General features: G+C 61.0%; 52 protein-coding genes and 1 riboswitch (2 of these 53 running past the window's edge). Of the genes, 37 read left to right on the forward strand and 15 right to left on the reverse strand.

Features of this window, described 5'->3' with window-relative positions; translation table 11 throughout:
• The 3 genes in view from CI807_RS09030 to CI807_RS09040 are tightly spaced (each overlapping or abutting the next) and all read left to right on the forward strand, a layout consistent with a single transcriptional unit that may run on beyond the window.
• A protein-coding gene (locus CI807_RS09030) for a lipopolysaccharide kinase InaA family protein (RefSeq protein ID WP_016975594.1) crosses the window boundary here: on the forward strand, positions 1-315 show its final stretch. It extends 420 nt beyond the left edge of the window; the window shows 315 of its 735 coding nt (coding positions 421-735); its start codon lies beyond the left edge, outside the window; the stop codon is at positions 313-315.
• Positions 312-1,064, forward strand: coding sequence for a lipopolysaccharide kinase InaA family protein (locus tag CI807_RS09035; RefSeq protein WP_095014433.1), 753 nt, complete (start codon positions 312-314; stop codon positions 1,062-1,064). The genes CI807_RS09030 and CI807_RS09035 overlap by 4 nt, the downstream gene beginning before the upstream one ends.
• Positions 1,064-2,503: a lipopolysaccharide kinase InaA family protein gene (locus tag CI807_RS09040; RefSeq protein ID WP_095014434.1), complete on the forward strand. Its 1,440-nt coding sequence runs from the start codon at positions 1,064-1,066 to the stop codon at positions 2,501-2,503. Before CI807_RS09035 ends, CI807_RS09040 begins: the two co-directional genes overlap by 1 nt.
• Before the next feature lie 120 nt (positions 2,504-2,623).
• On the opposite strand, the gene CI807_RS09045 is transcribed toward CI807_RS09040, so the two are convergent.
• Positions 2,624-4,711: a TonB-dependent receptor gene (locus CI807_RS09045; RefSeq protein WP_095014435.1), complete on the reverse strand. Its 2,088-nt coding sequence runs from the start codon at positions 4,709-4,711 to the stop codon at positions 2,624-2,626.
• 201 nt (positions 4,712-4,912) lie between these two features.
• On the opposite strand from CI807_RS09045, the gene CI807_RS09050 reads away from it, so the two are divergent.
• From CI807_RS09050 to CI807_RS09085, 8 genes are all read left to right on the forward strand, one after another.
• Positions 4,913-5,269: a YceK/YidQ family lipoprotein gene (locus CI807_RS09050; RefSeq protein WP_095014436.1), complete on the forward strand. Its 357-nt coding sequence runs from the start codon at positions 4,913-4,915 to the stop codon at positions 5,267-5,269.
• Positions 5,270-5,411: 142 nt separating this feature from the next.
• Complete coding sequence (locus tag CI807_RS09055; RefSeq protein WP_095014437.1) at positions 5,412-7,169, forward strand: carbamoyltransferase; 1,758 nt, start codon at positions 5,412-5,414, stop codon at positions 7,167-7,169.
• Positions 7,153-8,283, forward strand: coding sequence for a glycosyltransferase (locus CI807_RS09060; protein WP_095014438.1), 1,131 nt, complete (start codon positions 7,153-7,155; stop codon positions 8,281-8,283). The genes CI807_RS09055 and CI807_RS09060 overlap by 17 nt, the downstream gene beginning before the upstream one ends.
• Positions 8,283-9,179, forward strand: coding sequence for a GNAT family N-acetyltransferase (locus CI807_RS09065; protein WP_095014439.1), 897 nt, complete (start codon positions 8,283-8,285; stop codon positions 9,177-9,179). The genes CI807_RS09060 and CI807_RS09065 overlap by 1 nt, the downstream gene beginning before the upstream one ends.
• Positions 9,176-10,561, forward strand: coding sequence for a PIG-L deacetylase family protein (locus CI807_RS09070; protein WP_095014440.1), 1,386 nt, complete (start codon positions 9,176-9,178; stop codon positions 10,559-10,561). Before CI807_RS09065 ends, CI807_RS09070 begins: the two co-directional genes overlap by 4 nt.
• Positions 10,561-11,517, forward strand: coding sequence for a glycosyltransferase (locus tag CI807_RS09075; RefSeq protein WP_095014441.1), 957 nt, complete (start codon positions 10,561-10,563; stop codon positions 11,515-11,517). The genes CI807_RS09070 and CI807_RS09075 overlap by 1 nt, the downstream gene beginning before the upstream one ends.
• Before the next feature lie 51 nt (positions 11,518-11,568).
• Positions 11,569-12,330: a glycosyltransferase family 2 protein gene (locus tag CI807_RS09080; RefSeq protein WP_095014442.1), complete on the forward strand. Its 762-nt coding sequence runs from the start codon at positions 11,569-11,571 to the stop codon at positions 12,328-12,330.
• Positions 12,331-12,386: 56 nt separating this feature from the next.
• Positions 12,387-13,472, forward strand: coding sequence for a glycosyltransferase (locus tag CI807_RS09085; RefSeq protein WP_095014443.1), 1,086 nt, complete (start codon positions 12,387-12,389; stop codon positions 13,470-13,472).
• Here CI807_RS09085 and CI807_RS09090 read toward each other — a convergent pair.
• Positions 13,461-14,027, reverse strand: a complete 567-nt coding sequence (locus CI807_RS09090) for a toluene tolerance protein (protein WP_177001613.1) — start codon at positions 14,025-14,027, stop codon at positions 13,461-13,463. The two genes, CI807_RS09085 and CI807_RS09090, sit on opposite strands and share 12 nt — an antisense overlap.
• 148 nt (positions 14,028-14,175) lie before the next feature.
• On the opposite strand from CI807_RS09090, the gene CI807_RS09095 reads away from it, so the two are divergent.
• The 6 genes from CI807_RS09095 (at position 14,176) to CI807_RS09120 (ending at position 21,077) form a co-directional block, all read left to right on the forward strand.
• Positions 14,176-15,354, forward strand: a complete 1,179-nt coding sequence (locus CI807_RS09095; RefSeq protein ID WP_095014445.1) for an O-antigen ligase — start codon at positions 14,176-14,178, stop codon at positions 15,352-15,354.
• Positions 15,355-15,363: 9 nt separating this feature from the next.
• A complete protein-coding gene (gene msbA, locus CI807_RS09100; protein ID WP_095014446.1) occupies positions 15,364-17,172 on the forward strand; it encodes a lipid A export permease/ATP-binding protein MsbA in 1,809 nt (602 codons plus the stop codon).
• Between the two features lie 152 nt (positions 17,173-17,324).
• On the forward strand, positions 17,325-18,029 hold the full coding sequence (locus CI807_RS09105; RefSeq protein WP_095014447.1) for a sulfotransferase family 2 domain-containing protein: 705 nt from the start codon (positions 17,325-17,327) through the stop codon (positions 18,027-18,029).
• Positions 18,022-18,630 carry an adenylyl-sulfate kinase gene (cysC, locus tag CI807_RS09110; protein ID WP_095014448.1) on the forward strand — a complete coding sequence of 203 codons (609 nt, stop codon included), beginning with the start codon at positions 18,022-18,024 and terminating at the stop codon, positions 18,628-18,630. Before CI807_RS09105 ends, cysC begins: the two co-directional genes overlap by 8 nt.
• Positions 18,631-18,733: 103 nt before the next feature.
• Positions 18,734-20,158: a bifunctional D-glycero-beta-D-manno-heptose-7-phosphate kinase/D-glycero-beta-D-manno-heptose 1-phosphate adenylyltransferase HldE gene (gene hldE, locus CI807_RS09115; RefSeq protein WP_095014449.1), complete on the forward strand. Its 1,425-nt coding sequence runs from the start codon at positions 18,734-18,736 to the stop codon at positions 20,156-20,158.
• A complete protein-coding gene (locus tag CI807_RS09120) occupies positions 20,151-21,077 on the forward strand; it encodes an NAD-dependent epimerase/dehydratase family protein (protein ID WP_095014450.1) in 927 nt (308 codons plus the stop codon). The genes hldE and CI807_RS09120 overlap by 8 nt, the downstream gene beginning before the upstream one ends.
• A gap of 102 nt (positions 21,078-21,179) precedes the next feature.
• On the opposite strand, the gene CI807_RS09125 is transcribed toward CI807_RS09120, so the two are convergent.
• From CI807_RS09125 to CI807_RS09140, 4 genes are all read right to left on the reverse strand, one after another.
• The gene (locus CI807_RS09125; protein WP_095014451.1) at positions 21,180-22,139 is read right to left on the reverse strand and encodes a metal ABC transporter ATPase; all 960 of its coding nucleotides are present in this window, start codon (positions 22,137-22,139) and stop codon (positions 21,180-21,182) included.
• Between the two features lie 41 nt (positions 22,140-22,180).
• Positions 22,181-22,993: an aldo/keto reductase gene (locus tag CI807_RS09130; RefSeq protein WP_095014452.1), complete on the reverse strand. Its 813-nt coding sequence runs from the start codon at positions 22,991-22,993 to the stop codon at positions 22,181-22,183.
• Positions 22,990-24,165 (reverse strand): FAD-binding oxidoreductase, encoded by a 1,176-nt coding sequence (locus tag CI807_RS09135; protein WP_095014453.1) that lies wholly within the window; start codon positions 24,163-24,165, stop codon positions 22,990-22,992. The genes CI807_RS09130 and CI807_RS09135 overlap by 4 nt, the downstream gene beginning before the upstream one ends.
• 129 nt (positions 24,166-24,294) lie before the next feature.
• The gene (locus CI807_RS09140) at positions 24,295-24,630 is read right to left on the reverse strand and encodes a multidrug efflux SMR transporter (protein ID WP_010213655.1); all 336 of its coding nucleotides are present in this window, start codon (positions 24,628-24,630) and stop codon (positions 24,295-24,297) included.
• 102 nt (positions 24,631-24,732) lie between these two features.
• On the opposite strand from CI807_RS09140, the gene CI807_RS09145 reads away from it, so the two are divergent.
• Positions 24,733-25,623, forward strand: a complete 891-nt coding sequence (locus CI807_RS09145) for a LysR family transcriptional regulator (RefSeq protein ID WP_095014454.1) — start codon at positions 24,733-24,735, stop codon at positions 25,621-25,623.
• Between the two features lie 23 nt (positions 25,624-25,646).
• A complete protein-coding gene (gene waaA / locus CI807_RS09150; protein ID WP_095014455.1) occupies positions 25,647-26,924 on the forward strand; it encodes a lipid IV(A) 3-deoxy-D-manno-octulosonic acid transferase in 1,278 nt (425 codons plus the stop codon).
• A 70-nt stretch (positions 26,925-26,994) separates the two neighbouring features.
• Here waaA and CI807_RS09155 read toward each other — a convergent pair whose 3' ends face one another.
• A complete protein-coding gene (locus tag CI807_RS09155; RefSeq protein WP_028615490.1) occupies positions 26,995-28,434 on the reverse strand; it encodes a TolC family outer membrane protein in 1,440 nt (479 codons plus the stop codon).
• A gap of 196 nt (positions 28,435-28,630) precedes the next feature.
• Positions 28,631-28,736: riboswitch (TPP riboswitch) on the forward strand.
• A gap of 146 nt (positions 28,737-28,882) precedes the next feature.
• Between CI807_RS09155 and thiC the strand changes: the two genes are divergently transcribed.
• A complete protein-coding gene (thiC, locus tag CI807_RS09160; protein ID WP_016975619.1) occupies positions 28,883-30,772 on the forward strand; it encodes a phosphomethylpyrimidine synthase ThiC in 1,890 nt (629 codons plus the stop codon).
• A 127-nt stretch (positions 30,773-30,899) separates the two neighbouring features.
• Positions 30,900-32,189: a putative hydroxymethylpyrimidine transporter CytX gene (cytX, locus tag CI807_RS09165; RefSeq protein WP_095014456.1), complete on the forward strand. Its 1,290-nt coding sequence runs from the start codon at positions 30,900-30,902 to the stop codon at positions 32,187-32,189.
• On the opposite strand, the gene CI807_RS09170 is transcribed toward cytX, so the two are convergent.
• A complete protein-coding gene (locus CI807_RS09170; protein WP_016975621.1) occupies positions 32,158-32,895 on the reverse strand; it encodes an RsiV family protein in 738 nt (245 codons plus the stop codon). The genes cytX and CI807_RS09170 overlap by 32 nt on opposite strands.
• Positions 32,896-33,088: 193 nt before the next feature.
• On the opposite strand from CI807_RS09170, the gene CI807_RS09175 reads away from it, so the two are divergent.
• From CI807_RS09175 to CI807_RS09215, 9 genes are all read left to right on the forward strand, one after another.
• Entirely contained in the window at positions 33,089-33,706 is a 618-nt protein-coding gene (locus CI807_RS09175) for an NUDIX domain-containing protein (RefSeq protein WP_028615494.1), read from the forward strand.
• Complete coding sequence (locus CI807_RS09180) at positions 33,697-34,146, forward strand: DUF1249 domain-containing protein (protein ID WP_003171323.1); 450 nt, start codon at positions 33,697-33,699, stop codon at positions 34,144-34,146. The genes CI807_RS09175 and CI807_RS09180 overlap by 10 nt, the downstream gene beginning before the upstream one ends.
• 154 nt (positions 34,147-34,300) lie before the next feature.
• The gene (locus CI807_RS09185) at positions 34,301-35,566 is read left to right on the forward strand and encodes an FAD-dependent oxidoreductase (RefSeq protein WP_095014457.1); all 1,266 of its coding nucleotides are present in this window, start codon (positions 34,301-34,303) and stop codon (positions 35,564-35,566) included.
• Between the two features lie 127 nt (positions 35,567-35,693).
• A complete protein-coding gene (cpdA, locus tag CI807_RS09190) occupies positions 35,694-36,500 on the forward strand; it encodes a 3',5'-cyclic-AMP phosphodiesterase (RefSeq protein WP_095014458.1) in 807 nt (268 codons plus the stop codon).
• A gap of 49 nt (positions 36,501-36,549) precedes the next feature.
• The gene (locus tag CI807_RS09195) at positions 36,550-37,158 is read left to right on the forward strand and encodes a YqiA/YcfP family alpha/beta fold hydrolase (protein WP_095014459.1); all 609 of its coding nucleotides are present in this window, start codon (positions 36,550-36,552) and stop codon (positions 37,156-37,158) included.
• A gap of 45 nt (positions 37,159-37,203) precedes the next feature.
• Entirely contained in the window at positions 37,204-39,108 is a 1,905-nt protein-coding gene (parE, locus tag CI807_RS09200; RefSeq protein WP_016975625.1) for a DNA topoisomerase IV subunit B, read from the forward strand.
• Entirely contained in the window at positions 39,108-40,100 is a 993-nt protein-coding gene (locus CI807_RS09205) for an esterase-like activity of phytase family protein (protein WP_095014460.1), read from the forward strand. The genes parE and CI807_RS09205 overlap by 1 nt, the downstream gene beginning before the upstream one ends.
• 73 nt (positions 40,101-40,173) lie before the next feature.
• On the forward strand, positions 40,174-42,438 hold the full coding sequence (parC, locus tag CI807_RS09210) for a DNA topoisomerase IV subunit A (protein WP_028615499.1): 2,265 nt from the start codon (positions 40,174-40,176) through the stop codon (positions 42,436-42,438).
• Between the two features lie 176 nt (positions 42,439-42,614).
• The gene (locus CI807_RS09215; protein WP_025999682.1) at positions 42,615-43,325 is read left to right on the forward strand and encodes a membrane integrity-associated transporter subunit PqiC; all 711 of its coding nucleotides are present in this window, start codon (positions 42,615-42,617) and stop codon (positions 43,323-43,325) included.
• 151 nt (positions 43,326-43,476) lie between these two features.
• Here CI807_RS09215 and CI807_RS09220 read toward each other — a convergent pair whose 3' ends face one another.
• Positions 43,477-44,979 carry an AhpA/YtjB family protein gene (locus tag CI807_RS09220; RefSeq protein WP_095014461.1) on the reverse strand — a complete coding sequence of 501 codons (1,503 nt, stop codon included), beginning with the start codon at positions 44,977-44,979 and terminating at the stop codon, positions 43,477-43,479.
• 133 nt (positions 44,980-45,112) lie between these two features.
• On the opposite strand from CI807_RS09220, the gene serB reads away from it, so the two are divergent.
• Positions 45,113-46,327, forward strand: a complete 1,215-nt coding sequence (gene serB / locus CI807_RS09225) for a phosphoserine phosphatase SerB (RefSeq protein WP_095014462.1) — start codon at positions 45,113-45,115, stop codon at positions 46,325-46,327.
• Positions 46,328-46,457: 130 nt separating this feature from the next.
• On the opposite strand, the gene asd is transcribed toward serB, so the two are convergent.
• The 3 genes from asd to CI807_RS09240 are packed head-to-tail and all read right to left on the reverse strand — an operon-like array spanning position 46,458 to position 49,742.
• Positions 46,458-47,318 carry an archaetidylserine decarboxylase gene (asd, locus tag CI807_RS09230; RefSeq protein WP_095014463.1) on the reverse strand — a complete coding sequence of 287 codons (861 nt, stop codon included), beginning with the start codon at positions 47,316-47,318 and terminating at the stop codon, positions 46,458-46,460.
• Between the two features lie 15 nt (positions 47,319-47,333).
• Positions 47,334-48,149, reverse strand: a complete 816-nt coding sequence (locus CI807_RS09235; RefSeq protein WP_095014464.1) for a rhodanese-like domain-containing protein — start codon at positions 48,147-48,149, stop codon at positions 47,334-47,336.
• A gap of 57 nt (positions 48,150-48,206) precedes the next feature.
• Complete coding sequence (locus tag CI807_RS09240) at positions 48,207-49,742, reverse strand: HDOD domain-containing protein (RefSeq protein ID WP_095014465.1); 1,536 nt, start codon at positions 49,740-49,742, stop codon at positions 48,207-48,209.
• Between the two features lie 166 nt (positions 49,743-49,908).
• On the opposite strand from CI807_RS09240, the gene motA reads away from it, so the two are divergent.
• Together motA and motB are read left to right on the forward strand one after the other, a co-directional pair.
• Positions 49,909-50,760, forward strand: coding sequence for a flagellar motor stator protein MotA (gene motA / locus CI807_RS09245; protein ID WP_016976894.1), 852 nt, complete (start codon positions 49,909-49,911; stop codon positions 50,758-50,760).
• Between the two features lie 3 nt (positions 50,761-50,763).
• Positions 50,764-51,780, forward strand: coding sequence for a flagellar motor protein MotB (motB, locus tag CI807_RS09250; protein ID WP_016976896.1), 1,017 nt, complete (start codon positions 50,764-50,766; stop codon positions 51,778-51,780).
• A 62-nt stretch (positions 51,781-51,842) separates the two neighbouring features.
• Here the strand turns inward: motB and CI807_RS09255 are convergent, their stop codons facing one another.
• Together CI807_RS09255 and rsgA are read right to left on the reverse strand one after the other, a co-directional pair.
• The gene (locus CI807_RS09255; RefSeq protein WP_095014466.1) at positions 51,843-52,238 is read right to left on the reverse strand and encodes a type II toxin-antitoxin system PemK/MazF family toxin; all 396 of its coding nucleotides are present in this window, start codon (positions 52,236-52,238) and stop codon (positions 51,843-51,845) included.
• 286 nt (positions 52,239-52,524) lie between these two features.
• Complete coding sequence (gene rsgA / locus CI807_RS09260) at positions 52,525-53,556, reverse strand: small ribosomal subunit biogenesis GTPase RsgA (protein ID WP_016976897.1); 1,032 nt, start codon at positions 53,554-53,556, stop codon at positions 52,525-52,527.
• Positions 53,557-53,664: 108 nt separating this feature from the next.
• Here rsgA and orn point away from each other — a divergent pair, with 108 nt between their 5' ends.
• Positions 53,665-54,207, forward strand: coding sequence for an oligoribonuclease (gene orn, locus CI807_RS09265; RefSeq protein WP_003171343.1), 543 nt, complete (start codon positions 53,665-53,667; stop codon positions 54,205-54,207).
• Positions 54,208-54,270: 63 nt separating this feature from the next.
• Positions 54,271-54,885, forward strand: a complete 615-nt coding sequence (locus tag CI807_RS09270) for a trimeric intracellular cation channel family protein (RefSeq protein ID WP_016976898.1) — start codon at positions 54,271-54,273, stop codon at positions 54,883-54,885.
• Here CI807_RS09270 and queG read toward each other — a convergent pair.
• Positions 54,882-55,946: a tRNA epoxyqueuosine(34) reductase QueG gene (gene queG, locus CI807_RS09275; RefSeq protein WP_095014467.1), complete on the reverse strand. Its 1,065-nt coding sequence runs from the start codon at positions 55,944-55,946 to the stop codon at positions 54,882-54,884. The two genes, CI807_RS09270 and queG, sit on opposite strands and share 4 nt — an antisense overlap.
• A gap of 63 nt (positions 55,947-56,009) precedes the next feature.
• Between queG and CI807_RS09280 the strand changes: the two genes are divergently transcribed.
• A complete protein-coding gene (locus CI807_RS09280) occupies positions 56,010-56,870 on the forward strand; it encodes an NAD(P)H-hydrate dehydratase (RefSeq protein ID WP_095014468.1) in 861 nt (286 codons plus the stop codon).
• Positions 56,858-56,893, forward strand: partial view of a tRNA (adenosine(37)-N6)-threonylcarbamoyltransferase complex ATPase subunit type 1 TsaE gene (gene tsaE / locus CI807_RS09285; RefSeq protein ID WP_095014469.1) — the 5' portion only. It continues 435 nt past the right edge of the window; 36 of the gene's 471 nt are visible here — the first part of the coding sequence; the start codon lies at positions 56,858-56,860; the stop codon falls past the right edge of the window. The genes CI807_RS09280 and tsaE overlap by 13 nt, the downstream gene beginning before the upstream one ends.

The raw sequence follows: 56,893 nt of genomic DNA on the forward strand, positions 1-56,893 counted from the left end.
CAGCTCGCCGAATACACGCGCACCATGCACGACCATCGTTTTACCCATAACGATTTGAAGTGGCGCAACCTGCTGGTTGATGACCAAGCGACCCTGTACCTGATCGATTGCCCCAACGGCGATTTCTGGCGCGGGTTCTGGCTCAAGTACCGCATCACCAAAGACTTGGCCTGCCTGGACAAAGTGGCCAAGTATCACCTGTCCGCCACCCAGCGCCTGCGGTTCTACATGCAGTACCGTCAGCGCCGGCACCTGAGTGCATCGGATAAAGAGCGGATTCGCCACGTGGTGAAGTTTTTCGAGGGGCGCGAATGAGTGATTTCCTGGCGGCTGAGGACCGTGCGCTTCTGGAGCGCAACGGCCTGGCAACTTTTGATGCCCTATGGGCCAAGCAACTGGACGCGGTGGACGAGCCGAACACCAGCAAGGGTGGCTGGAGCAGCGTGTTCCGCCTGGAGCTCGACGGCCACGGTTACTACCTCAAGCGCCAGAGCAACTACCTGACGCGCAGTTTGCACCGCCCGTTTGGCGAGCCGAGTTTTTCTCGCGAATTTCGTAATATCAGTCGGTACCAAAAGCTCGGTATCCCGGCGTTGCAGGCGGCGTTCTATGGCGAGCGCAAAGTGGCCGGCGAACACCGTGCCATGCTGTTGACCCGCGCCCTGGATGGCTGGAATGACCTGGACTCGTTGCTGGAGCATTGGCCTTCGCTCAGTGATGCCCAGCACCGCGCGATCCTGTTGGCCTGCGGTCAGCTTGCGCGTCAATTGCACAGTGTCGGCCAGGTGCATGGCTGTTTTTACCCCAAGCATATTTTTATGCAGGCCAGCGGCGACGGCTATGCCGCGCAGTTGATCGACCTGGAGAAAACCCGCCCGCTGCTGTTCGGCTGGCGTGATCGGGTCAAGGACCTGGAGCCGTTGCTGCGTCGTGCACCGCAGTGGTCTGACGAGCAAGTGCGCCAACTGCTGGCTGCCTACCTCGACCAACCGGAAGACAGCGCGCTGGTCTCCACCTGGCTCCAGAAGTTGACCGCTCGCCGCAGCCACAAGGAAAACCGTTGATGCGTTTGTCCGAGCTGAAAACCGCCGGCCGCACGCCGGACTTGCCCCTGACCCTGGAGCTGGCCGATGCGGCGGGCCCTGGCCAGTTGCAACTGCTGAGTCTGTTGCGCGTGTTGCCCGGCGAACGGTATGTGGGCGCCGCCGTCTGGCGTGGCCGTCCGGTGTTGGCCAAGTTACTGGTGGGCAGCAAGGCGGCGCGGCATTTTCAGCGAGAACTCACAGGCGTGCGCCTGCTCGCTGAACAGGGGCTGACGACGCCGTTGTTGCTTGCGGACGGGTTGCAAGAAGGCGAGGGTGGTTGGTTGCTGTTCGAATTTATCGAGGGCGCCGAAAGCCTGGCCGATGCCTGGCAGGCCATCGAAGGGTTGCCGCCGTTGGCTGACGAGCAAACCGCGGTGCTGGCCGAAGCGCTGGGCGCCATTGCGCAGATGCACACCAAGGGGCTGTGGCAGGAAGACCTGCACCTGGACAACCTGCTGCGCCAGGACGGCAAACTGTACCTGATCGATGGCGCCGGGATTCGCGCTGAAGAGGCGGGCAAGCCGTTGTCGCGCAACCGCGTACTGGAAAACCTCGGCGTGTTTTTCGCCCAGCTGCCGAAGAATCTCGAACCGTTCACCGAAGAACTGCTGGTGTACTACCTGTTGAGCAATGGCGAGCACGCCCTTCCGTTGGAAGCCCTGGAAAAGCAAGTGCGCAAGGTCAGCGCCTGGCGCCTCAGGGACTTTTTGAACAAGGTCGGCCGCGAGTGCACGTTGTTCAGCGTGGTGCGTGGCGCTTTCGCCTTGCGCGCCATTCGCCGCGAAGAAGAGCCGGCGATGCTGCCGGTGCTGGAGCAGGCCGATTCGCTGCTGGATCAGGGCCATTTGTACAAGACCGGTGGTGCTGCCAGCGTGGCCAAGGTCGAGGTGGCCGGTCGGCAACTCGTGATCAAGCGCTACAACATCAAGGGCTTTGCCCATTGGCTCAAGCGTTTCTGGCGTCCAAGTCGCGCCTGGCATTCCTGGCGCGAAGGCAACCGTCTGGCCTTCCTCGGTATCGCCACGCCCAAGCCGCTGGCGGTGTTGGAGAAGCGGTTTTTCTGGCTGCGTGGCCGCGCGTACCTGATCACCGAATATTTGCCTGGCCCGGACATCATCGAACGCTTCGCGCCGTACGTTGAAAACGGTGATGCGCCGGAAAACGAGCTGCAGGCGCTGGATCACCTGTTTGCCGAGCTGATCCGCGAGCGCATCAGCCATGGTGATTTCAAGGGGCACAACCTGTTTTGGGACACGGATCGCTGGTCGTTGATCGACCTGGATGCCATGTGCCAACACACCTCCGACGCCAGCTTTGCCTCGGCGTATGCCAAGGATCGCGCGCGGTTTATGCGTAACTGGCCGTCGGAGAGTGCGTTGTACAAGCTCATCGATCAGCGCTTGCCAGCTCAGGTCTGATCGCGGTCAAAAAATGTGGGAGCGGGCTTGCCCGCGAATAGGGTGTGTCAGTGAGTACACTTGTTGCTGACCTAACGCATTCGCAGGCAAGCCAGCTCCCACATGAGCCTTGTGGTGGTTTTAGAATTGGTACTCGGCACCAGCACCGGCGTACCACGACCGCCCAGGCGCCGCTTCGTAATAGCGGTTGTTGCCATCGCCGACGATCACCGAGCCGACGTACTGGCGGTCCAGCAGGTTATCCAGGCGCAGGGTCTGGTGGAAGGTCCAGCGTTCGACTTTCTGCTCGAAGCGTGCGCGCCAGTTGAAGACGCTGTAGGCCGGCGCGGCACGCTGGCTGTTGGTGTCTTCGACGTAGACCTTGCTGCGGTACAGGCCTTCGATGGCGGTGCTGACCCAGTCGCGGGGCTTCCAGTTGAGCTCGGCGAATAGCGTGGTTTGTGGGACGCCGGGGAGGTAGTTGCCTTTGTCGACAGCGGTGCTGGCGCCGCTGACAAAATCGCTGTCGTAGGTGGCTTGCAGGCGGGTGTAGGCGAGGCTGGTGCTCCAGTGCTCGCTGAGCTGGCTTTCGATGCCCAGTTCGAAGCCGCGACGCAGGGTGCGGCCGGCGTTCTGGTAGCTGGTGCGGCCGTCTTTGGATTGAGCAACCACCAACTCATCTTCCGTGGTTATCTGGAACACGGCTGCATTGATCCTGGTGTTCTTCACCTGGGCCTTTAGTCCCACTTCATACTGGGTGCTCTCTGACGGTTTCAGGCCGAAATTGAAGCCCTCCACGCTGCCGGGTGCGTAGGCCAATTCGGCCTGGGTCGGTGTTTCGAATCCTTTGCCCGCGCTGACATAACCATGCAGCTCGGGCGTGAAGGCGTACATCACGCTCATCGAGGGTGTGTTTTTCTGATAGGTCTTGTGACCACTCGCGTCGCCGTTACTCAGGAATTGATCATCGACGTCCAGCTCCATGGTGCTGTGCCGCACGCCCGCTTGCAGGGTCCAGCGGTCCAGGGCCCAGTTGGCCTGGATGTAAGGGTCGAGGCTGCGGGCGGTGTCGATTTCATCGCGACGTAGCTGGCCTTTCACGCCGAGGGTGCTGCCACTGTAGTTCTGGTAGCCGTGGCGACTGTCTTCGCTCTGGTCGAAGTCCAGACCGGTGATGATCATCAACTCACCCGGTGCGCTCTCGATAGGCTGCATCCAGCGCACGCTGCCGCCGTAGAACTTGCGGTCGAATTGCACCACGCCGCCGCCACGTTCGTTGGCAGGTGTCCCTTTTGGAATCGACAAGTACTGAATCACACTCCGCCGCCCCGTATACGCATTCACCTGCAACGTCGCATTGCCGATGTAGCGCTCGTAATTCATGCCCAATTGCTGATGATCAATGCTTTTTCGTGTGTTGTAGGTCAGCGCATTGGCACTCACCGAGCGTGGATCAGCTTTGTACGCTGCCCACGTCTGCCCAAGTGGATCCTGCGTGCCGTTTTGTTCCAGGCTGCTGTAGATCAGCGCGAGCTTGCTGTCGTCATCCGGCTGGACGTTGAGCTTGGCAAACGTCTGGTCACGGCGCGCGCTGCTGTGGTCGCGGTAGCCGTTGGTGTCCATGCGCGAAGCGTCGAGCACGAAGCCTGCGCCATTCGCTGCGCCCTCGGCGGTCAGGTGGTTCTTGTTCAAACCGTCGCTGCCCACCAGGGTTTCGGCGCCAATGCGCGGCGGGCCTTCGCCGTCGCGGGAGAACATCTGGATCACGCCGCCAGCATTGCTGCCATACAAGGTGGCCGCAGGGCCGCGCAACACTTCGATGCGTTCGGCGGTGTCGAGGTTGAACGTGGCTGCCTGGCCCTGGCCATCCGGGGTGCTGGCGGGGATGCCGTCGGCGATCAGCTTGATGCCGCGCACGCCAAACGCCGAGCGCGCGCCGAAGCCGCGGGAGGAAATCTGCAGGTCCTGGGCATAGTTCTGGCGGTTCTGCACCACCAGGCCAGGCACGCGGGACAGCGCTTCGGAGGCGTTGATGCCCAATTGACCGTCGCTGATCTGCTCGCGGCTGATGCCGTCGACCGAGTAGGGCAGGTCGAAGATCGGGCTGGCGCTGCGTGAGCCGGTGACCACGCTGGGGTCCAGGATCAGCGGTGCATCGTCAGCCGGTGCCGCCTCGCTCAAGGCGAGCAGGCCGGGCAGCAACAAGGTGAAACGGGTGAAGGTTTTCATCGGTCAGCCAGAATCCATGGCGCGTCGTATAGGAGGTAAACGCGCAAAGGGGCGCGAGTTTAGTGACTCGGGCGATTTTTATCATTTAGGAATCGTCTTACGCTGCCAATCGGTACTGTCACACTGGGTCATCAGCCTTTGTGATGTTAGCGTGGCAGGCCTTGGCAATGACAATGGCTGATGGATCAAACGGAGGGGGTCATGAGGATTGGGTCGAAAGTCGTGTGGCTTGCGCTGTGTTTCTTGCTCGCCGGTTGCGGAACCATCAACACGGTCTTCCGTCCCGACGCCGTCGCCAGTCAGAACCTCAAAGACTCGCGAAGCCACTGCGAGAACGTTCCGCGCATCTACAGCGGGGTGATCTATGGTTTTTGCACGCTCAATGGCGAACCTGCGCCCGACAAGAGTTTGAAAGCCGTGAACCTGATGGACCATGGCGGGAGCATGCTACCCATTGTCGCGGTCGAGTTTGTCGCCTCCGGCGTGCTCGACACCCTGGTGCTGCCCTACACCATTTATCGTCAAGGTCGGGACGGCAGTATCGAAATCCTCCGCTAATTCCTCTTGCCACTTGCCGCTAACAGCTCCCCTCTGCTTTTAAGCTATAATCCCGCCCTTTAGCTGTTTCCTGCCCAGGCAGGAGGCACACTTTTTTCAGGCGCAACCCGCCTGCATGCAGACTAAAAGAGGCTAGACCCCTGTGGCATTGACGATTCTTGGCCTGTCCGGCGCCCTTAGCCATGATCCTTCCGCAGCCTTATACATCGACGGCAAGCTGATCGCGGCCGCCGAAGAAGAGCGCTTCGTACGCGACAAACATGCAAAGAACCGCATGCCCTACGAATCGGCGAAGTTCTGCCTGGAGCAGGCCGGCATCAAGCCTTCCGACGTTGACGTGGTGGCGATTCCGTTCGCCCCGATCAGCCTGTTCGGCGAGGCGCGCTGGCACTACGCCAAGCGTTACTGGTACGCCCCGGACCGCGCCCTCGATGCGATCCTGATGGGCAATCGTCGCTACAAGCGCTATCGCAACAAGATCGTCTGGTGCCTGGAGCAACTGGGCTTCGACCCGAAGAAAATCAAGATCGAACCGGTTGAGCACCACCTGGCCCACGCGTCCAGCGCCTACCACTGCTCCGGCTTCCAGGAGAAAACCGCGATCCTCGGCATCGACGGTAAGGGTGAGTACGCCACCACGTTCTTCGGCTACGGCGAAAACGGCAAGATCCACAAGATCAAGGAATTCTTTGACCCGGACTCCCTCGGCGGCCTGTACGGCGCAATCACCGAGTTCCTCGGTTTCGAGATGCTCGACGGTGAGTTCAAGGTCATGGGCATGGCGCCGTATGGCGATGCCAGCAAATACGACTTTTCGCGCCTGGCCTCCTTTGAAAATGGCGAGTTGGTGATCAACACTGAATACGCCAACGTCATCGGCCTGCGTCGCTATAAAGAGAAAGGCAAGGGCTTCTACTTCTCGCCAAAACTGATCGAGTGGCTGGGTCCCAAGCGCGAAGGCGATATCGCCGACGAGCCGTACATCCACTACGCCGCCAGCATGCAAGCGCTGTTCGAGAAGCTGGCGCTGCAGATGATCGACCACTACCTGGGCGACATCCTGAAAGACACCGGCAAGCTGGCCTTCGCCGGCGGCTGCGCGCTGAACGTCAAGCTGAACCAGAAAATCATTGCCCGCGACGACGTGAAGGAGCTGTTCGTTCAGCCAGCGTCCGGCGATGCCGGCACGGCGGTGGGTGCAGCGGCCTACGTGTCCCACGCCCGTGGTGTACCGGTCGAGAAGATGGAACACGTCTACCTCGGCCCGTCCTACAGCAACGAAGACGTGATTGCGGCGTGCGCCAAGCACGAAAGCAAGCCCGTGTGGCGCAAGATCGACAACATGCCGCAGCGCATTGCCAAGATCATGGTCGACGGCAACCCAGTGGCCTGGTTCCAGGGCCGCATGGAGTTTGGCCCGCGTGCCCTCGGCGGTCGTTCGATCATCGGTTGCCCAAGCGCTACCGGCGTGGCTGACCGTATCAACCACCAGATCAAGTTCCGCGAGCGCTGGAGGCCTTTCTGCCCGTCGATGCTCGACACCGTGGCTCCGCAGATGATCAAGGTCGACCACCCGGCGCCGTTCATGACCTTCACCTTTGAAGTGGCTGAAGAGTGGAAGACCCGCGTGCCGGAAGTGGTCCATGAAGATGGGACCTCCCGCGCCCAGGTGCTCAAGCGCGAATACAATCCGCGCTACTACGACATGATGAAAGAGCTGGAAGTGCTGACCGGCAACGGCGTGTCGCTGAACACCTCGCTCAACCGTCGTGGCGAAGCGATGATCTGCTCGCCGAAAGACGCGCTGGACATGTTCTTCGGCTCCGACCTGCAATACCTGATCATGGAAGACATCCTGGTCGTCAAAGACGGCGTGGACCCCTATGACACGGTCGGCTGAACGCCACGTCCTGCAGTTCTGCCACGGCTATGACGGGCCGTTCCTTGATTGTGCCCGTCAGTACGCCAGCCTGTTCGCGGGCAAAGGCTACAAGGTGACCACGGTGTTTCTCACCGGGGTCGCCGACCCTGAGGTCGCGGCCGGTTGCGCCTCCGATGAAGTGTTGTTCATGGAGTTCAGTTCCAAGGCCATTCGTGGCCTCAAGCTGGGCGCCATTGCCGAGATGCGCAAGATCGCGGCATCGCGCAATTTCAGTTTCTGCATCGCGCACCGCGCCAAGCCGATCTACGTCGCCTTGCTCGCCACGCGCTTGCAGGTCATTGGCGTGCACCATGCCTTTGGTGATTACCAGCGCCGTGGCCGCCGCCTGTTTGCGTCGATTTTCCGCAAGCGCTTGAGCTTGCTGGGTGTGTCCGACGCCGTGCGCGATGACATCCGCCGCTGCCTGCCGAACTGGCCGGCGGCGCGTATCCAGACCTTGTACAACCGCATCGACGTGGAAGCCCTGCAAGCCCAACAGGTTTCCAAGGATGACGCGCGGGATGCCCTAGGGTTGTCGCCGGATGAATGGGTGGTCGGCAATGTCGGCCGCCTGCACCCGGACAAGGATCAGGCCACGCTGCTCAAGGGCTTTGCCCTGGCACTGGGACAGTTGCCGACTGAAAGCCGGTTGGCGATCCTCGGCACCGGTCGCCTGGAGCAGGACCTCAAGGAACTGGCCCGCGAACTGGGGATTGCCGACAAGGTGCTGTTCCTCGGCCAGGTGCCGGATGCGCGCCGCTATTTCCGCGCGTTTGATGTATTTGCGCTGAGTTCCGACCACGAACCCTTCGGCATGGTACTGCTGGAAGCCATGGCTGCTGGTGTACCGCTGCTGGCTACCGCGTGTGGTGGTGCGCGGGAAGTGGTCGAAGGTGTTGGCATCCTGTTTCCTTTCGGTGACGCCGAGCACCTGGCCCAAGGGCTGGGGCACCTGGCCGCGATGGATCAACAGCAACAACGCCAGTGCGCCGGGATGATGCTGGAGCGCCTGCACGCACGGTTCTCGGACCAGGCGGTGCGCGAAACTTTCTGGCAACTGCCACACGTTATTGAACTGACCGCGAGGGCTTGATGCTCAATCGATTCCAAGGCTGGCGCGAGCGTGGCTGGTCCGTCGTCGATGCACCGGCCTACAGCGAGGCCTGGCAGCGTTTTGGCGGCAGCGTCGCGACGCACCCGCAGGTCATCGAGCGCCTGGCCGGCTTGGCACAGATTCCAGTGCGTTACCTGGCCTGGGAGCAGGCCGGTGAACTCAAGGCGTGCATTGCCACCTGGGGGCGCGACTTGGCGCTGTCCAAGGACGTGCTCAAGCGCAGCGGCAAGAAAGGCTTGTTCGACCTGGGCAACGCCGAAGTGATCCTGCCGGCCGCCGCCGATGCGCAGGCGCCTTTGAGGCAGCGTGCACGCTACCTGTCGACGTTGAACGAAGGCCGCTTTATCGGCCTCAAGCCCCAGGCCGAGCAGTTGGCCATGGCACGCACGCCGGAAGAACTGTCGAAGAAGTTTCGCTACAACCAGCGCCGCGAACTGCGTTTGCTGGAGGAGGCGGGCGGCGTAGTGCGGCCTGTCGGTGAGTTTTCCAGCGGTGAGCTGGCGGCCATCTACTGTGAACTGTTCCTGCGCCGCTGGGGTTTCACCGCCACGGGCGCCGAGCGCCTGGCCGAAGTGATCGAGCTGATGCGCGAGTGGTTGATCGGCTCAGTGATCTTTCTGAATGACGCGCCCATCGCGATTCAGTTGGTGTACCGCGTCGAGTCGCCGGAATGGATCAGCGTGGAGTACGTCAACGGCGGGGTCGATCCTGAAACCCGTGCCTTCAGCCCAGGCAGCGTTTTGAGCTTTCTCAATACCCAAAGTGCCTGGGAGCAGGCGCGCGAAGTCGGCAAGCCGTTGCGCTTCTCCTTTGGCCGGGCCGACCGCGAGTACAAGGACCGTTGGTGCAACCCCGTGCAGGTATTCAGCGTATGAGTCGGAAGCAGCAATTGCTCAAGCGCCACCGGCGTAACAAGCGCACGGCGCTGATGATGGGTGTGTTGCTGCTGGTGTTGGTCGGCATCCTGGTGGCCTGGTGGCTACCCTTGCTGTTGGCGGTGGTGGCCTGGGTTGCTCATGAAGCGTGGTTTGCCGACCATCTGTTCTATGCCCCCAACGAAGATTACCAATACCGTTTTGCGGCGGATGCCGAGCTGCAGGGCGTGCGCCTGGAAAATGGGCGCTTGCTATTGGAGCAGTCGGTAGACGCGCAGGCCACACTGGTGCTGGGGATCAAGGTCAAAAGCACGTGGCTGGGGCGCTTTTTTGACCCAAGCGTCGAGCTGGCGGGCGACCGGCAAACCTTTGAGCGTGGCGTCAACGGCATGCGTTACCTGAATCTCAGTGGTTTGGCGCTGAGCGAGTTGCAGTTGCGCGGTCGGCATTGCCGATTGATCGGCACGCCCCGCCTGTGGGCTTGGACCCACCCGGATTACCGTGCGCAGCGTGTAATGGTGATCGCGCCCCATGCCGACGATGCCGAATTGGCGGCCTTTGGTCTGTACAGCCAGGCTGAAAAGCCCTGGATTGTCACCCTGACCGCAGGCGAAATCGAAGCCGAGCATTATCAGCAGATGGGCCTGGACGCGGTTGAAGCCGCGCGTATCAAAGGCCGCCTGCGCGCCTGGGACAGCATCGCTGTGCCGCTGTGGGCCGGTGTGCCACAGGCGCACTGTGTACAACTGGGGTACTTCTGCCTGCAATTGCAGGCGATGCAAGCCGCGCCGGACCTGCCGTTTGCCTCCCGTGAAGCGCAGATGACAGACATTCGCCCCTTCCGCCAATTCAATCCGTTCCCATTGCCGGCGGACAGCGACGGCTTGCCCACCTGGAACAACCTGTTGGCCGACTTGCGCCAGGTGTTGTTGATGGCGCGCCCGGAAGTGATTGTGTTGCCGCATCCGGTATTGGACCCGCATCCAGACCACATCTGCGCGCAGCACGCTGTTCTGGAAGCCTTGCAAGGCCTTGAGTGGCAGCCGACGGTAATACTGGGCTACGCCAACCATTTGCATGACAACGACCGCTGGCCCATGGGCGACGCGGGCGCCGGCATTGCATTGCCGCCGCTGTTCGACGCGACTGAGGAGCTGCTGCCCTGCAGCCTGCCACTGACGTTGGCGCAGCAGCGTGACAAGGCCATGGCGCTGGGCATGATGCATGACTTGCAACCGGCACCGCCCTTCAAGCGCCGTGTCCGGCGTTGGTTACAGCGACTATTGGCGGGTCGAGCGCAGTCGCCGTATGGTGAGAACGAATTTTTCCGCAAGGCCGTACGACGGCATGAGTTGTTCTGGCGTTTGGGAAAGGATAAGTAATGAAAGTCTTGTTTCTGGTGCAGAAAGAGCAGCGCGCCATCCTGGATCGTTTGTACGAAGGCGTGGCCGAGCACTGCGAATGTGATATTCGCTGGTTGAGCAGCGATGAGCAGCGCAACCTGCGTGGTTACTTCCGGCGTGAGGTCGACGTGACCCGTTACGACCGTATCGTGTTCTTCCTGCGCTTCAAGCAGGAAATCCGCCAAGTCGGGTTTATCCGTACCCTCCCGAACCTGGTGATCCTCGAACACGACGCCTACCAGAACTACATTCCCTGCAAATACACCGGAAAATTCAGCGCCCATTACCGTCGTTTGCCGTGGGCGCGGGTGATCAGCTCCGGCTTTATGGTGACCGAGCGGCTGCGCGCCGAGGGCTTTGACGCGGAGTTCGTGCCAAAGGGCTATGATCAGGCGCTGTTGCAGCCGCAGGAGCGTGTGCGGGATATCGAGCTGGCGTTCGTCGGCAGTACCAACAGCGTGGCCTACAGTGGTCGCAAGGCCCTGCTCGATGAGCTGGCACAGGTTGAGCCTTTGGTGGTCACGCGCACCAAGTCCGGTGAGGAATACTGCGCGACCCTCAACCGGATCCGTTTTTTCGTCAGTGCCGATGTGGGCATGGGCGAGTACATGATCAAGAATTTCGAAGCTATGGCCTGCGGTTGCGTGTTGCTGGCGTTCGATCAGGGCGCTGAGGAAAATGCGGCCCTGGGGTTCGAGGAGATGGTCAATGTGGTGTTCTACAAGGACATCCCGCAGTTGCAGGAAAAGCTGGCCATTTTGCGGTCCAATCCGCAGTTGGCGGCCGACATTGCGCGTAATGGGCAGGACCTGGTGGTCAACCAGTTCAGCTTTGCCCGTATCGGTCAGCGGATTGTTGAAGTGCTCAAGCCCCCCCTTCGGCCTCGTGCGCCATTGAGTGTGCTGGAAAGATTGCGTCTGAAACTGGGCGTTTGATATCGGCCAGGTGGCCGCAAATGATGGCCATGTGATATTATCGAGGCTTGAATGCACTTCTCCGATCAAAGCGACATAACGCTCGTAGTGACCAGTTGCGGTCGCTTCGATTTGTTGAAGCGCACGCTCGAGAGCTTCGATCAGTTCAATACGGCAGCGATACGCGAAGTCGTTATTACCGAAGATTCCGGTGATGACGCCGTACGCCTTGCGGTCCCAGGGCACTGGCACAGTCATTGCATTTTCTTGATCAACCGGCCGAAGCTTGGGCAGTTGGCTTCCATCGACTTGGCCTACGAGTCGGTCAAGACCCCCTACATATTCCATTGCGAGGATGATTGGGCGTTTTATCGACCCGGCTTTGTCGAGGATTCCAAGGTGATACTGGAACATCGGCCGGATATTTTGCAGGTGTGGTTGCGTAACTACGTTTACGACTTGCAGGTGCACAGCCCCTATATTCACCTGGGGCCACGTGAAGTGATTGGCGCAGTACCTTGTTATCCCCTGCTGTCCGACAAACCTGAATGGCAGGGGTTTTCGTTGAACCCAGGGTTGCGGCGCATCAAGGAGTATCGCTTGTGCGCACCCTATGCGGGGTTCGAAGGTGAGAAGGGATTATCGAAGCGTTACGCGCAACTGAACCTGGAGGCAGTGACTCTGGAAGGCGATGCGGTTTTGCATACCGGTTTCGGTTTGCATGTGGCGACGGCAGAAGAGCGCTTGAACAAAGCACGGCGCAAGCGACGCGAGCGGATCAAGCTGGCAGCTATGCTGGTACTGGGTGTCAGTATCGGCTGGTTGATCCATTAAGTGCAGCCAAGTACAGGCGACAAGCCATCACCACGCAGCAAAAGGTCATTTTTTCGATGAGTATCCTCAACATCATGTGGGCCGGTGGTTCTGCATTCGCTTCGGTGCAAAAGGTTCATCAACAGATACTTTCCCACGCTGTATGCCGTGGACCGGTCAATACCTGGTTGCTTCAAGGTCGTTCGCAAGAAGCTGAGCCGGCACTGGAGTGGAACCTTTCCTCTGCCCGTCTCAAAGGCCGGTATCTATGGAAGTTGCTGATGCCCTTGATGCGTGCGCGCTTCCGCAAGGCATTGCCTGACGATGTAGAGATTGTGCTGCTTGATGGGGTGGGCGTGGCCCGGGTGATCTTACCGGTGCTCAAGCGTTTACCGCGCGTACGCGCCGTCGTGATATTTCATGGCGTCACCCGTATGCGCCGCACGGACCAGAAACTGTTTGAACAGTTTCCGGCAACGCAACTGACCGTGGCGGCCGTCTCGCAAACGCTCGCTCACTCGATCGAGCGTGTTCTGCAACGACCCGTGACGGTGTTGCGCAGCGCGTTCGATCCCGTGGCTTTTCGCGCTGCCACGCTTTCTCGGGAGCAGGCGCGCACTCGTCTTGGCCTTCCGTTGGATGGCTCGCCCGTGCTGGGTGCGGTAGGTCGATTGGTCGACGGCAAAGGATTCAGCTGTTTGCTGGAGGCGTTTGCCGGCGTGTCAGTGCATCAACCTGATGCGCGGCTGGTGATTATCGGCGAGGGCGCGGCGAGGGATACCCTGGAGGCACGTATCGAGCAGCTCGGCTTGCAAGGCAAGGTTTTTCTGCCGGGTCATTTGCCGGACGCGGCGACGCTGTACCGGGCCTTTGACTGGGTGGCGATTCCGTCGACGCAAGAGGGCTTGGGGTTGATCCTGCAAGAGGCAGTAATGGCCGGCGTGCCCGTACTGACCAGCGAATTGGCCGTGTTTCGCGAGCAACTGGCGGAAGCCGGCTGGTACGCCCCTTCAGATAATGCACAGGCCTGGAGCCGCTTGATGGAACGCGCTTTCGCGACTTCGGCCCAGGACGTGCTCGACGCTCAGTCGCGGGTGTTGGCACCGGAGCAAGCCTGGAAGGATTTCAGTGAAACCTCCCAGCGCCTGTTTTCATGCCGCTAGCAGGGCTTGTTCCAGTGCGCGCATTGGAAAGCGTTCGTTCAGCTTCTCGCGCGCAATATAGCGTGCGAAATGCTGCAGGTTGCGCCGCGCGAGTTCCGGGTTAAGCGGTGCGCGTAAAAAGCGCATGTCCGCGACGTCGATCAGACCCATTTCGTTATCAGGTGTGACAACGATGTTGCCCAGATGCAGGGAGCGGAAGTAGATTCCTGCACCATGCAAGCGACGGATAAGTGCCACCAACGGGTCGAGGTTCGATTGCCAGTCAAAGCCTTCCTTGTTGGAAATCTGGCGCAGCGTTTCACCCGGCAACGGGCGATACAACACTGCAGTCATGCCAGGTGCGGCCAGTTGAAAGAATGCAAGTACGGTCAAGGTGGGGATGCCACGTTGTTGCAACTGCGCCACATTGTCGATGAAACGCTTGGAGTAAGGACGAAACAGCGCCGACGAGAACAGGCGCTTGCGGCGAAACAGTTTGAGGATATTCCCGTCAGCCAGCAGGTAGACTTTGGGGCCGTAACTGTCCTTTTCCAGGATGCGGGCGCCTTCAATCATTGCGTTTAAGTCGGCTTGGGGAAGCCTTGAACATTGCATCGTCGGAGAGCCTTGTAGGAGTCGCGGGCACAGTGATCGGTAATAATGCCGAAAGTTTTGGGTTTTAACCATGCCGCGTTGGCGGGATGGACGTATTCAGGAGCGGTTGATGCAAGCAAGTCGTTGGGCACAGGTATGGATGATTTTCGGGTTGCTGTGGTTTCTGGTGGCGATTGCCTTCGCGCCAACCAACAAGATCTATCAACAAGGGTTGACGCTGTTTCTCTGGCTGCCGGCCATGGTGTTTGCCTGGTCGGCGCGTGAGCGGCTCAAAGAGGTGTGGCGCTCACAACGCTGGATCTGCCTGATGATTCTGTTGATGGCGATCTGGGGTGGGATCAGCTTGCTGTGGACCAATGTTGAGGACCCTTCCCGAGAAGCCAAGCGTCTGCTCTACGTCGGCGTCTTCCTGCTGTTTTTTCCGGTACTTGCCGACGGCAGGACCGACCGGATCATTCGCGTGCTGCAGTGGGGTGGCTACGGTCTGGCCCTGTCATCGCTGATTGCAATCATCAAGTTCTATGGTATCGAGCACCGTGAATGGTCCGATCGCCTCGCGGGATTGGGGCAACTGTCCCATCCGATTCTTGGCGCGTATGTGATCGGTGTGGCTGCGGTCTGGATGCTGCACTGGCCGCCTCGCGGGCGATGGATGCAAGTGGCTTGGGCCGTTGCGATCGGCTTGCTTGGGCTCTTTGTCGTGTTGAGCCAAAGCCGTGGTGCCGCAGTTGCGTTGTTGCTGAGCGTGGTGGCGATGCCACTCTGGTGCCGCGATCGACGCACGGTGGTAACGGCCGCCGGTGCGATTGCGGCAGCAGTGGCTGTGTTCATCGCCATGGAGTCCTTGATGCTGGCCCGTGGTGTCTCCTACCGGCCACAGATCTTCATGGAAGCCTTGCGCATGATCGCCGAACGCCCGTGGACAGGCCTGGGGCTCGGCGGTGACTACAAGGTCTTTACCGACGGCCAGTACTTTGACCACTCCCACAACCTCTTCACCCACGTGACCATTGAGCTGGGTCTACCCGGCCTGCTGCTGTGGTGCGCCGTGTGGCTCGGCGTGTTGTGGCAAGCCTGGAAGGCGCGTAGTACCGACCTGGGCAAGGGTATTCTTGGTATATGGGTGTTTTCGTTCCTGGCAATGCAGTTCGACGCTGCCAGCCTCACAGGCACCCCTCGGGCCGAATGGTTCATCACTTGGCTGCCGATCGCCCTGGCCAGTGTCTTGGTCTGGGCTCGGGCCAATCCCGATGCATGTGATAAAGTTCGCGTCCTACCCAATCAGTGAGCTCGACACATGAGTGACGCACCGCCCAAAGCGGACCAGGAATCCAGCCTGAAAATCTATTTCAGGCTGCTGGGCTATGTGAAACCGTACATCGGCATGTTCATGCTGAGTATCGTGGGCTTCGTGATCTTTGCTTCCACCCAGCCGATGCTGGCCGGGATCCTCAAGTACTTCGTGGATGGCTTGAGCAATCCCGACGTGGTGTTCCTGCCCAAGATCCCGTTGTTCAAGGACCTGAAGCTGTTGATGGCCGTGCCGCTGCTGATCATCCTGATCGCCGCGTGGCAAGGCCTCGGCTCGTTCCTGGGCAACTACTACCTGGCCAAGGTCTCCCTGGGCCTGGTGCATGACCTGCGGGTCCAGCTCTTCAACAAGCTGCTGGTATTGCCCAACCGGTATTTCGACACGCACAACTCCGGGCACCTGATTTCCCGCATCACCTTCAACGTGACCATGGTGACCGGTGCCGCCACGGATGCGATCAAGGTCGTGATCCGCGAAGGCCTGACGGTGGTGTTCCTGTTCGGCTACCTGCTGTGGATGAACTGGAAACTGACCCTGGTCATGCTGGCGATCCTGCCGCTGATCGCAATCATGGTGGGCAGCACCAGCAAGAAATTTCGCAAGCAGAGCAAGAAGATCCAAGTGGCGATGGGCGACGTCACTCACGTGGCCTCGGAGACCATCCAGGGCTACCGCGTGGTGCGCAGCTTCGGCGGCGAAAGCTACGAAGAGCGCCGTTTTGCTGCCGCCAGCCAGGGCAACACCGACAAACAGCTACGCATGAACAAGACCGGCGCGGTCTACACGCCGATGCTGCAACTGGTGATCTATACCGCCATGGCGGCACTGATGTTCCTGGTTTTGCTGCTGCGCGGCGACGCCACGGCGGGTGATCTGGTGGCCTATATCACCGCAGCAGGCTTGCTGCCCAAGCCGATCCGGCAACTGTCGGAAGTCAGCTCGACCATTCAGAAAGGTGTCGCCGGTGCCGAAAGCATCTTCGAACAGCTGGATGAAGAGCCGGAAATCGACAGCGGCACCGTGGAGCGTGATCGCGTCAGCGGTCGCCTCGACGTGCGCAACCTGAGCTTCACCTACCCAGGTGCCGATCGCGAAGTACTCAAGAACATCAGCTTCACCGCTGAGCCTGGGCAGATGATTGCCCTGGTCGGGCGCTCAGGCAGTGGCAAGTCCACGCTGGCCAGCCTGATCCCGCGTTTCTACCACCACGAAACCGGGGAAATCCTGCTGGACGAAGTGGAGATCGAAGATTACCGCCTGCGCAACCTGCGTCGGCACGTGGCCCAGGTGACCCAGCACGTCACGTTGTTCAACGACACGGTGGCCAACAACATCGCCTACGGTGACCTGGCGGATGCACCGCGTGAAGACATCGAGAAAGCCGCCACCGACGCCTATGCCATGGACTTCATCGCCGAGCTGCCAAAAGGCCTGGACACCGAAGTCGGCGAAAACGGTGTGCTGCTCTCCGGTGGTCAGCGCCAGCGTTTGGCTATCGCCCGGGCACTGCTGAAAAATGCACCGCTGCTGATCCTGGATGAGGCGACATCTGCGTTGGATACCGAGTCCGAGCGCCACATTCAGGCCGCTTTGGACAAGGTCATGAAGGGCCGTACCACCCTGGTGATCGCGCACCGACTGTCCACCATCGAGAAAGCCGACATGATTCTGGTGATGGACCACGGTGAAATTGTCGAGCGCGGTACACATGTGGAACTGCTGGCCATGGGCGGCTATTACTCGCGCCTGCATGCCATGGGGCTGGATGAGCCGGTAACGGCCAACATCACCTGATATACCGGGGCGCGCAATGCGCCCCGGTGTTTGTATCAAGCCCCTTACAGGCTTGACCAAAGCCAAATAATTCGCTGCCTATCGTTTGATATGTTGGCCTTCTCGATTCGATTGACGAACGAGAGGGCTAACCTTCTTGTGTGGGTAATGGAATGTTGCAGCGTCTGTTCTGGAAATTGCTTCCCAAGCCCCAACGGGTATTTCTGCTGGGGCGTTTGTCGGTGGTGGATCGCCAGGCGGTGAACAAATCCCTGTCAGGGGTGACCACGCTTCCGCCTGCTTTCGAGCGTCACAACTGCGTGTTTATCCATGTGCCCAAGTGTGCCGGCAGCAGTGTCTGCTCGGCGCTGCTCGACGGGCGCTGGCCGGGGCATCTGCCGTATTACTGGTACCAGCAGCAATTCCCCGAGCACTGCGAGCGCAGTTTCAAGTTTGCCTTCGTGCGCGATCCGTTGGAGCGCGCCTATTCGGCCTACACCTACTTGCGCAGCAATCATATGGGCACCCGTGATTTGCACGCCCAGGCACTGGTGTGCAGCTACCGCGACTTTGATCATTTCGTCGGCAACTGGCTGCACCCGGACAACCTGCACCGCCAACTGCACTTCGCGCCCCAGACCGATTTCCTGGTCGATCACATGGGCCGGATGGCCATGGACTTTCTTGGGCGCCAGGAGTCCCTGGAGCAAGACTTCCAGCAGTTGTGTGAGCGCCTCGGTGTGAGCGCTGCCCTGCCACGCCTGAATGTTTCACTGGGTCGACGCAGTGAGCCGGTCAAGGAGTTCTGCACCATGCGTACGCGCCGTCTGGTCCGGCGTGCCTATCAACGTGATTACGAGGTCTTGGGGTATGAATAGTCAGTCGCTGTCTCAGGGTTCTGCTTCTATCCGCCCCTTCGCCTTGTCGCTGTCGGTGGCCGCACGGGCCGCGCTCAAGCACCAACGGCCTTGCTGCCTGTGGCTGACGGGGTTGTCCGGGTCCGGTAAGTCGACCCTGGCCAATGCACTGGAAGTGCAGCTCAACGAACAGGGCCGGCATACCTTCGTGCTCGACGGCGATAACGTGCGCACCGGGTTGTGCAGTGACCTGGGCATGAGCGATGCGGCACGCAAGGAAAACATCCGGCGTATTGGCGAAGTCGCGCGGCTGATGCTGGACGCGGGATTGATCGTGATCGTTTCGGCGATTTCTCCGTTCAGCGCCGATCGTGCGACCGCCAAGGCACTGTTCGGGCCGGGACAGTTCTTCGAGGTCTACATCAGCACGCCCATTGATGTGTGCGCACGGCGTGATCCCAAAGGTTTGTACCGCGCGGCGCAGGAAGGGCGCATCAAGGCTTTCACCGGCCTGGACAGCCCTTATGAGGCGCCGGTCCATGCCGACTGCGAAATCAACACCGATGAGGTCGAACTGGTCGACGCAGTGGAGCAGATCCTGGCGACTTTGTTTAAAAAGTGATCAGATGTGCCACGTGATGCATCCCGGATAAAGCTCTCGAACTAGGCGGCGCTCACCCTGTGCTAATATCGCGCCCCTGTTCATTTTGTATGTGGGATGCTCCATGAAGTTGTCCATGCCGCGATTCGATCAAGCCCCTGTCTTGGTGGTCGGCGATGTCATGCTCGACCGTTACTGGCATGGCGGTACCTCACGGATTTCCCCTGAGGCGCCGGTACCGGTAGTCAAGGTCGAGCAAATCGAAGACCGTCCAGGCGGCGCTGCCAACGTTGCCCTCAATATTGCCGCCCTCGGCGCCCCGGCCTCCCTGGTGGGCGTGACCGGCGACGACGAAGCCGCCGACAGCCTGGCCAACAGCCTGCGCGGTGCCGGCGTGCGCGCGCTGTTCCAGCGCATTGCCCACCAGCCGACCATCGTCAAGCTGCGGGTCATGAGCCGGCACCAGCAACTGCTGCGTATCGATTTCGAAGAACCCTTCAGCACCGACGCCCTCGCCCTCAGTAGCCAGGTCGACCAGTTGCTCGAAGGCATCAAGGTGCTGGTGTTGTCCGACTACGGCAAAGGCGCCTTGAAGAATCACCAGGAACTGATCCTGGCCGCCAAGGCCAAGGGCATTCCGGTATTGGCCGATCCCAAGGGCAAGGATTTCTCGATTTATCGCGGAGCCAGCCTGATCACGCCGAATCTCAGCGAATTCGAAGCCATCGTCGGCGGTTGCACCGATGAGCACGACTTGGTGACCAAGGGCGCGGCGCTGATGGCCGACCTCGACTTGGGCGCCTTGTTGGTGACCCGTGGCGAGCACGGCATGACCTTGCTGCGTCCCGGACACCCGGCGATGCACCTGCCGGCACGTGCCCGTGAAGTATTCGACGTTACCGGCGCCGGTGACACCGTGATCTCCACCCTGGCCGCCTCGATTGCAGCGGGCGAAGAGCTACCCCATGCCGTGGCCTTGGCCAATCTGGCGGCGGGCATTGTGGTGGGCAAATTGGGTACGGCTGCCATCAGCGCGCCTGAATTGCGTCGTGCGATCCAGCGCTCCGAAGGTTCGGAACGCGGTGTGCTGACCATCGAGCAACTGCTGCTGGCGATTGACGATGCCCGTGCCCATGGCGAAAGCATTGTGTTCACCAATGGCTGCTTCGACATCCTGCACGCGGGTCATGTGACTTACCTGGAGCAAGCGAGCGCCCAGGGCGATCGCCTGATCGTTGCGGTCAACGACGACGCGTCGGTCAGCCGCCTCAAAGGCCCTGGCCGTCCGATCAACAGCGTCGACCGCCGCATGGCGGTGCTGGCTGGCCTGGGCGCGGTGGACTGGGTGATCAGCTTTCCTGAAGCGACCCCGGAAAACCTGCTGGCCCAGGTCAAGCCGGACGTGTTGGTCAAGGGTGGCGACTACTCCGTCGACCAGGTCGTAGGGGCGGATATCGTCAGTGCCTACGGCGGCAAGGTCAAAGTATTGGGTCTGGTCGAGAACAGCTCGACCACGGCTATTGTCGAGAAAATCCGCAACAATGAGTAAGTGGGTGCTTATCACCGGTGGTGCGGGTTTTATCGGCTCGCACCTGGTTGATGCGTTGCTTGCCAAAGGCTACGGCGTGCGGGTGCTGGATAACCTGTCCACCGGCAAGGGCAGCAATTTGCCGCTGGGCAATCCGCGGGTCGAATTGCTGGAAGGTGATGTGGCCGACGCCGATTTAGTGGCTCGTGCCACTGTCGGAGCAACGGCGGTGGTGCACCTGGCCGCAGTGGCCTCGGTGCAGGCCTCGGTGGATGATCCGGTCAGCACGCACCAGAGCAATTTCGTCGGCACCTTGAATGTCTGCGAAGCCATGCGCAAGGCCGGCGTGAAGCGCGTGGTGTATGCCTCCAGCGCGGCGGTCTACGGCAACAATGGCGAAGGCGCATCGATTGACGAAGACACCACCAAGGCGCCGTTGACGCCCTATGCGTCTGACAAGCTGGCGGGTGAGTATTACTTCGACTTCTACCGTCGCCAGCATGGCCTGGAGCCGGTGATCTTCCGCTTCTTCAATATCTTCGGGCCTCGCCAGGACCCATCCTCGCCGTATTCCGGCGTGATCAGTATCTTCAGTGAACGCGCGCAGCAGGGCGTACCGATTGCCGTGTTTGGCGATGGCGAGCAAACCCGGGACTTCATGTACGTGGAAGATCTGGTGGACGTGTTGGTGCAGGCGATTGAAGCGCCGGACGCACCGTTGGGCGCGATTAACGTGGGCTGGAACCGCACGACCACCCTCAAGCAGGTGTTGCAGGCGCTGGAAGAGATTGTCGGCAAGTTGCCGGCGGTGACTTACGGGCCGGCGCGTTCCGGGGATATTCGCCACTCGCGGGCGAACAATCAGCGGTTGTTGGCGAGCTTCACACTGCCTGAGCCCACCCCGTTGAAGGTTGGCCTCGCACGCCTGCTCAACATCTGACCCTTGTAGGAGCCGGCTTGCCGGCGATGAGGCCCTGAGGACCACCTCAACCTTCAGGCCGCTATCGCCGGCAAGCCGGCTCCTACAGGTTGGTTTTTGCAATCATTGGCTGGCTTTTTTCTTCGGCACAATCTTGCGCAGTACCCGCTGTGCCAGGCGCTTCAATTTCGACTCTTTCTCCGGCTCCGCCAAGCCCTGCTGGCGTAGCCAATCCTTCCAGCGAATCCGCTCCTCACGCACCAGCCAGCCTTCCTGCTGGGCGAAGCTTTCCGCCAGGTACAAACCGCGAGTACTCGCCGGGTACAGCTGGTCTTTCTTGACGGTGTACAACTCGGCCAGGGGCTGGCCGTCTTTGAGCGGCATCAGGTACAGGTCAGGACGCTGGCGGTCCAGGCGTGCCACCAGTTGATCACCTTCCAGGCGCTCGTCCACATGGAACAGGCTCAGGGACTTGGCTTCCTTGGGCACTTCCAGGCGCAGGTCATAGATCAGTTGCAGGGAGGCGGTGGGCAGGTGCACATAAGCGCGCGGGCGCTCGATCAATTGGGTGGTGGCGCAACGTACCGGGCGCGCGGCACCGGACAGCGGGCTGAGGCGAAAGGGCAGGGCTTCACGGTAATGCAGCGCGGCGGAATAAGGCGCCGGTAGCCAGGTGTCATTGAAGCGTCCGCCCAGCCAGCCTTCCGGCGTCTCCAGCAGGCACTCTTCGGCGATTTCCTGGATGGCGGTGTGCAGCGGCAGGTTCAGTTCGTGGGCGGGCACGTAGCCGGAGATCAGCTTGAGGACCACGTCGCCACGGTCTTGGCGGCGCTGGCGCACCAGCACCCAGTAATCGCGGTTCTGCCAATGCAGGGTCAGGCGCACCGATACGCCGAGGTTGGCCAGTTCCAGGGCGAAACGCTCGGGGTCAGCGACCTCCACCGGTTTGCGCCGTTGCAGGGTCTGGGCAAAGTTGAGCGGCATGCCGACGCTCTGGTAACTCAGGCCTTCGGGGGTGGCTTCGACGTGCAGCGGCAGTGTCTTGAAGTTGCTGGGGTTTTTTCTTATGAGCGTTCGCGGCATGTCGGCTCCTTCTTGCGACGGGGTCGGCCGCGTGGGCGGCATCAGAGTTGACGAATGACCTGGGCAGCGGTCGCCACGTTATGGGCCAGGTGCAGCGGATTAATGGTCCCGACAATAGCACTGGCGACGCCCGTTTGCGCAAACAACAGCATGAAACTCGCACGAATTGGATCCATTCCAGGCTCCAGGCAAACGTGGCCGCTGGCCAGGGCCTTTTTCACCAGGATGCCCTTGCCGTGGGCCGCCGCATAATCAATGACGGCTTTCTCGGCCTGTTCGTTCAAATTGTAGGTGACCATGGCGCAATCGCCCTGTTCCAGAGCCTTCACGCCGCCTTCGACGGTTTTACCGGAGAAGCCGAAACCACGGATCTTGCCTGCCTTTTTCAGCTCGGCCAGGGTCTGGTAGACCTCGCAGTCGTTGAGGATGTGCAGGTCGTTGCCGTCAGAGTGCACCAGCACCAGGTCGATAAAATCGGTTTCAAGTCGTTTCAAACTGCGCTCGATCGACAGGCGGGTGTGAGCCGCGCTGAAGTTGTGACTGGACAGGCCATTCTCAAACTCTTCACCGACCTTGCTGACAATCACCCAATCCTTGCGTTGACCGCGCAGCAGCGGCCCCAGGCGCTCCTCGCTCATGCCATAGGCTGGCGCAGTATCGATCAGGTTGATGCCCAGTTCACGGGCCTGTCGCAATAGCATGCGCGCCTCGTCGTCACCAGGAATCTGGAAGCCGCTGGGGTACTTCACCCCTTGGTCGCGGCCCAGCTTGACGGTGCCCAGGCCCAGTGGCGAGACCATCAGGCCGGTGCTGCCCAGGGGGCGATGCAGGTCGTGCAGGGTAGGCAGGCTCATGGCAACAGTTGCTCCCAGGCAGGTACGCCGATGGCGGGTTTTGGCAGGTCGGCCAGGGGCTGGCTGGCGCTTGGGCGGATGCCGTCACGTTCCAGGCTGTTGATCACTCGATCGGCGAAGTCCGGCGCCAGGGCCAGTTTGGTCGGCCAGCCCACCAACAGGCGGCCTTCTTCGGCGATGAAGGCGTTGTCGGGGCGGGTGAGGCCCGATTGCAGTGGCTCGGCACGGTCGACGCGCAGGGTGGCCCATTGGGTTTGGCTCATGTCGATCCACGGCAACAGCTGAGCAAGCTCTTTCTGCGCGGTGGCGATCTGTTCTTCCGGCGTGCGCGCCACGCCGTCGGCTTCGGCAATGTCGCCGCCCATGTACCACACCCAGTTGCCATCGGCGGCCGGGTGGGTGGTGACGGTGATGCGCGGCTTGGTGCCGCCGCCCAGGCAGTGGGCGTACAACGGCTTCAGGCTAGGCCCTTTGGCGATGATCATGTGCAAGGGGCGCTTTTGCATCGCTGGCTGGCTCAGCCCCAGCGCGGTCAGCAGATCCGCCGTGCCCGCGCCGGCACTCAACACGATGCGCTGGGCGCGGATCTCGCGGCCGTCTACGTTCAAACCGACGAGTGTGTTGCCTTCCAGCAAGGGCTCGATGTGCTGCCCGGCGAGCAAACCATCACCGGCCAGTTGGGCCAGGCGTTCGATCAGGCTCGGTACGTCGATAACCAGCTCTGCCAGGCGATAGACCTTGCCCTTGAAGCGACGGTCTTGCAGGGCGGGCGGCAGGTCGTCGCCCTTGACCTGATCGACACGGCCACGCACGGCCTTGCTGGCGAAGAAGCTGGTGAGGTTGCCGGCAATCGTGCCGGGCGACCACAGGTAATGGGCTTCGGACAGCAGGCGCACGCCGGTCAGGTCCAGCTCACCGTTGCCCGCCAGCGCTTCACGCCAGCGGCGCGGCATGTCGGCAATGGCTTCGGAGGCGCCGGTGAGGGCGCCGTGCAGGGCGTATTTGGCACCGCCGTGAATGATCCCTTGGGACTTCACGCTTTGCCCGCCGCCCAAGGTGGCGTTTTCCACCAACACCGTGGAAAACCCCTGGCGGCGCAGGCGCGCATTCAGCCAGAGGCCGGCAACCCCGGCGCCGACAATCAGAACGTCGGTGGAAATAACGGATGGCATGGGCGACCTCAGTGTTCAAGACAAGAGGCGCAGTATACAGGGATCACTATTTGTAGGAGCCCGGCTTGCCGGCGATGGCGGTCTCACAGACGCCATCGCCGGCAAGCCGGGCTCCTACAGGTGTGTAGTTCAATGACCGGCGGTTTTCGAGAACAACTGGATCACCACCACACCCAGCACAATCAGGCCCATCCCCAGCATCGCCGGGATATCCAACTTCTGCCCGTAGATAAACAGCGCCGCGATGCTCACCATCACGATGCCCATCCCGGCCCACACGGCGTAGGCCACACCCACCGGCACCGTGCGCACCACCAGCGTCAGCATCCAGAACGCCACGCCGTAGCCGACGATTACCAGCAGCAGTGGGATCGGCGTGCTCCAGCCCTTGATGGCTTTCATGGAAACGGTGGCGATCACTTCCGAGCAGATGGCAATGGCCAAGTAGTAGTAAGCGACGTTCATGGGGTAATCCTCGGGGTAAAGCGATCAGATAAGGCTGGCATTCTAGAGTTTAATCAGATGGGGTAAAGTCATTACCTATCTGAATTGGAGATGGGTTGAGCCATGAGCGTGCAATGGGATCTGGAGCAGATGCGCCTGTTTGTCAGCGTCGCCGAACAACGCTCGTTTTCGGCCGTGGCGCGCCAACAGCGCAAGGCGCAGTCGGCGGTGAGCAATGGGATTGCAATGCTGGAGGCGGACCTCGGCGTCAGCCTGTTCGAGCGTAGCAGCGGGCGCCAACCACGACTGACCGAAGCCGGCAGCGTGTTGCTGGAGGAAGCGCGCGAAGTGCTGCGCCAATGTGAGCGGCTCAATGGCCGGGCGCTTTCACTGACCCGCGGCGAAGAGGCGTGCCTGCGCCTGGCCCAGGACGAAGCCATGCTGTTTCAGCCGGTGCTCGACAGCCTGGAGGCGCTGGCGGGCAAATACCCGTTGCTGGAAGTGCAGCTATCCAGCGCCGCCCAGGGCGACGTGGCGCGCAAGCTGGTGGAGCGCAAGGCCGACCTGGGCCTGCTGTTCTACCACGACCAGATCCCCGAAGCCCTGGAGCGGCGGGTGGTCGGCAGTGTGGAGATGGTCACGGTGTGTGGCGTGAATCACCCGCTGGCCAAGGAAAAGTACGTGACGTGCCAGCGCCTGGCGCAGTTCCGCCAGCTACTGATGTCGACCCAGACCAGTGTCTACCCCGGCAGCGAAGCGGCCAGCCCGTTGGTGTGGCGCGCCGACAGTTTCTACGTGTTGGCCGAGTGGCTGATGAGTGGCCTGGGCTGGGCCTGGCTGCCCCGGCATATCGTGCAGTACCCGACCTATCAGCAACAGATGGTGGAACTGGACAGTGAGTGGACGCCGCCGGCCTTGGTGGTGGAGCTGGTCTGGCGGCGCGACGAACACCTGGGACCTGCTGCACGCTTCCTGGCCAAACGATTTGCCGAGTGCTTGCAGGCGATCGACTGAAAAAGCCGATAAACTCCGCCGCCATGAATAGAACTCTCTACAGCTGTCTGTTTTACCTGGCGCTGCCGTTGGTGGCTTTACGTCTGTGGCTGCGCGCGCGCAAGGCGTCGGCCTATGCCAAGCGCGTCGGTGAGCGCTTCTCCTACGGCCTGCCGGTGATGCAGCCCGGCGGGATCTGGGTGCATGCCGTGTCGGTGGGCGAGAGCATTGCCGCCGCGCCCATGGTGCGCGGGTTGCTGGCGCGTTATCCGACGCTGCCGATCACTGTTACCTGCATGACGCCCACCGGGTCCGAGCGCATCGAGGCATTGTTCGCCAACGAGCCACGCATCCAGCATTGCTATTTGCCGTATGACTTGCCGTGCGCGGCCAAACGTTTCCTCGACCGTGTGCAGCCGAAACTGGCGGTGATCATGGAAACCGAGCTGTGGCCCAACCATATCCACGCCTGCGCCCAGCGTGGGATTCCGGTGGCATTGGCGAATGCGCGGCTGTCGGCGCGTTCGGCCAAGGGCTACGCGCGCTTTGCCAAGCTGACGGCGCCAATGCTGGCGCAAATGAGCCTGTTCGCCGTACAAACGCACGCCGAAGCCCAGCGCTTCTTAAGCCTTGGCGCACGCCCGGAAACCGTCGACGTCACCGGCTCAATCAAGTTCGACCTGACCATCGACCCCGAACTGCCGGTGCGGGCCGCTGCGTTGCGCGAGCAATGGGGCGCCAGCGAACGTCCGGTATGGATCGCCGCGAGTACCCATGAAGGTGAAGATGAAGTCGTCTTGGCAGCCCATCGCCAATTGCTCGAAAGCTATCCCAACGCACTGCTGATTCTGGTACCGCGCCACCAGGAACGCTTCGGGCCGATGTTCGAGCTGTGCCAGCAACAAGGTTTTGCCACGGTACGCCGCTCCAGCGGCGAAACGGTCACCGCGCAAACTTCGGTACTGCTCGGTGACACCATGGGTGAACTGCTGTTTCTCTACGCCTTGGCCGACAGCGCGTTTGTCGGCGGCAGCCTGGTGGCGACCGGCGGGCATAATCCCCTGGAGCCGGCGGCATTGGCAAAGCCTGTGATCATGGGGCCGCACGTATTCAACTTCCTCGAAATCACCGCGATGATGCGCGAAGCCGGGGCGCTGCGAGAGGTGGATGACGCCGAAGGCTTGGCCGAAGCCGTGCGCCAGTTGTTCGAACTGCCGCAGGATGCGCGCAAGATGGCGCAGGCGGGGCTGAAGGTGATGCAGGCCAACCAGGGCGCGTTGAAGCGCTTGCTGGATGGCCTCGCTCGACTCATCACCCTGTAGGAGCCGGCTTGCCGGCGATGGCGATCTTAAGGACGCCATCGCTGGCAAGCCAGCTCCTACAGAAGCTATGTCAGTAGCCGGGGCGGGCCTTGAGCTGCTCGGCCGCAGCCTTGGCCAGGTCCGGCGGCAGGAAGTCGCGGTCCGGGTTGTAATCAGCCTTTAGATAGCGCGCCAGGTCCTGCAGGTCGCCTGGATTCAAAGTGCCCGCTGCCTGCTTCAAGCGCAGGTTGTCGAGGATGTAGTCATAACGGCTGTTGTTGTAGTTGCGCACCGACGCGTAGAGCTGGCGTTGTGAATCCAGCACATCGACGATGTTGCGCGTACCCACCTGGTAACCGATTTCCGTGGCTTCCACCGCGCTCTGGTTGGAGATGATCGACTGGCGGCGCGCTTGCACCTGCTCCACATCGGTGTTGACTGCGCGGTGCAGGTTGCGGGTGTTTTCCACCACCTGGCGGCGCAGGCCTTCGCGCTGTTGCTCGGTCTGGCCAAGGCGTGAGTAGGACTCGCGCACTTGCGAACTGGTCAGCCCACCGCTGTAGATCGGGATGCTCAGGCGCAGGCCGATGGTGCGTTGTTCCACATCACCACGGTACGGCGTGCCGAAGGCATTCGGGTTGCTGAAACCCAGGGCATCGTTGTCGCCTTTTTCGTATTGCGCCACGGCGTCCAGGGTCGGCGCATGCCCTGCCTTGCGCTGCTTGAGGGTTTCCTCGGCGGCGGTGACGGCGTAGTTGCTGGCGAGCAGGTTGAGGTTTTGGCGGCCGGCGGTTTCGACCCAGGCCTTGGCGTCGTTCGGCAGCGGCGGCAACACCGGCAGGGTGTGAACAATGCCCTGGATCGAGTTGTATTGGCGGTTGGTCAGCGTGATCAAGGCTTCGAACGCGTCTTCCACCTGGCGTTGGGCCAGGATGCGGTTGGCGCGGGCGGTGTCGTAGCTGGCCTGGGATTGCAGCACGTCGGTCTTGTCCGACAGGCCGACGTCGAAGCGCTCGTTGGACTGGTCCAGTTGGCGCTTGAACGCGTTCTCCTCAGCTTTGGTGGACGCCAGATTGTCCTGGGCGCGCAGTACGGCGAAGTAGTTTTCGGCGCTCTGCAGGATCAGGTTCTGTTCAGTGGCCGACAGTTGCAGCGCCGCCTGCTCGTTAGTGGCCTCGGCCGCCTGTAATTGGAACCAGCGGTCGGCGCGGAACAGCGGCTGGCTCAGGGTGGCCCGCCAGGAATGTGCATCGCGGTTGGCGGTAGCGGCGGGCGTGTCGATCTGCGTGCGTACGTTATTGATATCGGCGCCACCGGTCAGGTTCGGCAGCAGCCCGGCACGGGCCTGGGGCACCACTTCTTTTTGCGCGCCGTATTGCGCGCGGGCGGCGGCCAGGTCGGCGTTGTTGTCCACCGCTTCCTGGTAGACGCTGACCAAGTCAGTTTTAGCGGACAAGGGCGCTTCTGCTGCCCAGACCATTCCGTTGGTCGCACAAGACACGGCGAGCGCCAGTGAGAGTTTGCGCAGCATGAGGCGATCCCTAGTTTTAATATTACGGTGATAATTTAGCGCCCAAGGCTAAGGCGGCCCATTCCTGGCGTCAAGCATTGTGGCGGCAACCGAGTGTAGTGGTGCTGACTCGGCGCAACAATCCCGCAATCACGCCATTCATCACGCTGAATGCACTGCCATTGGCAATTTGCCCACGCCATGGTCTAGACTGGCCGCGTTCTTGTCGGGGTGCCTTGTTGGAAGGCTGAGATCGGTAAATACCGGATCCCGTTGAACCTGATCAGGTTAGCGCCTGCGTAGGGAACAAGATTTCTCGTCACCCGGCGAGTCCTCTTGTGCTTCGTCCGGGATGCTGTTCATTTAGTGAACAGCCCTCGTGCACCGAGCACAGCACTGGTTTCAGTGCGTCCATCCGTCACAGGTTCGCTCCGACAAAAATCCACCGCCTGGATAGTTGGAGAGCCTGATGACTACAAAACTAAAAAATACCGTGCACCTGAGTGAATCGGCCAAAGTCGACTCCGGCTCCGTGCAACCCTTTACCCGCTCGCAAAAAATCTACGTACAAGGCACCCGCCCGGATATTCGCGTGCCAATGCGCGAAATCAGCCTGGACGTGACCCCCACCGACTTCGGCGGTGAAATCAACGCGCCGGTCGTGGTCTATGACACCTCTGGCCCGTATACCGACCCCAACGTGATCATCGACGTGCGCAAAGGCCTTGGCGATGTGCGCTCGCCGTGGATCGAAGTGCGTAACGACACCGAACGCTTGCCAGGCCTCAGCTCCCATTTCGGCCAGCAGCGCTTGAGCGATGCCGAGCTCACCGCGCTGCGCTTCGCCCACGTGAAGAACCCGCGCCGCGCCAAGGCCGGCGCCAACGTCACGCAGATGCACTACGCGCGCAAAGGCATCATCACCGCCGAGATGGAATACGTCGCCATCCGCGAAAACATGAAGCTGGAAGAAGCCCGCGCCACCGGCCTGCTCGACCAGCAACACGCCGGCCACAGCTTCGGCGCCAGCGTGCCGAAGATCATCACGCCTGAATTCGTGCGCGAAGAAATCGCCCGTGGCCGCGCGATCATCCCGGCCAACATCAACCACACCGAACTGGAACCGATGATCATCGGCCGTAACTTCCTGGTGAAGATCAACGGCAACATCGGCAATAGCGCCCTGGGTTCGTCCATCGAAGAAGAAGTGGCCAAACTGACCTGGGGCATTCGCTGGGGTTCGGACACCGTGATGGACCTGTCCACCGGCAAGCACATCCACGAAACCCGCGAGTGGATCATCCGCAACTCGCCGGTGCCGATCGGCACCGTGCCGATCTACCAGGCCCTGGAAAAAGTCGGCGGCGCCGCCGAAGACCTGACCTGGGAGCTATTCCGCGACACCCTGATCGAACAGGCCGAGCAGGGCGTGGATTACTTCACCATTCACGCCGGTGTGCTGCTGCGCTACGTGCCGCTGACCGCCAAGCGCGTGACCGGCATCGTGTCCCGTGGCGGTTCGATCATGGCCAAGTGGTGCCTGGCGCACCACAAAGAGAACTTCACCTACACGCATTTCGACGAAATCTGCGAAATCATGAAGGCCTATGACGTCAGCTTCTCCCTCGGCGACGGCCTGCGTCCTGGCTCGATTGCCGACGCCAACGACGCCGCGCAATTCGGCGAGCTGGAAACCCTCGGCGAGCTGACCAAGACTGCCTGGAAGCACGACGTGCAAACCATGATCGAAGGCCCTGGCCACGTGCCGATGCAGTTGATCAAGGAGAACATGGACAAGCAACTCGAGTGCTGCGACGAAGCGCCGTTCTACACCCTTGGCCCGCTGACCACCGACATCGCGCCGGGCTACGACCACATCACTTCCGGCATCGGCGCGGCGATGATCGGATGGTTCGGTTGCGCCATGCTCTGCTACGTCACGCCCAAGGAACACTTGGGCCTGCCGAACAAGGATGACGTGAAGACCGGGATCATCACCTACAAGATCGCCGCCCACGCGGCTGACCTTGCCAAAGGCCATCCGGGCGCGCAGATCCGCGATAACGCCTTGAGCAAGGCGCGCTTCGAGTTCCGTTGGGAGGACCAATTCAACCTGGGGCTGGACCCGGACACGGCGCGTTCGTACCACGATGAAACCCTGCCAAAGGACTCGGCCAAGGTCGCGCATTTCTGCTCCATGTGCGGGCCGAAGTTCTGCTCGATGAAGATCACCCAGGAAGTGCGTGAATACGCGGCCAACCAGCGCATTGAAGCGGTGGATGTGGACGTGGCCAAGGGCTTGGCCGAGCAGGCGGAGCGGTTCAAGCAGGAAGGCAGTCAGCTGTACAAAAAGGTCTGACGGCCTCGCCGAAATCCCTGTAGGAGCCCGGCTTGCCGGCGATGGCGATCTTGTTGGCGCCATCGCCGGCAAGCCGGGCTCCTACAAAGGATGTACCAGATAATAATGTTCCTCAGAGATAACACCCTTGAGCATTCAACCGAGTACTTACTCCCCTGATATCGCAGTGCCGAGCGACAAAAGAGTCTTCGGCGCCCGCGACCTGTTCTCACTCTGGTTCTCCCTCGGCATCGGCCTGATGGTCCTGCAGACCGGCGCCTTGCTTGCGCCGGGGCTGGGCCTGTCCGGTTCGTTGCTGGCGATTTTCCTCGGCACCCTGGTGGGCGTCCTGCTGCTGGCCGCCGTCGGCGTGATCGGCAGCGACACCGGCCTGTCCGCCATGGCAGCCCTCAAGCTCAGTCTTGGCGCCAAAGGCGCCAGCCTGCCGGCGCTGCTCAACCTGCTGCAGTTGATCGGCTGGGGCTCGTTCGAAATCATCGTGATGCGCGACGCGGCCAGCTTGCTAGGCACGCGGGCGTTCAGTGAGGGCAGCCTGTTCGCCAGCCCCTTGCTGTGGACCCTGTTTTTCGGCGGCCTGGCAACGCTGCTGGCGGTCAGTGGTCCGCTGACTTTTGTGCGTCAGATCCTGCGCAAATGGGGCATCTGGCTGCTGCTCGCCGCTTGCCTGTGGCTCACCTGGAACCTGTTCGCCAAGGCCGACCTCGCCGCACTCTGGGCCAAGGCCGGTGACGGTTCGATGCCATTTGCGGTGGGTTTCGATATCGCCATCGCCATGCCGCTGTCGTGGCTGCCGCTGATCGCGGATTACTCACGTTTCGGCAAGCGCGCCAACAGTGTGTTCGGCGGCACGGCGCTTGGGTTCTTTATCGGAAATTTCTGGCTGATGGGTCTGGGCGTGGCCTACACCCTGGCGTTTGCGCCGAGCGGTGAAGTCAACGCGCTGTTGCTGGCATTGGCCGGGGCTGGCCTGGGGATTCCGCTGCTATTGATCCTGTTGGATGAATCGGAAAACGCCTTCGCCGATATTCACTCGGCGGCGGTTTCCAGCGGAATATTGTTGCGTTTGAAGGTCGAGCACCTAGCACTGGCTATCGGTGTGATCTGCACGCTCATCGCCTGCTTTGCGCCATTGGCCCAGTACCAGAACTTCCTGCTGCTGATCGGCTCGGTCTTCGCGCCGCTGTTTGGCGTGGTGCTGGTGGATCACTTCATCCTGCGCCGTCGTAGCGCGGGTGCAGTAGCCAGTCTGCGCTGGCCAGCCTTAATCGCCTGGCTGGGTGGTATTGCGACTTACCACCTGCTGGCCAATCTGTATCCGGATGTCGGCGCAACCCTGCCGGCGCTGGTGCTGGCTGGGTTGCTGCAATTCATCCTGGGCCGGGCCTTCAGCGGCGCGCGGGCACCAGTTCAGGCTTGAGGATGCCGTCCAGGCGCGAGTAAGGAATCTGCAACTCGACGTGGCCCAAGGCATACGGCGCAATCGTGGTGGTGGGGTACTTGAGGATCACGCCACCGTAGGTCAGCGCCACGTTCGGGGTTTTCTGGAAGGGGTACTGTTTCACGTACTCCGGCTCCAGGCTCAGGCGGGTGCTGATCAGCCAGCTGTTATGGGCCACCTGGGCGGCTTTCCAGAACGCATCTTCCTTGCCGGGCAACAACATGTCGGTGAGGGTGAGGGCCTTTTGCTGCTGGCGCGAATAGTTGATGAACGCACGGCCCGGTTCGCCGTGGGTGGCGCCCTGGTCCAGGTAACTGGATAACTCGATGATCACCAAGCCGTCATGCTGCTCACGTACCTTGGCCTGCAAGTACATGCTGTTGCGTGGAGCGGCGGTGCGCAGGAACTGCTCGCTGTACGTCGCGAGGCTGCTCGGCAGCGGGTCGGCCTGGGTCATTTCCAGCAGGCGCTGTTCGATCAAGGCGTCCAGCTTGGGTTCCTTGGCAAAGTGCACGGTGTCGATGTTCACCAGCGGGCAGTCGGCACTGGCGCAGCCCGGCTTGCTTTGCTCGGTGGCGTCGCGGGTGGCGTCCAGCGGGGTTTTGTAGCTTGGCTGGAACAGGCTTTGGCAAGCGCCGAGGGTCAATGCGATGCAGGCCACGGAGGCGATTTTTAAAAGCGACATGGATGTCCTTCGTCTAGCGATAAGAGCGAAATTTGTGGAGCTTCGACTGTCAGCAAGGCCGTCAGTTCGCCACTAAGCTGATTAGAGTGAGTTTGACGCCCGCCGTCTATCCCGGCAACTGGAAAGGGGCTGCATCCAGAGGCATGAGCGCGTTAGGATGGCGCCAAATGCGCAGGCTCAATGAGGAAGGGATATGACGGACATCGCAAAATCGACGCCGAGCACCATCGAGATTGTTCAGCGCGACAATGCCTACCAGGGCTTCTACAAGCTTGATCGCGTGCAACTGCGCCACGAGAAATTCGATGGCGGCATGAGCCGGGTGATCAACCGCGAAGTCTTCGTTCGTCATGATGCCGTGTGTGTATTGCCTTACGACCCGCAACGCGATGAAGTGGTGCTGATCGAGCAGTTCCGCGTAGGCGCCATGGGCCGTACCGACAACCCGTGGCTGGTGGAAATGGTCGCCGGCCTGATCGACAAGGATGAAGAGCCGGAGGAGGTTGCACACCGCGAAGCCGAGGAGGAAGCTGGGCTGACATTCTCCGCGCTGTGGCCGATCACCAAGTATTTCCCGTCGCCCGGCGGCAGTACCGAATTTGTCCACTTGTACCTGGGCCGTTGCGACAGCTCGGGCGCCGGTGGCGTCCATGGATTGGAAGAAGAAGCTGAAGATATCCGCGTCACCGTCTGGGCTTTCGAAGATGCCCTGCAAGCGGTGCGCGACGGCAAAATTTCCAACGCAGCCAGCATTATCGCCCTGCAATGGCTTGCGCTTAATCGCGCGGAAGTGAGGGGGTTATGGCAGTAAAGGCACGGGAACGTTATCGAGTCGACCTGATCGGGCTGCAAGCCGCTTGCGAGGCGAATTACGCGCGCTTGATGCGCCTGCTCCCCGATATGCGCCATGCCCCCGAGGCGCGGCGCATCGGCGTAACCCACGGCGACCAGATGCTTGGCGTGCTGGCGCTGGAAGTCATCGTCAATTGCCCGTACACCACCACCCTGCGGGTGCGCCAGGAACACAGCCTGCCGTGGCTGCCGGTGCCGCAACTGGAAGTCCAGGTGTACCACGACGCGCGCATGGCCGAAGTGATCAGCGCCGAACATGCGCGACGCTTTCGCAGCATCTATCCCTACCCCAACGTGTTCATGCACCAGCCCGATGAGAAAGCACAGCTCAATGTGTTCCTCGGTGAGTGGTTGAGCCATTGCCTGGCCCTGGGCCATGAGTTCGAAGTCGTTCGATAACGGGTTTTTCCTGCGTGCTTTTGTCGGACTAGTTACGGCATGTGAAGGATTTTTCCTGATTGGCTCTAGCCCTGTAGTTTTTACCTATTCGGACTCTCCTTAGCGTACAGCGCCTGCATTCCGCACGGCGATTGGACCTGGGTGGACTGAACAGATGAATGTTGTAGTAATAGGTGCTGGCTGGAACGGTTGCCACTGTGCGTTAACGCTGGCAAAGGCAGGCCACCAAGTGGTTTTGCTGGAAAAAGCAGATGAGGTATTTCGCGGGGTTTCAGGGGATTTTGGTATCCGCCTGCATAAAGGACCTCACTATCCGCGATCCAAAGCCACACGAAAAAACTGCCTGGCTGCCTTTGATCGGTTTTGCGAGGAGTACCCGGACTTAGTCGTTGCCCATGAAAGCGCTATTTACGCCCAAGGGCGCACCGATGCATTGGGGAACCGCTCCAAGGTCAGCGCACAGGTGTTTGCAGATGTCTGTCATGAATCCCCCGAGTGTCGAGCGTTGGACTTCCGCGCCCTGGGTTTCAATGAGCTCGAATCGGCATTTCATCTCGATGAGCCCAGTGCTGTGCTTGGGGAGCGTCTGCGTATTTATTTCAAGCAAAAGTTGATCGATGCCGGTGTGCAGGTCCACCTTGGCGTAAATGTCGAGAGCATCCATACCCGGCACGATGGGTTGAAAGTTATCCACGCAAGTGATGGCCGTTCGATGGTCGCTGATCGAGTGATTAACTCCACTGGCTTTCAATCCCTGCTGCCGGAACGCTTCAAAGAGGATTTTCCTTTCGACGTCGAGGTTGTTTATCAGCCTTGTCTGGCACTGTGCTACAAGGATCAAGCGCCCGCACAAAAGCCGTTGTCATTTATCGTGATGGACGGCTGGTTCCCTTGTCTGATGCCGGCGATCACCTCTGATGCCCTGGTGTGCGACGATTACATACTGACCCATGGCAGTTACACCATTATGGGCTCATTCGCCGAGCCGGATCAGGCGCATGCCTTATTGGCGACACTCTGCGATGCTTTCATCGAAGCGAACATCAAGCCCGCCACCGAAACCCAAATGCTCAGGTTTTGGCCGCAATTTCTGCAACGCTTCCGCTACACCGGCTGGAAGGGCGCTGTGCTGGCGAAGCTCAAGACGCGTTCGGAGTTTCGTAGCGCCGTTACCTTTGAGCGAGATGGCGTGATCTATATATTCCCAGGAAAAATCAGTAATGCGTTTGACGCGGCGGATGAGGTGTTGACGCTGCTTGGCGATCAGGGATGCGTCGAGCAAAACGGGTTCAGGTTTGCAATGGATGGCGTACTGTTTGCTGCTTGGCAGGAGCTGGAGGAAAAGCCGCAGCCGTGGGAGCAAAACACCTGCAATTTGCACACTTACCAGCGAATGAGTGTTCAAGTATCCGAGCAATAACGATTAGGTTCGGTCCAGGCAATTAAAACGCATAAGTGTGAACCTGGCGGTGTTCCAGTATTTGCGACAGCTTCAGCCACACACCATAATTGCGCTTTGATGCCTAACTCAGAGTTTATGGCCGAGCATGCCTATTTTGCCCGTTGATCATCCCGTATTGCTGGTGCAACTATCTGACAGCCATCTGTTTGCCGGGGCCGACGGTACGCTGCTGGGCATGAACACCTGTGAAAGCCTGCAGCGAGTGATCGAGCTGGTCCATGAGCAGCAGCCGAAGATTGATCTGGTGTTGGCCACGGGGGATCTGTCCCAGGACGGCACATTGGAGTCGTACCAGCAATTTCGCGACATGACCCGGCAGATCGACGCCCCGGCGCGCTGGATCCCCGGCAATCACGACGAGCCGCACATCATGGCCCACGCCGCCGTGCACAGCGATCTCTTGGAGCCGGTGGTCGATATCGGCAACTGGCGCGTGACTCTGCTTGACTCCGCCGTACCCGGTTCGGTGCCGGGCTACCTGCAAGACCAGCAACTGCAACTGCTCGCCCAGGCCCTCAGTGAAGCGCCGAGCCGTCATCATCTGGTGTGTTTTCATCATCATCCGGTGTCCATCGGTTGCGCCTGGATGGAGCCCATCGGCCTGCGCAATCCTGAGGCGTTGTTTGCCGTGCTCGACCGTTTCCCGCAGGTGCGAGCGGTACTCTGGGGTCACGTGCACCAGGAAATCGACCGCGAACGCAACGGCGTGCGCCTGCTGGCGTCGCCGTCGACCTGCATTCAGTTCGCGCCGGGCAGCGAAGATTTCAAGGTCAGCGAGCAAGCGCCCGGCTATCGCTGGCTGCGCCTGCATGCCGACGGACGGTTGGATACCGGGGTAGAGCGCTTGGTCGGCTTCGCGTTTACGGTGGATTACGGTAGCAACGGCTACTGAGATTTACCTGTAAACTGCGCCTTTTTGGCGCAAGCACGGAGAGCCCGGCATGTCCGCTTCGATCCTGTATATCCACGGTTTCAACAGTGCGCCTGCGTCCAACAAGGCCACTCAGCTGATGACTGTGATAGGCGCCATCGGCCTGGCCGACCAATTGCGCGTGCCGGCCTTGCATCACCATCCCCGTCAGGCGATTCCTCAGTTGGAAGCGGCCATTGCCGAACTGGGGCGGCCACTGCTGGTCGGCAGCTCACTCGGCGGCTACTATGCAACCCATCTTGCCGAGCGCCATGGCCTCAAGGCGCTGCTGGTGAACCCGGCGGTCAGCCCTCACCGGATGTTCGACGGTTACCTGGGCACCCAGAAGAACCTCTACACCGATGAAACCTGGGAACTGACCCACGACCACGTCACGGCGCTGGCCGAGCTGGAAGTACCGGCTCCCCAGGATGCGGCGCGGTATCAGGTGTGGTTGCAGACCGGGGATGAAACCCTGGATTATCGCCTCGCCCAGCAGTACTACCGGGCCTGTGCCTTGCGCATCCAGGCCGGCGGCGACCATGGTTACCAGGGGTTCGCCCAGCAATTGCCGGCGATGTTGAGCTTTGCCGGCATTGGCGCAGATCAGTATCAATCCTTCGATTTTTCTTCATTGTAAGAATCGCAGGTCACTTTTTAATCGAACGACTCACGACGAGACCCCATGGCCACTCCCAGCGCTAGCTCTTATAACGCCGACGCCATCGAAGTCCTCTCGGGCCTCGACCCGGTGCGCAAACGCCCCGGCATGTACACCGACACCAGTCGGCCGAACCACCTTGCCCAGGAAGTCATCGACAACAGCGTCGACGAAGCCCTGGCCGGTCACGCCAAGTCGGTGCATGTCATTCTCCACGCTGACCACTCCCTGGAAGTGTCCGACGATGGTCGCGGCATGCCGGTGGACATCCACCCGGAAGAGGGTGTACCCGGCGTTGAGCTGATCCTCACCAAGCTGCATGCGGGTGGCAAGTTCTCCAACAAGAACTACCAGTTCTCCGGCGGCCTGCATGGTGTGGGTATTTCGGTGGTCAACGCCTTGTCGACGCTGGTGCGGGTCAAGGTCAAGCGCGACGGCAACGAGTACCAGATGACCTTCGCCGATGGCTACAAAGCCACCGATCTGGAAGTGATCGGCACCGTTGGCAAGCGCAACACCGGCACCAGCGTGTACTTTGCGCCGGATCCGAAATACTTCGATTCGCCGAAATTCTCCATCAGCCGCCTCAAGCACGTGCTCAAGGCCAAGGCTGTACTGTGCCCAGGCCTGCTGGTGACCTTTGAAGACAAAGGCACCGGTGAGAAGGTCGAGTGGCACTATGAAGACGGCCTGCGTTCGTACCTGGAAGACTCCGTCAGCGACTTCGAGCGCCTGCCCAACGAGCCGTTCTGCGGCAGTTTGGCCGGTAATAAAGAAGCGGTGGACTGGGCGCTGCTGTGGTTGCCGGAAGGTGGCGACAGCGTGCAGGAAAGCTACGTCAACCTGATCCCGACGGCCCAGGGCGGCACCCACGTCAACGGTTTGCGCCAGGGCTTGCTGGATGCCATGCGCGAATTCTGCGAATACCGCAGCCTGCTGCCGCGCGGCGTGAAGCTGGCGCCAGAAGACGTGTGGGAGCGCATCGCGTTCGTGCTGTCGATGAAGATGCAGGAGCCGCAGTTCTCCGGCCAGACCAAAGAGCGTCTGTCGTCCCGCGAGGCGGCGGCGTTTGTCTCCGGCGTGGTCAAGGATGCCTTCAGCCTGTGGCTCAACGAGCATCCTGAATTGGGCTTGGCCCTGGCGGAGTTGGCGATCAACAACGCCGGTCGTCGCCTGAAGGCCAGCAAGAAGGTCGAGCGCAAGCGCATCACCCAGGGCCCGGCATTGCCCGGCAAGCTGGCCGATTGCGCCGGGCAAGACCCGATGCGCTCCGAGCTGTTCCTGGTGGAGGGTGACTCCGCCGGCGGTTCCGCCAAGCAAGCGCGGGACAAGGAGTTCCAGGCGATCCTGCCGTTGCGCGGCAAGATCCTCAACACCTGGGAAGTCGATGGCAGCGAAGTCCTGGCCAGCCAGGAAGTGCACAACATCGCCGTGGCCATTGGCGTTGACCCAGGCGCAGCGGACATGAGCCAGCTGCGCTACGGCAAGATCTGTATCCTCGCCGACGCCGACTCCGACGGCCTGCACATCGCCACGCTGCTGTGCGCGCTGTTCGTGCAGCACTTCCGCCCGCTGGTGGATGCCGGTCACGTCTACGTTGCGATGCCGCCGTTGTACCGGATCGACCTGGGCAAGGAGATTTACTACGCCCTGGATGAAGCCGAGCGCGATGGCATCCTCGATCGCCTGGTCGCCGAGAAGAAACGCGGCAAGCCACAGGTCACGCGATTCAAAGGCCTGGGTGAAATGAACCCGCCGCAGTTGCGCGAAACCACCATGGACCCGAATACCCGGCGCCTGGTGCAGTTGACCTTGGAAGACTACGCCGCCACCTCGGAAATGATGGACATGCTGCTGGCGAAGAAGCGCGCGCCGGACCGCAAGTCCTGGCTGGAGTCCAAAGGCAACCTGGCCGAGGTTCTGGGCTGATGCGCACAGGTTTCGCCCTGGCGATCCTGATGTTGAGCGGGTTGGCTAGCCAAGTGGTTGCCGCGCCCGTGGCTGAGCTGAAACTGGTGTCCGAACACCCGGTGGACGGCATGCGCGGTGGCAACCTGTCGGGCCTGGCCGTGTGTGGCAAGGAGTTGTGGACGGTTTCCGACCGTGATGACGACCAGATCTACCGCCTGGATATCAGCGCGCCGACCTGGCAGGTCGAGGCGGTAAAGATCGACGTGCCACCGGTGCCGGAATCCGGGCTGCCGTGGGGTTTGCGTTCGCGCACCAAGGCCGCATCGTTCATTCGCGGTGGCGATTTGGACTTTGAAGGCATCACCTGCGATGCCGCCGGCAACCGCTACATAGTCAGCGAAGCCCATGCGGCGGTGCTGCAAGTGCCAGTGACGGGCGCGCCTGAGTGGTTGAAGATCGCGCCGGGCATGGTGCGTGAAGCGCGGGCCAGTGGCATGTTGCTGCACTTCAACGCCTTGTTTGAAGGCCTAGCGATCAATCCCGAAGGCAATCAGATTTGGCTGGCAGCCGAGCGCGAACGACGCGGGCTAATTTCGATCAAGCGTCCGCAAAGTCTGTGGGATTGTGATGGCCCCTGTGTATTGTTGAGCGAAGCCGGCCAGGAAGTGCAACCGGCCCAGTTCCCGAACCCCAAGGCGGTGTCCAAGGACTTCGCCGACCTGGCGCTGTTCAACGGTAAGCTGTTTACCCTGGAGCGCAATGCGTTCCAGATTTGCCGGCGTGATGCGGTCACGGCCAAGGTCGAACTGTGCTGGTCGTTTGCCGACGAGACCCTGACGCCCGAGCGGCGTTATCCTCAGCCCTATGGCCTGGCCGAAGCCCTGGTGGTGGACGCCGACGGTGCCTGGCTGGGCATCGACAACAATTTCGGCCCGCGTGCCGATGGTGAAAAGCGCCCCGTGGTCTATCGTTTCGCCGCCCCTGCCGGTGGCTGGAGCGCTCGCCCATGAGCCCCTGTTTTTTTGAATTGACCCGGTGCAGCAGCAGTTGCGCAGCACCTTACCCGACCATGATGAGGCCCGCATGAGTGACATCCTCGCAGACAGCTTAGATGGCGTAGAACGCCGGTCGCTGGCTGACTTCACCGAAAATGCCTACCTCAACTACTCCATGTACGTGATCATGGACCGTGCCTTGCCGCATATCGGCGACGGCCTCAAGCCCGTACAACGGCGCATTATCTACGCCATGAGTGAGTTGGGCCTGGACGCCGATTCCAAGCACAAGAAGTCGGCGCGTACCGTCGGTGACGTGCTCGGTAAGTTCCACCCCCACGGCGATTCCGCCTGCTACGAAGCCATGGTGCTGATGGCGCAGCCGTTCAGCTACCGCTACACACTGGTAGACGGCCAGGGCAACTGGGGTGCGCCGGATGATCCCAAGTCCTTCGCCGCCATGCGTTACACCGAGGCGCGCCTGTCGCGTTATTCGGAAGTATTGCTGAGCGAACTGGGGCAGGGTACTGCGGACTGGGGGCCTAATTTCGACGGCACCCTCGACGAGCCGCTGGTGTTGCCGGCACGTTTGCCGAACATCCTGCTCAATGGCACCACCGGTATTGCTGTGGGTATGGCCACTGACGTGCCGCCGCATAACCTGCGTGAAGTCGCCACCGCCTGCGTGCGCTTGCTCGATGAGCCGAAAGCCACGGTAGAACAGCTCTGCGAGCACATCCAGGGGCCGGATTACCCGACCGAAGCGGAAATCATCACGCCGCGCGCCGACCTGCTGAAGATGTACGAAACCGGCAAGGGCTCGGTGCGCATGCGCGCCGTGTACCACATCGAAGATGGCGACATTATCGTCACCGCGTTGCCGCATCAGGTGTCTGGCGCCAAGGTGCTGGAGCAGATTGCCGCGCTGATGCAGGCCAAACCGTCGAAATTGCCGCAGGTTGCCGACCTGCGTGACGAATCCGACCACGAAAACCCGTGCCGTATCGTGATCATTCCGACTAACAGCCGGGTCGACCACGAAGTGCTGATGCAGCATCTGTTTGCCAGCACGGACCTTGAGTCCAGCTACCGGGTCAACGTCAACATCATCGGCCTGGACGGCAAGCCGCAGCTGAAAAACCTGCGCAACCTGCTGGTGGAGTGGCTGGAGTTCCGGGTCAACACCGTGCGTCGCCGCCTGCAATTCCGCCTGGATAAGGTCGAGCGTCGCCTGCACCTGTTGGACGGCTTGCTGATTGCCTACCTCAACCTGGATGAAGTGATCCACATCATCCGTACCGCCGAGCACCCGAAAGCCGAGTTGATTGCGCGTTTCGAGCTGAGCGAGATTCAGGCTGACTACATCCTCGACACCCGCTTGCGTCAGTTGGCGCGACTGGAAGAAATGAAGCTGCGCGACGAACAGGACGCGCTGCTCAAGGAGCAAGCCAAGCTGCAAGCCCTGCTGGGCAGCGAAGCCAAGCTGAAGAAGCTGGTGCGCAGCGAATTGATCAAAGACGCCGAAACCTACGGCGATGACCGTCGTTCGCCGATCGTGCAGCGCGCAGAAGCGAAAGCGCTGACAGAAACCGAGTTGCTGCCAAACGAGAAAATTACCGTCGTTCTGTCGGAAAAGGGTTGGGTTCGCTCCGCCAAAGGGCATGATATTGACGCCACTGGCTTGTCGTACAAGGCGGGTGACGGCTTCAAGACCGCTGCCGCCGGGCGTTCCAACCAGTTTGCGGTGTTTATCGACTCCACCGGACGCAGTTATTCGGTGCCCGCCCACACTTTGCCGTCTGCACGGGGGCAGGGTGAGCCATTGACTGGGCGCCTGACGCCGCCGCCAGGCGCGAATTTCGAGTGTGTGTTGCTGCCGGACGACGATGCGCTATATGTGATCGCCTCCGACGCGGGCTACGGGTTTGTGGTGAAAGGTGAAGACCTGCAGGCCAAGAACAAGGCCGGTAAGGCTTTGCTGAGCTTGCCGAACAACGCCAAGGTGATCCTGCCGCGGCCGGTGGACGATCGCGAGAGCAACTGGCTGGCCTCGGTGACCACCGAAGGGCGTTTGCTGGTGTTCAAGATCAGCGACCTGCCGCAGTTGGGCAAAGGCAAGGGCAACAAGATCATTGGCATTCCCGGCGAGCGGGTGGCCAGTCGCGAAGAGTATGTGACCGACATCGCAGTGATCCCGGAAGGCGCGACGTTGGTGCTTCAGGCCGGCAAACGTACCCTGTCGTTGCGTCCTGACGACCTTGAGCATTACAAGGGTGAGCGCGGTCGGCGTGGTAACAAATTGCCTCGCGGCTTCCAGCGCGTGGATGCTTTGCTGGTGGAAACGCCGGTTTAACGCGTATTAGAGCCCTCGATCTACGATTTAACGCGTAGATCGACGCTTTGGCGCTGGAGTCATGGCGCATATTCACGGATGATATGGCCTTTCCAGCGCCGGCGTGGCCGAGCGTGTTTAGGTTATTTTTAGTATTACATTGTGGTTCGCCTTGTGGCAGCCACCTGGATGGGATGATGACTGCTCCACGCCTTCCTTTATTTTTTGTGCTCGCTGGCCTTTTGGGGCTGGCGGGTTGCAGCACACATCAACCGGTGTCGCTGTACCAGCTGGACAGCGGAAGTCCGGCTCAACCTGCACAGACCGCCGGCATGGCCGTCTTGCTGGGCCCGGTGGTGGTCGCCGACTACCTGCAACGCGAAACACTGCTGCAACGTCAGAACGATGGCAGCCTGCAAGGTTCCACCGATGGTCGTTGGGCGGGCAGCTTGTCCTCCGACATCAACCAATTGATGTTGCGCCAGGTCGCAGGTCAGCTGGACAGCCAGCGTGTGGTGCTGGCGCCCGCGCCGACCGGGTTTACTCCGGATGTGCAGGTGTTGTTGACGATCACGCGTCTTGACTCCGGTGCGTCGCAGCCGGCGATTCTCGATGCGCAATGGCGCTTGATCGATCGTCGTGGCCAGGTACGCGATAACCGCATCGTGCACCTGCAGGAGCAGCACACCGGCACCACCGCGTCCCAGGTCCAGGCCCAGGGCGTGTTGTTGCAACATCTGGCGCAGCAGCTATCGGTGGCCCTCAAGCCATTGGCCAACCAGCCGCCGATTGCGGAAGCGCCACGCAAGCAGAGCGCCCCGGCGCAGGCCAAGCCGGCAGAGCCGCAGAAGCCGAAGATGCCAATGGCGACGCCGATTCGCACGGATATGGAAGTGTTCAGGTTCTGATCTGAATCGCAGATACAAAAAAGGCCCGCTGACTCAGCGGGCCTTTTTGTTGGCTGTAGACCTGTAGGAGCCGGCTTGCCGGCGATGGCAATCTCACCATAACCACCGGCCTCAAGGGCCTCATCGCCGGCAAGCCGGCTCCTACATAAGATCAGGGCTTGCGGGTCTCGTGCATCCGCGCCAACTGCCGCTCCAGCATCGAGGGATACGGTTCCATCAACCGCTCCACACAGCTTGCACCCTCTGGGCTGGCAATCGGACGGATCCGTGCGCGCTGGCGGATCAGCGTGTCTTCACTGATCTTGCGCTCCACCAGCAACAGGTTGCGGCTGTGTTGCGACAGGGCCAGGGCATCCTGGGCGCTCTCGGTGAGCAGCAGGTCGATCTGGCTCATGCCAAACAGGTCATCGCTCACCGTCAGGCCCAACTGCAGTTGCAGCGTGATGCCACTGTCAGCCACTTCAATCTGCAATTCATGGCCCAAGGCGCGCAGCAGCTCACCGCAGCAGATGGCGTTGGTCAGGTAGTCTTCGCCACTGTCTTCGCTGTGGAACAGCATCAGCGTGCTGCCGTCGTTCAAGGTGTGCAGTTCGCTCTGGTAGAGCGATGCGGCCTGGTCGAGGCAGTCGCGGTAGCGTTCCAGTAGCTCGGTCAGGCGTGCACGGGGCAGGCGACGCAGTTGATCCTGAGCGCCCAGTTGCACAGCCAATACGGCGCTGAACTGGGGTTCGGTGTTCTTCACCGGGACTGGCTTCGGTGCGACGGCCGGTTCGCTGGCCGAGGTGTCGCGCAGGTCGGCGAAGGGGTCTTCTTCGTCCAGCTCGTCTTCTTCGGCTTTGAACGCCTGGCGGGTGGCAGGCTTCAGGCCCGCTACCGGCGCGTCTTGCACTTCAAACTCAGGCTCATCGTCGTAGTCTGTTTCGTCGAACTCAGGCTCTGGCTCTACTTCGCGCACTACGGGTTCCGGGGCGAAACTGGCGTGCAACTGGCGGGCGAGGTCGCCGATCTCATCCTGGCGGTCAGTGGCCGGGGTGTGTTCGTCGATATCGCGCAGCCAGATGCGCAACTGCATCAGCGGCGTAGAGATGTGTCGACCCAGGCGCAGGCTCAAGGCCAAGGCCAATGCCAGCAGGATCGCGCTCAAGATGCCCATGCTTTGCAGGCTGATGGTCATCGGCTGCTGGAATTGCTGCATGTCCAGGCTGATGCGCAGTTGGCCGGCCTTCACGTCCTGGAACGTGATATTGCTCGAATACAGGCCTTCGGCCTCACCCAACAGGCCGTTTTTCGGGCGCTGCCCGGCTTCGGCCATGATCCGGTTGTCCACACTGTAGATGGCGGCGTGGGCCACCAGCGGGTTCTTGGTCAGGTTGTTGAGCAGCACGTTGAGGCTGAGGATGTCATTGGACACCAACAGCTCAGTCGCCGAGGTGGCGGTCTGGGTGGTCAAGCTCTCGCCCAGGGCGTCGGCTTGCTCGTGCATGGCCTGTTTGAACTGCAAACCCATCACGCAGGCGTAGATCACCAGGGCCAGGGCGACCAGGATCACGTTATGGCTGGCGATGCGTAATGCGATCGGTACACGGCGGTGGCGCAGTGCCCGGAAGATCAGCAGGAAGAAATTATCGGTTTTTACTGGCGTGGGCCGGTTCACTTGCGCTCGGCTCTTGGTCCGTGAAGTTGACGCGCAGTATAGCGACAGCCCTAGGACCGGCAAAGCGCTGGCTGTGCCCGATGGTCACTGAAAGTGGGTAGAATGCGGTTTTTTTCCAGCCTGGGGGTGCGCCTTGCGCGAAATTGTCCTGATTAACATCACGGGGGAAGACCGCCCAGGTCTGACCGCAGCCATTACCGGTGTTCTGGCCCAGGGTGGTGTGAACATTCTCGACATCGGTCAGGCGGTGATCCACGACACCTTGTCCTTCGGCATCCTGGTCGAGATCCCGAGTACTGAACAGGCGTCTTCGGTGCTCAAGGACATCCTGTTTACGGCGTATAAGCTGGATCAACAGGTGCGTTTCACCCCGGTTTCCGAAGAGGACTACCAGCAATGGGTCGCCGGCCAGGGCAAGAAACGCCACATCGTGACGCTGCTGACCCGCAAGGTCACTGCCGAACAATTGCAGCGCGTCAGCTCCATTACTGCGCAATACGGCTTGAATATCGACCATATCGACCGTCTGTCGGGTCGCATGCCACTGGACACTCCGGCCGACAAGGGCAAGGGTTGCATCGAGTTCTCCGTGCGCGGCGAACCGGCCGACCCGCAAGCCCTGCGCGCCGAGTTCCTCAGCGTGGCCCAGGAGCTGAATGTCGATATCGCCTTCCAGGAGGACTCGTTGTTCCGCCGCAACCGCCGTCTGGCGGTGTTCGACATGGACTCCACGCTGATCGAGGCTGAAGTCATCGACGAGTTGGCCAAAGCCGCCGGTGTGGGCGAGCAGGTTTCCGAAATCACTGAACGCGCCATGGCCGGTGAGCTGGACTTCCGCGCCAGCTTCAAGGAGCGCCTCGCGCTGCTCAAAGGCCTGGACGTGAGCGTGCTGGACTCCATCGGCGCCTCCCTGCGCCTGACCGAAGGCGCCGAGACCCTGTTCGCCGAACTCAAGCGCCTGGGCTACAAGACCGCCATCCTGTCCGGCGGCTTCACCTACTTCGCCAAGCAACTGCAGGCCAAGCTGGGCATTGACTACGTGTTCGCCAACGAGCTGGAAGTGGTGGATGGCAAGGTGACCGGCGTGGCGGTCGAGCCGATTGTCGACGCACAGCGCAAGGCGGATTTGCTGAAGGAACTGGCGCACAAGGAAGGCTTGCGTCTGGAACAGACCATTGCGGTCGGAGACGGTGCGAATGACCTGCCGATGCTGGCGGTTGCCGGGTTGGGTGTAGCGTTCCGTGCCAAGCCGTTGGTGAAGCAGTCGGCCAAGCAGGCGATTTCGACGCTAGGACTGGATGGCGTGCTGTATCTGCTGGGCTTCCGTGACCGCGACGGGCAGCTTTAGGCCGTCACGCCACCCCCTGTAGGAGCGAGCTTGCTCGCGAAAATCGTCAACGATTACACGGGCATTCTGGATGCCCGCGGTGTTCTTGAGTTCTTCGCGAGCAAGCTCGCTCCTACAGGGTCTGTGTCGATCAGGCTTTAGGTGCGGCGATGCCTTGGCCCATCTGTACCGGGGTGCCAGCGGCCAACTCTTCAGCCCACTTCACCTGATCCGGCCCGAACAGCACGATCGCGGTCGAACCCAGCTTGAAGCGACCCAGCTCTGCACCTTTCTCCAGATGAATCGGCGCGCGTGCAGCCTCGTCGTAGCGGAAGGTTTTCAGCTCGCGCTTCGGCGGCGTTACCAGCCCGGCCCACACGGTTTCAATCGACGCCACAATCATCGCGCCCACCAACACCACAGCCATCGGGCCGCGTTCGGTGTCGAAAATGCAGGCAACGCGCTCGTTGCGCGCGAACAGCTCAGGTACGTTTTCAGCGGTAGTCTGGTTCACCGAGAAGATGCGACCCGGGATGTAGACCATCTCACGCAGCGTGCCAGCCAGCGGCATGTGCACGCGGTGGTAGTCCTTCGGCGACAGGTAGATGGTGGCGAAATCACCGCCCATGAACGGAGCCGCTACGGCCGAGTCGCCGCCCAGCAATTCCAGCACGCTGAAACTGTGGCCCTTGGCCTGGAACACCCGGCCATGCTCGATTGGGCCCAATTGGCTGACCGCACCATCTGCAGGGCTCAACACCGCGCCTGGGGTTTGATCCAGTGGGCGCGCGCCGTCTTTCAGGGCGCGGGTAAAGAAGGCGTTGAAGTGCTCGTAGGCGGTCACGTCTTCAACCAGGGCCTGGGACATGTCCACTTGATAACGTTTGGCGAACCACGTGGTGAAGGCATTCTTGAACCAGCGCACGCGGCATTCGGCGATGCAGCCGGCCAGGCGCGACAGCAAGTGGTGCGGCAGCAAGTACTGGCTGAGGATAAACAACTGCTTTTTCATAACTGTCCTTAAACCTTAAATCTCGACGGGGGTGTCGGGGTGGTTGCCCCATTCGCCCCAGGAACCGGCATAACCTTTGACTCGCGGATAACCGAGCGCCTTGGCCACCAGGTAGGTGAAGCCAGAGCGGTGGTGAGTCTGGCAGTGGGTGATGATTTCTTTGTCGCGGGTCAGCCCGAGATTTTCGAGGATCTGCGGCATGTCACGGCGGATACGCAGGTTGCGCGCCTTGTCCATGCCGGCGGTCCATTCGAAGTTCACTGCGCCGGGAATGTGCCCGCCTTTGGCGGCGAGTACCTTTTCGCCGGAATACTCCAGCGGACCGCGTGCGTCCCAGATGCCCAGGTCGGCGGCGCCCAGGCGGCTTTGCAGGTATTCACGGGTGGCGGTGGGGCCATCGTGCAACGTGAGGCTGACCGGACCGCCGATGGGGGCGGGCACGTCGGTCGAGACCGGGTGCTTTTCTTCCAGCCAGGCCAGCAGGCCGCCGTCCAGGTAGTGGTACTTCTGGTGGCCGATCACGTCGAGCATCCAGATGAAGCGCCCGGCCCAACCGCCGCCTTCGTCGTCGTAGACCACGTAGGTGGCGTCCGGGGTGTGGCCCAGTTCGCCGAACAATTTCTCAAGATCAGCCTTGTTGGGCAGCAGGCCGGGCGCTGGCGGCTGGCCCAGTTGGGTGCGCTTGGGGTCAACGAAATGCGCGCCGGGGATATGCCCTTCGGCGTAGCGGGCGGCACTGGTAAGGTCCACCAGTATCAGGTGTTCGGTATCGAGGCGACCAAGCAGGTCGCTGGATTCGATCACCAGCGGCAAGCCAGAGAAGTCAGGCATGTGAGGTCTCCTGGGCACAAATGTTGGCGATAAAAGACGGCGATTGTAGCGCAAGCATCAGGCGCTGCGGTTGGTAAAGCAGTGCAGGGCTTTCTCGATGCATTGGGCGGTTTTACCGAAGGCCTGCACGGTGGTTTCCGAGAATGGCCCGCCGCCCTGGTCGGCCACCATCAGCATCACCACCTTGCCATTGCAGCTCAGCGAGCGCAGCAACAGGTGTTCGCCGGTGAACAGGCGACGCAGGATCGGCGGCAGCAAGGCCGAGAACTGCGCATGGTTTTCCGGGTTGAGGCGCACCTGCGCGGATTTTTCCAGCAAGCGCTGCAGCAACGTGCTGTTGACCACATCCAGGCTCAAATTGGCCGCATCCTTCGGCAGGCCATCGGCCTGGTGCACACGCAAGGTGCTCATGGCGCGGTCAGCCATTAATAGCATGACCCGCTGCATGCCACTGGCCACCAGGGCTTCCTTGGCGCAGGTGGTCAAGTGCATGGCGTTGGCAAAGCGACTCGGCTCCACCAGCAGTTCGGTGCAGCGTTTGCGCCACACGGCCAGGGCCTCGGCGGTGGGCGGCGGCGCTGGGAGCAGGCCGCGATGAATCTTTTGTACATGCCACGGCCAGATCAGCGACAGCGCCGGGTGCCAGAGGTCTGGCATCAAGGCGGTACGGGCGCTGGTGACGGCCTGCTGGTGAACCTGTTGTTGTACCTCGCCCAGAGGCTGTTGCAGGTACAGCGCCGTGAGGAGTTGCCAGCGTTCGGTGTGCGGGCAGGTCCAGGATTCCTGGGCCGACATCGCCAGGCCGTTGGCCAGCAGCACGGTGTTGGCCGGCTGGTTCAACCAGCGGCGCAGATTGGGTTCGGCGTCGAGTAATTGCTGGTGGCGCAATGGGTCGTCTTCGCGGGCGATGTGCAGCGCCTTGACCAGCAGGCGTTGCTCGCTCATCAGTAGCTTGTAGCCCTGGGACACCCAGATCGGCAGGTGCCAGGCTTCGGTCAGGCCGACGCACAGGTCCAGCAAGCGCACGCCGAACAACGCCTGCTCGACCTCGCGCGCCGATTGGCCTTTGTGGATCACCCGCAGTTCCCATTCTTCAAGGAGCTTGGGGTAGGCGACCGCCATCGGCCACAGCGGCGACAGAAACAGCAGGCTGCCCCAGTGAATGTCCTGCCACAGTCGCGCCAGGCGGCTCCCGAACAAACCGTTGGCTTGCTGCGAAGCGTGCTGGCTCACCAGCAACAATTGGCGCAACGCCACGGGGATCTCGTTGGCCGGCACCGAGGGCAGGCGCGCCAGCAGTTCTTCGGCGCGCTTGAGGCCCAGGCGGTTGAGCGCCACTTCGAGGTTTTCCGCCGGTTCCGCCAGGCTGCCATGGGTATGGCTGTTGGCCTCGCGCATCACGCTGAGCACGAGCGCCGGGCTGCTTTGCATCAGCTCGGCAATATCTCGCAATGAACTGCGGCTGTCGCGGATGCCTTTGCACACCCGGTCGTGGCTGGCCTGGGGCACAGGCAGCAGCACATCGTCCAGGCGCTTGATCCAAGCAGCGAGAGAGTTGGGTTTTGCAGTTGGGACTGTCGTTTCATTAGCCATGATAGGGGCGCGATCATCACTTGCGGTCTACACGCCCGGAGCGGGCCGAACTGGCTTTTCGCCTTAACGGGCTATAGTCTGGCGCAGTTTTGCCGATAAGTAGAACAAGAGTTTTCTGCTACACCCAATATGTCCATGAACCCGACGGCGCAAGTACTCATCCCCTATGGCTAAAATTATCGGCATCATCGTCGTCATCGCAAGTGTGCTCGGTGGCTACGTCCTGTCCCACGGTAAAATTGCTGCGTTGATCCAGCCCTTCGAAGTGCTGATCATCGGTGGTGCGGCGTTCGGCGCATTCTTGCAGGCCAACCCCGGCTACATGACTATGCACGTGGTCAAGAAATCGCTGGGGATGTTCGGTTCGCGCTTCACCCACACCTTCTATCTGGAGGTTCTGGGCCTGGTCTACGAGATCCTCAACAAGAGCCGCCGCGAAGGCATGATGGCCATCGAGGCTGACATCGAAGACGCCGCCGCCAGCCCGATTTTCGCCAAGTACCCGGCTGTGCTCAAAGATGAGCGCATGACCGCCTACATCTGCGACTACCTGCGCATCATGTCCTCCGGCAACATGGCCCCCCATGAACTGGAAGGCCTGTTCGACATGGAGTTGTTCAGCCTCAAAGAAGAGTTGGAGCATCCTTCCCACGCCGTGACCGGCATCGCTGACGGTATGCCGGGTTTTGGTATCGTCGCGGCGGTACTCGGTATCGTGGTGACCATGGCGTCCCTGGGCGAGGGCGACCAGGCCGCCATCGGCATGCACGTTGGTGCGGCACTGGTGGGTACGTTCTTCGGTATTCTCGCGGCCTACGGCTTCTTCGGTCCGCTTGCGACCTCCCTGGCCCATGACGCCAAGGAAGAAATCAACCTGTACGAATCGATCAAGGCCAGCCTGGTCGCTTCGGCTTCCGGCATGCCGCCGTCACTGGCGGTGGAGTTTGGCCGCAAGGTGCTGTACCCGAAACATCGCCCAAGCTTCGCCGAGCTGGAACAAGCGGTTCGCGGTCGCTAAGCCATGGAAAACAACCAGCCGATAATCATCAAGCGCGTCAAGCGCTTCGCTGCGGGGCACCATGGCGGCGCCTGGAAAATCGCCTTCGCCGACTTTGCGACGGCGATGATGGCGTTCTTCCTGGTGCTGTGGCTGATGTCCACCGCCACGCCGGAACAGAAGATCGCCATCGCCGGCTACTTCAAAGACCCGATTGGTTTCTCGGAAAGCGGCACGCCCTTCGTGATCGACCTGGGCGGCTCGCCGCAATTGGCACCTGAGCGCACCATCAATCCGGAAATCAAGACCGAGTCGCCCCAGGAAAAAATCCCGATCGAGCGCGACACGGTCGAGTCCATGGCCGAACAGGTCGAGCAGGAGCGCCTTGAGCTGCTGCTGCAAGAACTGCAAACCAAGGTCGAAGAAAACCCGCAACTGCTGAAATTCAAGGACCAGATCTCCTTCGAGATCACGCCGGAAGGCCTGCGCATCCAGATCACCGACGCGGCCAACCGGCCGATGTTCGACTCTGGCAGTGCGCGCTTGAAGCCGTACTTTGAAGACATCCTGCTGGCCATGGCCGACACCATCAAGGCGGTGCCGAACAAGATCAGCATCAGTGGCCACACCGACGCCAAGCCATACGCGGGCCAGGGTGACTTCGGCAACTGGGAACTTTCGGCCAACCGCGCCAACGCCGCTCGCCGCGCGCTGGTCGCCGGCAGCTATCCGGACCCGCAAGTGGCACGGGTGGTGGGGTTTGCTTCGTCGCAGCTGTTTGACCATCAAGACCCGTTCAACCCGGTCAACCGCCGGATCGATATCGTGGTGCTGACCAAGAAGGCCCAGCGTGCGATTGAGGGGGACCAGCCGCCGCCAGCGCCGACCCAGGGTGAGGGGGCGCCGGGTGAAGTACCGGTTGACCCGAACGCCATTCCGCCAGGGCAGGAACCGTTGCCGGCGCATGAACTGCGCCAGAAGCTGAATCTGTTTGATGATGGTGGGGTGAAGGATCCTACGGTGCCTGGTACCGGGTCGTAGGCCCTTTTCGACAAACTTCGTCAGTGAAAACGCCCCAACTCATTGGGGCGTTTTCGTATCCGTCAGAGCGGAAGATACGCTTTCACACCGCTGATCACGCCTTGCATGTCGTCGGTACATAACCTCGGTACGAAGTACTCTCGTCCTTTGGAACGGGTCTTTCTGTGGAGTTTGTCGAGCCGCTCGAAGCTGACGGTGTAAATCATGTCGCACTTCACCCACAGCTCTTTGTAGCCATCAGTTAGAAGTGGATTGGTGTGAAGTAAATGGTGCCAGTCATGCTGTATCTCGGGAGCGGTAGAAGAGATCGGCACTACTGTGCAGAGCTTGCGGTTGTGGGGAGCCGTCGGGGATATCACTACGACTTTGCGGATCTTCAGCATTTCTGGTGCAACAAAGCCTCGCGTGAAGTCGCAGAGCAGCACATCGCCTTGTTTGGGGTGATAGTAAAGAGGCAATTATTAATTCCCCACAAAAAGCAAAGCCGCCCGAAGGCGGCTTCATTCGACACGCAGTGGAGCTTGCTTCGCCCCTTCTGCGCCGCTGGATCAACCCCGAAAAGGATCCAGACTCCTGCCAGCTTTCGCTGGTGACGGAGCAATTATGCGCATCAGGAATTCCGAATTCAAGCTGGCTCGTGTCGACTGGCCGCCCAGTTGTCCTGAATTCTTGATGCCAAACCCCGTTAAATCAATGGACTAGGCCGATCTGTGCCTTACTTTATGTGTATCAAGGCATGGCGGCTCAGTAACTGCTCTCCGGCAAACTCGCAATAATCGACCGATAGCTATTCATCCGCTGCTGCTGCACACGCCCATCCTCCAACGCCTTGAGCAATGCACAGCCCGGCTCGCGGTCGTGTTTGCAGTCGCGGAAACGGCAGGTGCCGATCAGGTCGTTGAATTCGATGAAGCCCGCTTCCACATCGCTGCGGCTGACGTGGCCAAGGCCGAATTCGCGGATGCCTGGGGAGTCGATCAACTCACCGCCGCCGGGGAAGTGGAACAACCGCGCGGTGGTGGTGGTGTGGGTGCCCTGACCGGACAGTTCCGACAGCGGGCCCACACGGGTTTCGACTTCCGGCAGCAGGCTGTTGACCAACGAGGATTTCCCCACGCCCGACTGGCCGACAAACACGCTGATGCGCCCGTCCAACTGCTGTTGCAGCTGTTCCATGCCATTGCCGTGATGCGCCGAGACTTCCAGCACCGGGTAACCCAGGGTGCGGTACACCGCCAGCAGCGCATTCAGCGCCGGGGCGTTCTGCTCGTCGATCAGGTCGAATTTGTTCAGCAGCAACAGCGGGCGGATGCCGGCATGCTCGGCGGCGACCAGATAGCGGTCGATCAGGTTGGCATGGGGCTCGGGCAGCGGGGCGAACACGATCACGATCATGTCGACGTTGGCCGCCACCGGCTTGAGCTGGCCACGGCTGTCGGGGCGGCGCAGTTCGGTGGTGCGTGGCAATTGGGCGACAATCACGCCGATGCCCTGGTTGCCGGCACGCCACACCACTTGGTCGCCGGTCACCAGCGCAGGCAGGTTGGCGCGCAAGTGGCAACGGAACACAGAGCCTGCGAGTTCGCCTTCGAGCGCCTCGACTTCGACCTGCACACCAAAGTGCGCGATCACCAGGCCCGTTTGTTCAGGGCCCAGGTCGCCGCCTTCAAGCGCTTCCACGGCGGAGGATTCACGTTTGGCGGCGCGAGCGGCGCGTTCACCTTGAATCTTTTCGATGCGCCAGTTTTGGCGACGGTTGAGCTGGCGTTTGGCCATGGGTGTTCCGTGTCGATAATGCAAAGGTTGGGTAAAACGGTCGCGAGTCTAGCACGCCCCCGCCTGCTAAACTGCGCAGCTACGCCAAGGTGCCAAGAGAATCAAGCCATGCAAAACCCACAGAACCTGATTTGGATCGATCTGGAAATGACCGGTCTGAACCCCGACACCGACGTCATCATCGAGATGGCTACCATTGTCACCGACAGCAACCTCAACACCTTGGCCGAAGGTCCGGTGATCGCTATCCACCACAGTGACGCCGTGCTCGCCACCATGGACGAGTGGAACACCCGCACCCACGGCAACTCCGGCCTGACCCAGCGCGTGCGCGACAGCCGCATCAGCATGGCCGAAGCCGAAGCCGAGACCATCGCTTTCCTGGAGAAGTGGGTGCCCAAGGGCAAGTCGCCGATCTGCGGCAACAGCATTTGCCAGGACCGTCGCTTCCTCTATACCCACATGAAAGGGCTGGAAAGCTACTTCCACTACCGCAACCTGGATGTGTCGACACTCAAAGAGTTGGCCGCGCGTTGGGCGCCGGAAGTCAAAGACAGCTTCCATAAAGGCAGCACCCACCTGGCCTTGGATGATATCCGCGAGTCGATCGCCGAGTTGCAGCATTACCGCAAGCATTTCATCAAAGCGTGACGCCCCCTTTTGGTGCCGTCAGCAAATGATTAGACTGCCGGCCTCAATGCAAGGATCGCCCTCATGCTGTTGATGCTCTACCTCCTCGCCATCACCGCCGAAGCCATGACCGGCGCGCTGTCTGCTGGACGGCGTGGCATGGATTGGTTTGGCGTGGTGCTGATCGCCTGCGTCACCGCGTTGGGCGGTGGTTCGGTGCGCGACGTGCTGCTTGGGCATTACCCGCTGACCTGGGTCAAACACCCGGAATACCTGGTGCTGACCTCCATTGCCGCACTGGTGACGATCTTTATCGCACCGCTGATGCGTCGCCTGCGCTCGTTGTTCCTGGCGCTGGACGCCGTGGGCCTGGTGGCCTTCACTCTGATCGGTTGCATGACCGCGTTGGAGATGGGCCACGGCATGCTGGTGGCGTCGGTCAGTGGTGTGATCACTGGGGTCTTCGGCGGCATCCTGCGCGACATCTTCTGCAACGACATCCCGCTGATCTTCCGCCGCGAGCTGTACGCCAGCGTGTCGTTCCTCGCCGCCTGGTTCTACATGCTTTGCCTATATCTGGAGCTGCCCAGCGAGCAGGCGATATTGCTGACCCTGTTCAGCGGCTTTCTATTGCGCCTGCTGGCGATCCGTTTTCACTGGGAAATGCCCAAGTTCGTCTATAACGACGACGTGCACTAGCGCGTAGCGTGCTGGTTCAGCGCCCATTCCACATGTTCGCGGACCAATTCCGACGGGTAATCCCGGCGCGCCTTCAAGGCCTCCAGCACTGGAATACTCGACGGCGCATTGCCCAGGCCCACTGCAAGATTGCGCAGCCAGCGCTCATAGCCGGCACGACGCAGCGGTGAGCCTTCGGTGCTGCTGAGGAATTTATCCTCGTCCCACATAAACAGCTCGGCCAGCTCCGCGTTATCCAGATTGTGGCGTGGCTTGAAATCGCTCTCGGTGGTAGAGCGGGCGAAACGATTCCACGGGCATACGATCTGACAGTCATCGCAGCCGAACACGCGGTTGCCGATCAGGGGGCGCAGGTCCTCGGGGATCGCGTTCTTGAGCTCGATGGTCAGATAGGAAATACAGCGCCGTGCGTCCAATACATAGGGGCCGACGAAGGCGTTGGTGGGGCAGATATCCAGGCAAGCCGTGCATCGGCCGCAGTGTTCGGTGCTGTGAGGGGCGTCGATCGGCAACGGCAGGTCGACGAATAGTTCGCTCAGAAAGAAGTAACTACCGGCCTTGCGATTGAGGACCAGGGTGTTTTTACCGATCCAGCCCAGCCCGGCTTTTTCGGCGATGGCTTTTTCCAGCACCGGCGCACTGTCGACAAAGGCACGGAAACCGAAGGGTCCGATTTGCGCCTGGATGCGGTCGGCCAGTTGCTGCACGCGCTTGCGGATCAGCTTGTGGTAGTCGCGGCCCAGGGCGTAACGGGAGATATAGGCTTTTTCCGGCTTGGCCAGCAATTGGGCCATTTGCGTATCGCCCGGCAGGTAATCCATGCGCAGCGACACCACGCGCAAGGTGCCCGGTACCAGTTCATCGGGGTGGGAGCGTTTGCTGCCATGGGCGCCCATGTACTCCATCTCGCCGTGGTAGCCCGCGTCGAGCCAGCGTTGCAGGTGCTGCTCATGCTCGGCGAGGTCCAGGCCGCTGATGCCGACTTGTTGAAAGCCCAGCTCGCGGCCCCAGTCTTTGATCGATTGGGCGAGGGCGGGAAGATCGGACGTAATAGCAGGCATGAGACACGGGAAACCACAGGTTAGATGCGTATAATTCTGCCAGACATCGGAGCTTGAAGACGCATGCCGCAGACAAAACACGCAATAACCGACGTACAGCCCCTGTTGCACGGCCATTTGCCGCAACTGGCGGCGCGTTCCCCGGACGCCCATAAAGGCCAGTTTGGCCACCTGTTGGTCATTGGCGGCGACCGCGGCTTGGGTGGCGCCGCCCTGCTGAGCGCCGAAAGTGCCTTGCGCAGTGGCGCGGGCATGGTGTCCCTGGCGACGCGCCCGGAACACGTGCCAGCCGCGTTGGCCCGCTTGCCGGAAGTCATGACCGTCGGCGTCAGCTCGGCCAACCAACTGATGGGCCTGTTGGAAAAGATCTCGGTCATTGTGATCGGGCCTGGGCTGGGTGAAGCGTCCTGGGGCAAAAGCCTGCTGTCCGTCGCCGCCAACGCCAAGCAGCCGCAAGTCTGGGATGCCGACGCCTTGAATCAGCTCGCCAGTGGTGGCGTCAGCTTGCCAGCCAACTGTGTGATCACCCCGCATCCAGGGGAAGCCGCACGGTTGTTGGGCCTTTCGACAGCCGAGGTTCAGGCCGATCGTCTTAAGGTGGCGCGCGCGTTGACTCAGAAATTCAATGCAGTGGCTATCCTCAAGGGGGCTGGCAGTTTGATTGCCAGCCCGGACGGGCGTGTTTCACGCTGTGACCAAGGCCATCCGGCGATGGCGACGGCGGGGCTCGGTGATGTCCTGGCCGGTCTGGTGGGCGCGTTGCTGGCCCAGGGCATGCAGGCCTATGAGGCAAGCTGCCTGGCGGTTTGGTTGCACGCCACGGCGGGCGATCGCCAGGGCACCTTTGGTCGTGGGCTGGCTGCCAGCGACTTGATACCCGCCATTCGTCAATTGCTGGAGGAGCAGTCGCCGTGTCTGAAGTAATCCTTTTTTTGGCCGATGAAGAG

It is taken from the genome of Pseudomonas sp. NS1(2017) (genome assembly GCF_002269425.1).
Classification (GTDB): Bacteria; Pseudomonadota; Gammaproteobacteria; order Pseudomonadales; family Pseudomonadaceae; genus Aquipseudomonas; species Aquipseudomonas reactans.

Bases quoted from the DNA above. Each gene is read 5' to 3' on its own strand.
- queG (WP_095014467.1), bottom strand. From the start codon at position 55,946: ATGCCTGCTATTACGTCCGATCTTCCCGCCCTCGCCCAATCGATCAAA.
- CI807_RS09180 (WP_003171323.1), top strand. From the start codon at position 33,697: ATGGCAGTAAAGGCACGGGAACGTTATCGAGTCGACCTGATCGGGCTG.
- CI807_RS09085 (WP_095014443.1), top strand. From the start codon at position 12,387: ATGAGTATCCTCAACATCATGTGGGCCGGTGGTTCTGCATTCGCTTCG.
- CI807_RS09135 (WP_095014453.1), bottom strand. From the start codon at position 24,165: ATGCCATCCGTTATTTCCACCGACGTTCTGATTGTCGGCGCCGGGGTT.
- CI807_RS09035 (WP_095014433.1), top strand. From the start codon at position 312: ATGAGTGATTTCCTGGCGGCTGAGGACCGTGCGCTTCTGGAGCGCAAC.
- asd (WP_095014463.1), bottom strand. From the start codon at position 47,318: ATGAAAAAGCAGTTGTTTATCCTCAGCCAGTACTTGCTGCCGCACCAC.
- CI807_RS09080 (WP_095014442.1), top strand. From the start codon at position 11,569: ATGCACTTCTCCGATCAAAGCGACATAACGCTCGTAGTGACCAGTTGC.
- msbA (WP_095014446.1), top strand. From the start codon at position 15,364: ATGAGTGACGCACCGCCCAAAGCGGACCAGGAATCCAGCCTGAAAATC.
- CI807_RS09105 (WP_095014447.1), top strand. From the start codon at position 17,325: ATGTTGCAGCGTCTGTTCTGGAAATTGCTTCCCAAGCCCCAACGGGTA.
- parE (WP_016975625.1), top strand. From the start codon at position 37,204: ATGGCCACTCCCAGCGCTAGCTCTTATAACGCCGACGCCATCGAAGTC.
- thiC (WP_016975619.1), top strand. From the start codon at position 28,883: ATGACTACAAAACTAAAAAATACCGTGCACCTGAGTGAATCGGCCAAA.
- orn (WP_003171343.1), top strand. From the start codon at position 53,665: ATGCAAAACCCACAGAACCTGATTTGGATCGATCTGGAAATGACCGGT.
- CI807_RS09060 (WP_095014438.1), top strand. From the start codon at position 7,153: ATGACACGGTCGGCTGAACGCCACGTCCTGCAGTTCTGCCACGGCTAT.
- CI807_RS09130 (WP_095014452.1), bottom strand. From the start codon at position 22,993: ATGAGCCTGCCTACCCTGCACGACCTGCATCGCCCCCTGGGCAGCACC.
- cpdA (WP_095014458.1), top strand. From the start codon at position 35,694: ATGCCTATTTTGCCCGTTGATCATCCCGTATTGCTGGTGCAACTATCT.
- CI807_RS09095 (WP_095014445.1), top strand. From the start codon at position 14,176: ATGCAAGCAAGTCGTTGGGCACAGGTATGGATGATTTTCGGGTTGCTG.
- hldE (WP_095014449.1), top strand. From the start codon at position 18,734: ATGAAGTTGTCCATGCCGCGATTCGATCAAGCCCCTGTCTTGGTGGTC.
- CI807_RS09040 (WP_095014434.1), top strand. From the start codon at position 1,064: ATGCGTTTGTCCGAGCTGAAAACCGCCGGCCGCACGCCGGACTTGCCC.
- CI807_RS09155 (WP_028615490.1), bottom strand. From the start codon at position 28,434: ATGCTGCGCAAACTCTCACTGGCGCTCGCCGTGTCTTGTGCGACCAAC.
- CI807_RS09120 (WP_095014450.1), top strand. From the start codon at position 20,151: ATGAGTAAGTGGGTGCTTATCACCGGTGGTGCGGGTTTTATCGGCTCG.
- CI807_RS09090 (WP_177001613.1), bottom strand. From the start codon at position 14,027: ATGATTGAAGGCGCCCGCATCCTGGAAAAGGACAGTTACGGCCCCAAA.
- CI807_RS09075 (WP_095014441.1), top strand. From the start codon at position 10,561: ATGAAAGTCTTGTTTCTGGTGCAGAAAGAGCAGCGCGCCATCCTGGAT.
- CI807_RS09185 (WP_095014457.1), top strand. From the start codon at position 34,301: ATGAATGTTGTAGTAATAGGTGCTGGCTGGAACGGTTGCCACTGTGCG.
- CI807_RS09280 (WP_095014468.1), top strand. From the start codon at position 56,010: ATGCCGCAGACAAAACACGCAATAACCGACGTACAGCCCCTGTTGCAC.
- parC (WP_028615499.1), top strand. From the start codon at position 40,174: ATGAGTGACATCCTCGCAGACAGCTTAGATGGCGTAGAACGCCGGTCG.
- CI807_RS09175 (WP_028615494.1), top strand. From the start codon at position 33,089: ATGACGGACATCGCAAAATCGACGCCGAGCACCATCGAGATTGTTCAG.
- motB (WP_016976896.1), top strand. From the start codon at position 50,764: ATGGAAAACAACCAGCCGATAATCATCAAGCGCGTCAAGCGCTTCGCT.
- CI807_RS09070 (WP_095014440.1), top strand. From the start codon at position 9,176: ATGAGTCGGAAGCAGCAATTGCTCAAGCGCCACCGGCGTAACAAGCGC.
- CI807_RS09195 (WP_095014459.1), top strand. From the start codon at position 36,550: ATGTCCGCTTCGATCCTGTATATCCACGGTTTCAACAGTGCGCCTGCG.
- CI807_RS09065 (WP_095014439.1), top strand. From the start codon at position 8,283: ATGCTCAATCGATTCCAAGGCTGGCGCGAGCGTGGCTGGTCCGTCGTC.
- CI807_RS09205 (WP_095014460.1), top strand. From the start codon at position 39,108: ATGCGCACAGGTTTCGCCCTGGCGATCCTGATGTTGAGCGGGTTGGCT.
- CI807_RS09235 (WP_095014464.1), bottom strand. From the start codon at position 48,149: ATGCCTGACTTCTCTGGCTTGCCGCTGGTGATCGAATCCAGCGACCTG.
- CI807_RS09145 (WP_095014454.1), top strand. From the start codon at position 24,733: ATGAGCGTGCAATGGGATCTGGAGCAGATGCGCCTGTTTGTCAGCGTC.
- CI807_RS09125 (WP_095014451.1), bottom strand. From the start codon at position 22,139: ATGCCGCGAACGCTCATAAGAAAAAACCCCAGCAACTTCAAGACACTG.
- CI807_RS09140 (WP_010213655.1), bottom strand. From the start codon at position 24,630: ATGAACGTCGCTTACTACTACTTGGCCATTGCCATCTGCTCGGAAGTG.
- CI807_RS09270 (WP_016976898.1), top strand. From the start codon at position 54,271: ATGCTGTTGATGCTCTACCTCCTCGCCATCACCGCCGAAGCCATGACC.
- CI807_RS09045 (WP_095014435.1), bottom strand. From the start codon at position 4,711: ATGAAAACCTTCACCCGTTTCACCTTGTTGCTGCCCGGCCTGCTCGCC.
- motA (WP_016976894.1), top strand. From the start codon at position 49,909: ATGGCTAAAATTATCGGCATCATCGTCGTCATCGCAAGTGTGCTCGGT.
- waaA (WP_095014455.1), top strand. From the start codon at position 25,647: ATGAATAGAACTCTCTACAGCTGTCTGTTTTACCTGGCGCTGCCGTTG.
- CI807_RS09050 (WP_095014436.1), top strand. From the start codon at position 4,913: ATGAGGATTGGGTCGAAAGTCGTGTGGCTTGCGCTGTGTTTCTTGCTC.
- CI807_RS09215 (WP_025999682.1), top strand. From the start codon at position 42,615: ATGACTGCTCCACGCCTTCCTTTATTTTTTGTGCTCGCTGGCCTTTTG.
- cysC (WP_095014448.1), top strand. From the start codon at position 18,022: ATGAATAGTCAGTCGCTGTCTCAGGGTTCTGCTTCTATCCGCCCCTTC.
- CI807_RS09170 (WP_016975621.1), bottom strand. From the start codon at position 32,895: ATGTCGCTTTTAAAAATCGCCTCCGTGGCCTGCATCGCATTGACCCTC.
- CI807_RS09240 (WP_095014465.1), bottom strand. From the start codon at position 49,742: ATGGCTAATGAAACGACAGTCCCAACTGCAAAACCCAACTCTCTCGCT.
- rsgA (WP_016976897.1), bottom strand. From the start codon at position 53,556: ATGGCCAAACGCCAGCTCAACCGTCGCCAAAACTGGCGCATCGAAAAG.